Annotated in this window: 54 protein-coding genes, 5 tRNA genes and 2 pseudogenes (2 of these 61 running past the window's edge); 25 read left to right on the top strand and 36 right to left on the bottom strand. The window is 45.2% G+C overall.

All coding sequences use genetic code 11. The annotated features are described in order from the left end of the window. From J6600_RS01295 to hpaB, 3 genes are all read left to right on the top strand, one after another. Nucleotides 1–349: the 3' end of a glycoside hydrolase domain-containing protein gene (locus J6600_RS01295; RefSeq protein ID WP_209387842.1), read on the top strand. Its footprint begins 1,859 nt before the window's first position; the window shows 349 of its 2,208 coding nt (coding positions 1,860–2,208); its start codon lies off the left edge, out of view; the stop codon is at nt 347–349. Between the two features lie 71 nt (nt 350–420). Next, nucleotides 421–1,308, top strand: coding sequence for a hypothetical protein (locus J6600_RS01290; RefSeq protein WP_209387841.1), 888 nt, complete (start codon nt 421–423; stop codon nt 1,306–1,308). A gap of 149 nt (nt 1,309–1,457) precedes the next feature. Then, entirely contained in the window at nt 1,458–2,903 is a 1,446-nt protein-coding gene (gene hpaB, locus J6600_RS01285; protein WP_044802692.1) for a 4-hydroxyphenylacetate 3-monooxygenase, oxygenase component, read from the top strand. Between the two features lie 55 nt (nt 2,904–2,958). Here hpaB and J6600_RS01280 read toward each other — a convergent pair whose 3' ends face one another. Further along, entirely contained in the window at nt 2,959–3,201 is a 243-nt protein-coding gene (locus J6600_RS01280) for a DUF2651 family protein (RefSeq protein WP_007408994.1), read from the bottom strand. Between the two features lie 334 nt (nt 3,202–3,535). Here J6600_RS01280 and glpT point away from each other — a divergent pair, with 334 nt between their 5' ends. Together glpT and J6600_RS01270 are read left to right on the top strand one after the other, a co-directional pair. After that, a complete protein-coding gene (gene glpT, locus J6600_RS01275) occupies nt 3,536–4,870 on the top strand; it encodes a glycerol-3-phosphate transporter (protein ID WP_003156725.1) in 1,335 nt (444 codons plus the stop codon). 95 nt (nt 4,871–4,965) lie between these two features. Further along, on the top strand, nt 4,966–5,853 hold the full coding sequence (locus tag J6600_RS01270) for a glycerophosphodiester phosphodiesterase (protein ID WP_209387840.1): 888 nt from the start codon (nt 4,966–4,968) through the stop codon (nt 5,851–5,853). Between the two features lie 182 nt (nt 5,854–6,035). On the opposite strand, the gene J6600_RS01265 is transcribed toward J6600_RS01270, so the two are convergent. After that, complete coding sequence (locus J6600_RS01265; protein WP_014720665.1) at nt 6,036–6,284, bottom strand: DUF2651 family protein; 249 nt, start codon at nt 6,282–6,284, stop codon at nt 6,036–6,038. Between the two features lie 67 nt (nt 6,285–6,351). Beyond that, nucleotides 6,352–7,554, bottom strand: coding sequence for a hypothetical protein (locus tag J6600_RS01260; RefSeq protein ID WP_209387839.1), 1,203 nt, complete (start codon nt 7,552–7,554; stop codon nt 6,352–6,354). A gap of 347 nt (nt 7,555–7,901) precedes the next feature. Between J6600_RS01260 and J6600_RS19765 the strand changes: the two are divergent. Both J6600_RS19765 and J6600_RS01255 read left to right on the top strand, forming a co-directional pair. After that, nucleotides 7,902–8,009: pseudogene (locus J6600_RS19765) on the top strand (glycerophosphodiester phosphodiesterase); the annotation flags it as partial. Then, a pseudogene (locus J6600_RS01255) lies at nt 8,007–8,147 on the top strand (glycerophosphodiester phosphodiesterase family protein); the annotation flags it as partial. The pseudogenes J6600_RS19765 and J6600_RS01255, both read left to right, overlap by 3 nt. Before the next feature lie 68 nt (nt 8,148–8,215). Here J6600_RS01255 and J6600_RS01250 read toward each other — a convergent pair. Both J6600_RS01250 and J6600_RS01245 read right to left on the bottom strand, forming a co-directional pair. Beyond that, nucleotides 8,216–10,105, bottom strand: a complete 1,890-nt coding sequence (locus J6600_RS01250; RefSeq protein ID WP_209387838.1) for a glycosyltransferase family 2 protein — start codon at nt 10,103–10,105, stop codon at nt 8,216–8,218. Between the two features lie 403 nt (nt 10,106–10,508). Next, nucleotides 10,509–12,128 (bottom strand): glutamate/serine transporter AimA, encoded by a 1,620-nt coding sequence (locus J6600_RS01245; RefSeq protein ID WP_209387837.1) that lies wholly within the window; start codon nt 12,126–12,128, stop codon nt 10,509–10,511. 185 nt (nt 12,129–12,313) lie between these two features. Here J6600_RS01245 and J6600_RS01240 point away from each other — a divergent pair, with 185 nt between their 5' ends. Then, nucleotides 12,314–12,574: a hypothetical protein gene (locus J6600_RS01240; protein ID WP_003156732.1), complete on the top strand. Its 261-nt coding sequence runs from the start codon at nt 12,314–12,316 to the stop codon at nt 12,572–12,574. 45 nt (nt 12,575–12,619) lie between these two features. Here J6600_RS01240 and J6600_RS01235 read toward each other — a convergent pair whose 3' ends face one another. The 12 genes from J6600_RS01235 to J6600_RS01180 form a co-directional block, all read right to left on the bottom strand. Continuing rightward, nucleotides 12,620–13,318, bottom strand: coding sequence for a YqeB family protein (locus J6600_RS01235; protein WP_014416798.1), 699 nt, complete (start codon nt 13,316–13,318; stop codon nt 12,620–12,622). Nucleotides 13,319–13,426: 108 nt separating this feature from the next. Next, complete coding sequence (locus tag J6600_RS01230) at nt 13,427–13,675, bottom strand: sigma-G-dependent sporulation-specific acid-soluble spore protein CsgA (RefSeq protein WP_029974790.1); 249 nt, start codon at nt 13,673–13,675, stop codon at nt 13,427–13,429. Between the two features lie 80 nt (nt 13,676–13,755). Further along, the gene (locus J6600_RS01225) at nt 13,756–14,232 is read right to left on the bottom strand and encodes a DUF4879 domain-containing protein (RefSeq protein ID WP_007408988.1); all 477 of its coding nucleotides are present in this window, start codon (nt 14,230–14,232) and stop codon (nt 13,756–13,758) included. 103 nt (nt 14,233–14,335) lie between these two features. Further along, a complete protein-coding gene (locus J6600_RS01220; protein WP_011996242.1) occupies nt 14,336–14,515 on the bottom strand; it encodes a hypothetical protein in 180 nt (59 codons plus the stop codon). 13 nt (nt 14,516–14,528) lie between these two features. Next, nucleotides 14,529–15,671: an ABC transporter permease gene (locus tag J6600_RS01215; RefSeq protein ID WP_209387836.1), complete on the bottom strand. Its 1,143-nt coding sequence runs from the start codon at nt 15,669–15,671 to the stop codon at nt 14,529–14,531. Continuing rightward, nucleotides 15,668–16,855, bottom strand: a complete 1,188-nt coding sequence (locus J6600_RS01210) for an ABC transporter permease (protein ID WP_209387835.1) — start codon at nt 16,853–16,855, stop codon at nt 15,668–15,670. The genes J6600_RS01215 and J6600_RS01210 overlap by 4 nt, the downstream gene beginning before the upstream one ends. An 8-nt stretch (nt 16,856–16,863) precedes the next feature. Beyond that, nucleotides 16,864–17,799, bottom strand: a complete 936-nt coding sequence (locus J6600_RS01205; protein ID WP_209387834.1) for an ABC transporter ATP-binding protein — start codon at nt 17,797–17,799, stop codon at nt 16,864–16,866. A gap of 141 nt (nt 17,800–17,940) precedes the next feature. Beyond that, a complete protein-coding gene (locus J6600_RS01200) occupies nt 17,941–18,585 on the bottom strand; it encodes a response regulator (RefSeq protein ID WP_053285458.1) in 645 nt (214 codons plus the stop codon). A gap of 4 nt (nt 18,586–18,589) precedes the next feature. After that, nucleotides 18,590–19,720, bottom strand: coding sequence for a sensor histidine kinase (locus tag J6600_RS01195; protein ID WP_021495324.1), 1,131 nt, complete (start codon nt 19,718–19,720; stop codon nt 18,590–18,592). Nucleotides 19,721–19,730: 10 nt separating this feature from the next. Continuing rightward, nucleotides 19,731–20,444, bottom strand: a complete 714-nt coding sequence (locus J6600_RS01190; RefSeq protein ID WP_007408981.1) for a YjjG family noncanonical pyrimidine nucleotidase — start codon at nt 20,442–20,444, stop codon at nt 19,731–19,733. A gap of 92 nt (nt 20,445–20,536) precedes the next feature. Beyond that, nucleotides 20,537–21,922, bottom strand: a complete 1,386-nt coding sequence (locus J6600_RS01185) for an amino acid permease (RefSeq protein WP_022552512.1) — start codon at nt 21,920–21,922, stop codon at nt 20,537–20,539. A 424-nt stretch (nt 21,923–22,346) separates the two neighbouring features. Beyond that, nucleotides 22,347–22,778 carry a MarR family winged helix-turn-helix transcriptional regulator gene (locus J6600_RS01180; protein ID WP_014416787.1) on the bottom strand — a complete coding sequence of 144 codons (432 nt, stop codon included), beginning with the start codon at nt 22,776–22,778 and terminating at the stop codon, nt 22,347–22,349. A gap of 195 nt (nt 22,779–22,973) precedes the next feature. On the opposite strand from J6600_RS01180, the gene J6600_RS01175 reads away from it, so the two are divergent. The 3 genes from J6600_RS01175 (at nt 22,974) to J6600_RS01165 (ending at nt 24,996) form a co-directional block, all read left to right on the top strand. Then, a complete protein-coding gene (locus J6600_RS01175) occupies nt 22,974–23,378 on the top strand; it encodes a CidA/LrgA family holin-like protein (protein ID WP_003156751.1) in 405 nt (134 codons plus the stop codon). Continuing rightward, nucleotides 23,348–24,040, top strand: a complete 693-nt coding sequence (locus J6600_RS01170) for an LrgB family protein (RefSeq protein ID WP_007408978.1) — start codon at nt 23,348–23,350, stop codon at nt 24,038–24,040. The genes J6600_RS01175 and J6600_RS01170 overlap by 31 nt, the downstream gene beginning before the upstream one ends. Nucleotides 24,041–24,150: 110 nt before the next feature. Then, the gene (locus tag J6600_RS01165) at nt 24,151–24,996 is read left to right on the top strand and encodes an aldo/keto reductase (RefSeq protein ID WP_095273299.1); all 846 of its coding nucleotides are present in this window, start codon (nt 24,151–24,153) and stop codon (nt 24,994–24,996) included. 52 nt (nt 24,997–25,048) lie between these two features. Here J6600_RS01165 and J6600_RS01160 read toward each other — a convergent pair whose 3' ends face one another. Then, a complete protein-coding gene (locus J6600_RS01160; protein ID WP_209387833.1) occupies nt 25,049–26,215 on the bottom strand; it encodes a DUF4885 family protein in 1,167 nt (388 codons plus the stop codon). Nucleotides 26,216–26,349: 134 nt separating this feature from the next. Here J6600_RS01160 and J6600_RS01155 point away from each other — a divergent pair, with 134 nt between their 5' ends. Next, nucleotides 26,350–27,237, top strand: a complete 888-nt coding sequence (locus J6600_RS01155) for a hypothetical protein (protein WP_209387832.1) — start codon at nt 26,350–26,352, stop codon at nt 27,235–27,237. A gap of 76 nt (nt 27,238–27,313) precedes the next feature. Here J6600_RS01155 and J6600_RS01150 read toward each other — a convergent pair whose 3' ends face one another. The 13 genes from J6600_RS01150 to J6600_RS01090 all read right to left on the bottom strand — a co-directional run bounded on the left by J6600_RS01150 (nt 27,314) and on the right by J6600_RS01090 (nt 37,107). Next, entirely contained in the window at nt 27,314–27,976 is a 663-nt protein-coding gene (locus J6600_RS01150) for an ABC-2 transporter permease (protein WP_159353721.1), read from the bottom strand. Further along, nucleotides 27,954–28,826: an ABC transporter ATP-binding protein gene (locus J6600_RS01145; RefSeq protein ID WP_159353720.1), complete on the bottom strand. Its 873-nt coding sequence runs from the start codon at nt 28,824–28,826 to the stop codon at nt 27,954–27,956. Before J6600_RS01145 ends, J6600_RS01150 begins: the two co-directional genes overlap by 23 nt. Before the next feature lie 421 nt (nt 28,827–29,247). Further along, a complete protein-coding gene (glmS, locus tag J6600_RS01140; protein WP_003156758.1) occupies nt 29,248–31,050 on the bottom strand; it encodes a glutamine--fructose-6-phosphate transaminase (isomerizing) in 1,803 nt (600 codons plus the stop codon). A 431-nt stretch (nt 31,051–31,481) separates the two neighbouring features. Further along, nucleotides 31,482–32,828: a phosphoglucosamine mutase gene (glmM, locus tag J6600_RS01135; protein WP_007408011.1), complete on the bottom strand. Its 1,347-nt coding sequence runs from the start codon at nt 32,826–32,828 to the stop codon at nt 31,482–31,484. Nucleotides 32,829–32,845: 17 nt separating this feature from the next. Next, entirely contained in the window at nt 32,846–34,285 is a 1,440-nt protein-coding gene (locus J6600_RS01130) for a CdaA regulatory protein CdaR (RefSeq protein WP_021495334.1), read from the bottom strand. After that, nucleotides 34,278–35,099 (bottom strand): diadenylate cyclase CdaA, encoded by an 822-nt coding sequence (cdaA, locus tag J6600_RS01125; RefSeq protein WP_003156763.1) that lies wholly within the window; start codon nt 35,097–35,099, stop codon nt 34,278–34,280. Before cdaA ends, J6600_RS01130 begins: the two co-directional genes overlap by 8 nt. A gap of 166 nt (nt 35,100–35,265) precedes the next feature. Next, nucleotides 35,266–35,892: an anti-sigma-W factor RsiW gene (gene rsiW, locus J6600_RS01120; RefSeq protein ID WP_003156765.1), complete on the bottom strand. Its 627-nt coding sequence runs from the start codon at nt 35,890–35,892 to the stop codon at nt 35,266–35,268. 13 nt (nt 35,893–35,905) lie between these two features. Beyond that, nucleotides 35,906–36,469: an RNA polymerase sigma factor SigW gene (gene sigW, locus J6600_RS01115; RefSeq protein WP_003156766.1), complete on the bottom strand. Its 564-nt coding sequence runs from the start codon at nt 36,467–36,469 to the stop codon at nt 35,906–35,908. Between the two features lie 229 nt (nt 36,470–36,698). Next, nucleotides 36,699–36,770 (bottom strand) — tRNA-Gln (locus J6600_RS01110). Between the two features lie 4 nt (nt 36,771–36,774). Then, nucleotides 36,775–36,859: transfer RNA gene (locus tag J6600_RS01105), tRNA-Tyr, on the bottom strand. Between the two features lie 19 nt (nt 36,860–36,878). Then, nucleotides 36,879–36,951: transfer RNA gene (locus tag J6600_RS01100), tRNA-Thr, on the bottom strand. A 5-nt stretch (nt 36,952–36,956) separates the two neighbouring features. Further along, nucleotides 36,957–37,032: transfer RNA gene (locus J6600_RS01095), tRNA-Val, on the bottom strand. Between the two features lie 3 nt (nt 37,033–37,035). Then, nucleotides 37,036–37,107 (bottom strand) — tRNA-Glu (locus J6600_RS01090). 180 nt (nt 37,108–37,287) lie between these two features. Between J6600_RS01090 and J6600_RS01085 the strand changes: the two genes are divergently transcribed. The 12 genes from J6600_RS01085 (at nt 37,288) to J6600_RS01030 (ending at nt 50,847) form a co-directional block, all read left to right on the top strand. Beyond that, nucleotides 37,288–37,740 carry a 2-thiouracil desulfurase family protein gene (locus J6600_RS01085; protein ID WP_014416775.1) on the top strand — a complete coding sequence of 151 codons (453 nt, stop codon included), beginning with the start codon at nt 37,288–37,290 and terminating at the stop codon, nt 37,738–37,740. 18 nt (nt 37,741–37,758) lie between these two features. Beyond that, a complete protein-coding gene (locus J6600_RS01080; protein WP_007408015.1) occupies nt 37,759–38,235 on the top strand; it encodes a GNAT family N-acetyltransferase in 477 nt (158 codons plus the stop codon). Nucleotides 38,236–38,334: 99 nt separating this feature from the next. Then, complete coding sequence (gene murQ, locus J6600_RS01075) at nt 38,335–39,264, top strand: N-acetylmuramic acid 6-phosphate etherase (RefSeq protein WP_209387831.1); 930 nt, start codon at nt 38,335–38,337, stop codon at nt 39,262–39,264. Between the two features lie 128 nt (nt 39,265–39,392). After that, nucleotides 39,393–40,760, top strand: a complete 1,368-nt coding sequence (locus tag J6600_RS01070) for a PTS transporter subunit EIIC (protein WP_022552502.1) — start codon at nt 39,393–39,395, stop codon at nt 40,758–40,760. Between the two features lie 18 nt (nt 40,761–40,778). Further along, nucleotides 40,779–42,062 carry a penicillin binding protein PBP4B gene (gene pbp4b, locus J6600_RS01065; RefSeq protein WP_021495337.1) on the top strand — a complete coding sequence of 428 codons (1,284 nt, stop codon included), beginning with the start codon at nt 40,779–40,781 and terminating at the stop codon, nt 42,060–42,062. A gap of 46 nt (nt 42,063–42,108) precedes the next feature. Next, a complete protein-coding gene (locus J6600_RS01060; protein ID WP_128496408.1) occupies nt 42,109–44,022 on the top strand; it encodes a glycoside hydrolase family 3 protein in 1,914 nt (637 codons plus the stop codon). 15 nt (nt 44,023–44,037) lie between these two features. After that, a complete protein-coding gene (locus tag J6600_RS01055) occupies nt 44,038–45,282 on the top strand; it encodes an exo-beta-N-acetylmuramidase NamZ family protein (protein ID WP_209387830.1) in 1,245 nt (414 codons plus the stop codon). 137 nt (nt 45,283–45,419) lie between these two features. Further along, nucleotides 45,420–47,012, top strand: coding sequence for a bacillibactin transport transcriptional regulator Btr (btr, locus tag J6600_RS01050; RefSeq protein ID WP_209387829.1), 1,593 nt, complete (start codon nt 45,420–45,422; stop codon nt 47,010–47,012). A gap of 90 nt (nt 47,013–47,102) precedes the next feature. After that, nucleotides 47,103–48,059 carry an ABC transporter substrate-binding protein gene (locus J6600_RS01045; RefSeq protein WP_209387828.1) on the top strand — a complete coding sequence of 319 codons (957 nt, stop codon included), beginning with the start codon at nt 47,103–47,105 and terminating at the stop codon, nt 48,057–48,059. 19 nt (nt 48,060–48,078) lie between these two features. Next, complete coding sequence (locus J6600_RS01040) at nt 48,079–49,086, top strand: FecCD family ABC transporter permease (protein WP_007609051.1); 1,008 nt, start codon at nt 48,079–48,081, stop codon at nt 49,084–49,086. A gap of 1 nt (nt 49,087) precedes the next feature. Next, a complete protein-coding gene (gene feuC / locus J6600_RS01035; protein ID WP_038461736.1) occupies nt 49,088–50,098 on the top strand; it encodes an iron ABC transporter permease FeuC in 1,011 nt (336 codons plus the stop codon). Then, nucleotides 50,095–50,847: an alpha/beta hydrolase gene (locus J6600_RS01030; RefSeq protein ID WP_209387827.1), complete on the top strand. Its 753-nt coding sequence runs from the start codon at nt 50,095–50,097 to the stop codon at nt 50,845–50,847. Before feuC ends, J6600_RS01030 begins: the two co-directional genes overlap by 4 nt. On the opposite strand, the gene J6600_RS01025 is transcribed toward J6600_RS01030, so the two are convergent. The 5 genes from J6600_RS01025 to J6600_RS01005 form a co-directional block, all read right to left on the bottom strand. Then, complete coding sequence (locus tag J6600_RS01025) at nt 50,836–51,777, bottom strand: bile acid:sodium symporter family protein (protein WP_088056555.1); 942 nt, start codon at nt 51,775–51,777, stop codon at nt 50,836–50,838. The genes J6600_RS01030 and J6600_RS01025 overlap by 12 nt on opposite strands. A 150-nt stretch (nt 51,778–51,927) precedes the next feature. Further along, on the bottom strand, nt 51,928–53,361 hold the full coding sequence (locus J6600_RS01020; RefSeq protein ID WP_209387826.1) for a SulP family inorganic anion transporter: 1,434 nt from the start codon (nt 53,359–53,361) through the stop codon (nt 51,928–51,930). A 226-nt stretch (nt 53,362–53,587) separates the two neighbouring features. Further along, nucleotides 53,588–54,634: a zinc-dependent alcohol dehydrogenase gene (locus J6600_RS01015; protein WP_003156784.1), complete on the bottom strand. Its 1,047-nt coding sequence runs from the start codon at nt 54,632–54,634 to the stop codon at nt 53,588–53,590. Then, the gene (locus J6600_RS01010) at nt 54,609–55,559 is read right to left on the bottom strand and encodes an inositol monophosphatase family protein (protein WP_014416764.1); all 951 of its coding nucleotides are present in this window, start codon (nt 55,557–55,559) and stop codon (nt 54,609–54,611) included. Before J6600_RS01010 ends, J6600_RS01015 begins: the two co-directional genes overlap by 26 nt. Further along, the gene (locus J6600_RS01005; RefSeq protein ID WP_007408029.1) at nt 55,556–56,824 is read right to left on the bottom strand and encodes an aspartate aminotransferase family protein; all 1,269 of its coding nucleotides are present in this window, start codon (nt 56,822–56,824) and stop codon (nt 55,556–55,558) included. Before J6600_RS01005 ends, J6600_RS01010 begins: the two co-directional genes overlap by 4 nt. Before the next feature lie 228 nt (nt 56,825–57,052). Between J6600_RS01005 and J6600_RS01000 the strand changes: the two genes are divergently transcribed. Beyond that, nucleotides 57,053–57,671, top strand: the 5' portion of a protein-coding gene (locus J6600_RS01000) for an MFS transporter (RefSeq protein ID WP_179156185.1). 593 nt of this gene lie beyond the right edge of the window; only the first 619 of its 1,212 coding nucleotides appear in the window; its start codon is at nt 57,053–57,055; its stop codon lies beyond the right edge, outside the window.

Genomic DNA, 57,671 nt, shown 5'->3' with positions numbered 1-57,671 from the left:
TCTGGAAATGGCAGTGACCCCATCTGCTCAATCATTAGATGTTTCAATTAAAATCTATACACCTGACATTCCAGTTGCCGATGGGTCCACAACTGGACTTACGACCATGTTTACGTTTAGAATTAAAACGTATAAAGGTGTACCGGTTTCAGCTGCAGAAAGTGAATTAGCGAAGGACTGGGATCTTCTCCCTTCAGGCCTCGTTATTGTTGCAGGCCTGTCTGCTTTCTATTTTACCTCTAAAATCCTTACAGTTGAAAAACCGACTGGGAATAAAACTGTAGAAACGGTAACTGAATTTGCCGTATTTTTGTTAGCTCTTTACGCTTATATGACTGATCTCTACTAATCAAAGAAAAACTGCATGAATATCTCATTCATGCAGTTTTATTCCTATTATTTTTTTGGAGGTTTCACTCATTGAATGAAAATCAATCTGCATTTAACACAGCAAAGCAAACCGCACAAAGATTGTTAAAATGTAAGAATGAACAAGAAATGATGGACTTTTTAGCTGAACAGGATGTACATACGCTCAGTCTTTTAAAGTACTATTACTCTGCTCCGGCTCTTCCTTTTCAAATGCTCATGAAGATTGCTTTTTGCTGTATAGTGATAGCGTTGATCTTCACTTCATTCTTGTTTATTCAAGTCAAAACACTCATACCTATTCCCATTTTATCTGATCTGTTGCCGGCAGTGTTTTCACTGTTTACAATCGGATGTATTGTCGCGTTTTATATGTTTTTTTCGCGCGAAAAGAAAGACCGGTTACCTGACAGCCGCTTAAGAAGAAACACTTACTCCTTCCGGGTTATAAATATGATAAATACAAATCTGGAAAAGAAATATCGTACACTGGCTTCTTTAGCGGGCGGTAAACAAAGTGATGATACACTCGACGAAAGCATGAAGCAGATTAGCTCTTGTAAAAATGATGAAGAACTGATGAAATGTCTTGAAGAACAAGATACTGAGAAGTTATTCAAGCTGAAAAATCAGTTTTCCAAACCTGACTCCTCATTATTTGATTTTATGAAATGGATTTTTATCGGAAGCGTTATTGCTATGTTTCTGACTGCACTTTTCTCAGGTCAAGTCAGCTATGTTCATGTTCCCCGCCTACTTCCGTATCTCCTGCTTGTATTATTCGCCAGGGGCTTAATATATCTAATAAAACTGCTGAAACTATACCAAAAAGGGCCTTTGCACTCCATTTCTCACTTTACAAAGAACGCTGAAAACACCCGTATCACCGGAATGATAGACTTTGTCCTCGAACAACGATACAAAGACATGATCAGTTAAAAACCCCTCTGCTTAAGGGGTTTTTTATTATGCAATTCCTTCACCCCCCTTATCAAAAAAGGCTCTTCCCCTTTGGAAATAACCGGAACACCCAATTTCGTTTTCAATATAATGAGGTAGTGGATCTGCAAAGAAAGAAGGGCGACATGATGGGTATCATTAATGGCAAAATGTTCATTGACCGATTAAATCAGCTTGGAAATGAGATTTGGCTCGATGGTGAAAAGATCGAGGGACAGATTTCTGAACATCCCGCATTTAAGGGCCTTCTGGAAACGAAGCGCTCTCTTTATGATTTGCAAACGAAACCGGACATGAAAGATCAAATGACTTACAGTCTTCCCGGTAAAAAAGAACGGGCCGGGCTTTCATACCTGCAGCCGAAAACGAAAGAAGACGTAAAAAGAAGAAGAAACATGTTCGAACATTGGGCCAGACACACGCACGGAATGATGGGACGAAGCCCGGATTATATGAATACCGTGCTGATGAGCTTCGCCTCCTCTGCCGCGCTTTTGAAAGACCGCGAGCATTGTTTTCCGGAACATGTTCAAGCGCTGTACGAACGCGCTGCTGCTCAGGATCTTTCTTTTACGCACACGTTTATCACCCCTCAGGTGAATCGTTCACAAATGGGTGTAAACGTATCGCCGACACCTATCTCGGCAAAAGTCGTCGATAAAAATGAAAAAGGCCTCATCATACACGGCGCCCGGATTTTAGCCACACAAGGCGGCCTGACGGATGAAGTGCTCGTGGTTTCTCTGCCTAAAATGTATTTTGAATCGGATGAAGCGTTCGCTTTTTCAATCCCTTCCAATACAAAGGGAGTAAAATTCATCTGCAGGGAATCTTTCGTACTCGGAAAATCAGCGTTTGATTATCCGCTCAGCTCAAGATATGAAGAAATGGATTCTATCGTTGTATTTGATCACGTTTTGGTCCCTTGGGAACGCGTATTTTTTTATAATAATTACGAGGCGGCTTTTGATTTTAATATGAAAAGCTCTTTTAACGCCTTCGCATTTCATCAAGTTATCACGAGACAAATTGTAAAGACGGAGTTTCTCCTGGGCCTCGCCCAAACGCTTGTCGAAGCGATAGATGTGGGCGAATATCAGCATATTCAGGCTAAGATGGCTGAAATCATCACCGGTCTGGAAACGATGAAAGCCCTTCTGGAAAAGTCGGAGAATGATGCGGAAACAGATGAATGGGGTTATATGCGTCCGAGTGTCACTCCGCTTCGTGTGGTCAGCGCGATTTTTCCCGACATCTACCCGCGCTTCACGGAAATCATTCAGCTGATCGGGGCAAGCGGAATGGTGACTTTGCCGACTGAAAAAGCGTTCCGTTCTGACATCAGAGGAGACCTTGACCAATACTTGCAGGCGGCCGAATTGAACGCTGAGGACCGGGTAAAAGTGTTCCGCCTCGCATGGGATTTGACCATGAGCCCCTTTGGAACAAGACAGACACAATATGAGCGGTACTTCTTCGGTGACCCCGTCCGCTTAACCAGCCATCTGTACAGAAGCTATCCGAAAGAAGAACAGACCGCGGTCATCAAGGAATTCCTGCACATTCATAAATAAAACAAAGCAGAGAGCGCATCTCTGCTTTTGATAGCTGGATCGGCTGCCGCCGATCCTATTTTTTATTTTGGCTGATCACCACCATCGTAATATGCGATAACGCGAAAGAGACAAGCGTATACACAACGGCCCACCCGATAAACGAGAAATTCAATACGGTAAATGTGCATATAAGGCAAACGGCTAAAGCGGCAGCCGGCATAATGAACGCGTTTTTAAACAGATACGTTCCGGCGACTGACAAGATGATGATACAAAGCGGCAGAACACCGAACGCAAAATCCAATTCATCAATCAACAGATGCACTCCCTTCGCTTTTCTTAGTTCGGCCTAACACATCTTATGCCTGAGTACAAAATCGAGTACTTCAAATCTTTCGTGCTCCGGCTGATATTCCCTCCGGTTATTTATTCAAAAAAATGAAAACTTTCCTTAAAGCGTTTACATTCACGTCAGACTGTGATAATTTAAGAAAGCGCTATCATACACAAGTTAATGATTTTTGGATGGAGATGAGGAGAACCAGGAAACCCCGCCCTTTCACAAGGGTGACTTCTGGTTCTTTTTGTCATTTTCAAGGAAAGGAGTCATACATACATCATGATAGACGTTCAGCAAAGGGGAGGATATGATGTTTCAATTGTTTAAGCCGGCTCCGCATATTGAGAGATTGGATGATTCAAAGACGGATGCGGCCTATAAACGGCTCAGGCTGCAAGTATTTTTGGGGATTTTCATCGGGTATGCCGGGTATTATTTGCTTCGCAAAAACTTTGCCTTCGCTATTCCTTATTTTCAGGAACAAGGGTTTTCAAAAGGGGAACTCGGCTTGGTGCTTGCGGCCGTATCAATCGCTTACGGCTTCAGTAAATTTATTATGGGGATGGTGTCTGACCGCTGCAACCCGAGGTATTTCCTTGCGACAGGTCTGTTTTTGTCAGGTGTCGTAAACATTTTATTTGTTTCCATGCCATGGGTCACGTCAAGCGTGACGATTATGTTCATTTTTATGTTTATTAACGGATGGTTTCAAGGAATGGGCTGGCCGCCTTGCGGACGGACGATGGCTCATTGGTTTTCCATCAGTGAACGCGGCACGAAAATGTCGATATGGAATGTCGCCCATAACATAGGCGGAGGTATTCTCGCCCCGCTCGTGACTCTCGGCATCGCCATGTTTGTTACTTGGAAAAGCGTGTTTTTCTTTCCGGCGATTATCGCCATCGTCATTTCATTTGTGATTGTTCTTCTCGTTCGGGACACGCCGCAATCCTGCGGGCTTCCGCCGATTGAAGAATACCGGAATGACTATCCGAAACATGCGTTCAAAGACCAGGAAAAAGAGATGACGACCAAAGAAATTCTTTTCAAATACGTGCTGAATAATAAATTTCTGTGGTATATCGCATTTGCCAATGTCTTTGTTTACTTCGTACGGTACGGTGTCGTTGACTGGGCGCCGACTTATTTGACGGAAGCGAAAGGATTCTCTCCTGAAGACTCCAGATGGTCTTATTTCCTTTATGAATATGCGGGAATTCCGGGAACGATTTTGTGCGGCTGGATCAGCGACCGGTTTTTCAAAAGCCGCCGCGCGCCGGCAGGCGTACTGTTCATGGCCGGCGTATTTATCGCTGTATTGGTCTACTGGCTTAACCCTGCCGGTCATCCGCTCATCGATAATATCGCGCTGATCAGCATCGGCTTCTTAATCTATGGACCTGTCATGCTGATCGGGCTTCAGGCCATTGACCTTGCGCCTAAAAAAGCGGCGGGAACGGCAGCCGGCTTAACCGGGTTTTTCGGCTACATCGGAGGCTCTGCTTTCGCCAACGCCATCATGGGTTATGTCGTAGACCGCTTTGACTGGAACGGCGGATTTATCATGCTTATCTCCTCATGCGTGCTGTCCATCGTCTTCTTGGCTATGACGTGGAATACGGGCAAGCGGGCGGAGCATGTGTAAGAAAACAACATAAAAGATTAATATTTTTGCAGTACAGCATTTACAACGATTTTCTACACTAGAGACAGATATTGATTTTTAAGGGGGAAGAAAACATGCGGAAACATAAATTGTTTGCTTTGGTATTGCTTTCATTCGGTTTATTGTCATTCATCGTCACGCCTGTATCGGCGGCGGGAAAAGGAAACCTCTTGTCTCCTGACAGAATTTTGACCATTGCCCATCGCGGTGCTTCGGGGTATGTCCCGGAGCACACGATCCTTTCTTATGAAACTGCGCAAAAAATGAAGGCTGACTATATTGAGTTGGATTTACAAATGACAAAAGACGGCAAGCTGATCGTCATGCATGATGAAAAACTGGACCGCACCACAAACGGACAAGGCTGGGTGAAGGATCATACATTAGCCGAGATTCAAAAGCTCGACGCCGGCTCTTGGTTCAATAAGGCCTATCCGGAAAAAGCAAAACCGCAATACGCCGGACTTCGCGTTCCCACACTTGATGACGTGTTAAAACGGTTCGGCAGACATGCAAACTATTATATTGAAACAAAGGCGCCCGAAACATATCCGGGTATGGAAGAAAAACTGATCGCTTCACTGAAAAAATACAAATTGGCAGGTAAGCATGCGAAACTTGGACAAGTTATCATTCAGTCTTTCAGCAGGGACAGCCTTCTGAAAATCAAACAGCTCGATCCGAAACTTCCCGCCGTCCAATTGCTTGAAGCGGAACAGCTGACGTCAATGACTGACGCAGATTTAACGGACATTAAAACATATGCCGTCGGAATCGGACCGGATTACAAAGCGCTGAACGCTCAAAATGTCCGAAACATTCGCAGCCACGGCCTTCTGCTTCACCCTTATACCGTGAACAGCGAGGCGGACATGCGCCGTCTGCTGAATTGGGGCGTAACCGGTGTATTTACCAACTATGCGGATATATTCCAAAAGGTTAAAAAAGAATACAAATCATAAAGCCAGCATGGGTTCGGAGATGATGCCGAACCCGTGTTTTTTTGCCCGATAATGCAAACGCCATCATGGGTTATGTAGCGGGCGGAGCATATTATTAAAAGGCTGAGACTCACCTTAATTGTAAAAAGGTATCACTGTAATGATGAATTACTTGTGATACCTTTTTAAACAAAAGGATATAATTATTTATTTCTATTATCTATTTTCTTTCTTATACTATTTGTAATAGACGATAATACAAGTGATACTAAACCATAGACAACCACCCATCCCCAGAAGGATAGATTAAAAACAGTGAACATTAATATGACTGAAACAACTATACTGACAAGCGGCATTATATACACTTTTTTGAAAATATAAGTGAATATAATCGATAAGACGATAATAGAAAGTGGTAAAATACCAAAAGCAAGATCTAGCTCATCCATTATTATTCTCCTTTGTGAATTTAATTTCCCCTTAAGTATACTCACTCAGCTGTCTAGCCATTTATATCTAATCACTCCATACTTCTTTGTTTTTCTTAATCATAAAAAAGTCATATTCAGAAACATGGGTATTGTTAATAATTTTTTCAAGTCCTCTGATAGGAGTAGATTTTAATTTTTTTCCGTTTTTATAAGAGTAAGAATTAATCACATATTTCCCGCCCTTGCTTATTTCTAACAAGAAAATTTTAGACTCGTCAAAATAAGTGAATTTTGCTTGGTTTTCAAATTTTGTCGACCTATTTAACGGGATTTTTTTTCCCGGCTTCATACTTTTCAGATCGAAAGTATAAAGTATTGAATTAGCTGCCAAATGATATAAAGTGTCATTTTTCACAAAAAAGTTATTAGTGGAAAGAGGAATTGCCAGTTGAGAAATTTCCTCAGGGATATTATAGCTGCCTAAAGGAAAAGCCCCTTTGTACTTATTATGTTTTAAATCAATTTCTGCTACTTTGAATTGTACTTTGTTTGATTTATCCGTTTGGTTATATAGTATAAAAAAGGCTGAGCTTTTTTTAACTATTATCTGTGAATAAACACTCCAATTTTCTTCATTTAATATAGGAATTGTTGTTCCTTTCCCTACTGTAACTTTATCTTTATCTATTTTAATACCCTGAAAAGTCGGTGTTTTGATTGAAGAATCTTCATTTATCACGTAAATATATTCACCGTCATTACCGGTACTTGTATAGAAACCCGGAATAATCTTTTCATGAAATCCACTGCCGTTACCCCATCTGATTAAACTATTATAATGGTTTTCACCGACTCCTTGATTATTCAAAAAATAAAAGATATTTTCTTTTATTAAATGGCCTGATGATTGCCCATAACTTGTATGTACTTGATGTTGCATCGGGAATTTTTTAAAGTTATCGCCTATCATATAAACTTCTTTTTTGTCCTGTCTAACTATGTTTTTTTCATCTTGTGCAATGGTTCCAACTTCAATAGCATCTCCTTTTACAGCTGTTGCTTTTCCTTTTTCATTAATATATACAGTATAACTCCCATCTTTAGGGTAATCTATTGTAGCTGAATAATATATAGCTGCAATTTTATCATTCAAGAAATTCTTTTCTTTTTCTGTTTCAGTTTGTTTAACATCAGAAACTGTATTAGTATATTTAAAAGTTCCGATACATATAAATATACCTATTAATACTATGACCGCAATTATAATTAACCACTTAATTTTGTTCAAATATAATCTCACTCCTTAAAATAATAATGACTCCCTAAATAAACTTAGGGAGTGACGATGCAGAATGTTACAAAAAATTTTCGCTTTTTCATACTTATTACCATCAACTATTTGTTTATTTTTCCATATTTTAATTTATTATACAATTATTTCAAACACGACTTGCGTACTATATTTTCTCTGTGGTTAATTATTTGTTTTGTCTCTAAAACTTTGACTTGGAGTACAGGAAAACGGATGAAGTTACGGAGAAGAAAGAAACACATAAAAGATTAATAGTTGCCCAACATATCTTTTACATTCATTGTTTAATACGGAAGACAGTTATTGATAAGGCGGAAGAAAACATGCGGAAACATAAGTTGTTTGCTTTAGTATTGCTTTCATTCGGTTTATTGTCACTCATCGTCACGCCTGTATCGGCGGTGGGAAAAGGAAACCTTTTGTCTCCTGACAGCCACGGCCTTCTGCTTCATTCTTACACCGTAAACAGCGAAGCGGACATGCGCCGTCTGCTGAATTGGGGCGTAACCGGTGTGTTTACCAACTATTCGGATATATTTAATTTTGTTAAATCTAATAGGGATCAATAGGTTTACGAATCTAAAGATTTCAAAACAAAAACTGCACGTATATCGCGTGCAGTTTTATAATATTAATTTTAAATATTTCTCCCTTTAAATAACGGTCTTAGTATATTCTTAACTTTTGCTTTAATAGATTTGCCCTTATAAATAACAGGAACACTTTGTTGCAAATGACCAATAATCACTTCTGCATTCTTTTTTAGCTTAATTTGTTTTAACTCCTGCTTAGTTACTTCAAAACTAAAATCATATGACATTTTTTTTCGGGTAGAATCTTTAAGTACCACATCAGGTTTAAACACAAGAAACCTTCCAAAATTCACCTGGAAAGAATTTTGTTCTCCAAAACTTAAATCTGTTTCACAATCAAAATGTCCTTTAATCCTAGAACCGCTGCAGGTTAACACAAAGTTTTTAAAATGTAACATTTGATGTTTAACAACAAGAGAAAGATTACCCCATTTAGTTAGATACGAGTTTATAACGATAGGTTCTTTACATCCTTTTGCAATATAAGAAGCATTTTTTAAATAAACGCTTTCTTTCGATTTTAATCTCAATGATTTCGTATAATCTTCTATCTTACTAATTAATCTTAAATCTAATATACCATCTTCGCTATTTAAATGGAGTAAAGATTCTATAGAAATATATGCATAAAAATAAGTAACTTTTTCTTTTTTTGTAATTTGCGTATCTATTTCAAAAGGATATTTTTTTTCAAAAAGGCTTCTATAAGCTGGAAATGAAATTGTTTTATCTTTTTGTTCTCTCAAAGAGACTTCGATAAATAAACGCTCATTTGAGGAGTCAACATGTGAATGATAACAAAAACCCTCTAACAAAACGGCATTCTCTAATTTCTCTATTTTTGTTATTTCTCCTTCAAATTTATTATTACGATGAAAGGAAATGGACTCATGCAAGGCCAAATTGTATGCTAATTCTGGTTTTGGATAGACCTTCCCATGTTGTACTACCATGTTACCAGGTTGTTTTTCAGCGTACCAGAAAGCAATTAAATCCTCCAATTGTCCTTTCTCAATTAAACGTAATAAGATTTTATGGCGGGAAGAAAACTGCTGGTAGTAATCTAAGTATTGGTACTTGTCAAGCATTTTCTTTAATGTATTAAAAATATAGATTTTATCTTCAATTAGAAAAGACTTTGAAATCAGAGCGCTTAACTCCACTTCCATAATCCTTTCCCAGTAATGAAAGAAAATCAGCCGTTTTTTATCTGTTTCAAGGTTCAGTAATTCAATAGATGCCAATGTTTCTTCGATTCTGAACATAAAACTTTTACCTGATAATGGTTTCTTAGTAAGTTGAACCCTTCCTATTGTTTGATGATTGGTCAAATAATAACATGGGTAATCTTTAACAAGGGCTATGGAATTTGAATATGCATACGCTTGAATCATAAACGGTTGATCTTCTCCTAGAGAGAAGTGTTCCGGAAAACGAATATTATGTTTAATTAATAACTCCCGTTTAAATAGCTTTTGAGCACTCATCGTAAAAAGAGCATTGGAACCAGGGAAGGAAAAACAATCTGGATTCTTTTTAAATACAGCCACAGGAACACCTCTATTAATTCCTTCATAACGGCCGATAATTATATCACTTTGATACTGAACTATTTTTTCTTCCATCTTTTCTAAAGCTTCAGGTCCTAAATAATCATCTCCGTCTAGAAAATAAATATAATCACCTGTTGCTGCTTCTATAGCTTTGTTCCTCGGTCTGCCAGGTGCGCCGCTATTCTGCTGATGAATTACTTTAATAAACTTGTACTTGCTCATGTATTCATCTAAAATATTACCGCTTTTATCAGTTGAACCATCATTTACACAGATAATTTCAAGTTTGTCCTCTCCAACTGTTTGGTTCACTACGCTATCGAGACAATCTCTAATTGTGTTTTGATCATTATAAACCGGAATAGCTACAGTAAATATCATCTTTTTTCTCCTTAATTATTGTTTCCTATATAAAAACAAGTCCAGAATTATTCGAATCCAATTTTAAAAGTTTACCATAATTTCTTTCTTTTATAAATATGGGTTAAAAATTTTAATGTGTTTTTAAACCTAGCCACCGTAATCTAGATAATAAGATGGAATATTTCCAGTAATTAAATCGGATTTTCCATAAGATCCCTAACAAATGCTTTGATTCATTTCTCTTTGAATTTGGAAAGCTCACTTCATTTAATCCTAATTACGATACTTTGCGGATTTTTAATTTACCCATAAAAAAACACCTCTAAGTCGTTTTCAGGTATGATACCTGCTTTTCAACTTAAAGGTGCCTTTGTCCTGCGCTTACAGGCCCAGACTCTCAAAAACTTCAACTTTTTATAACTTACTCTTTTCCGGCAGCGGCTTCCGCCTGTCCGCCTTTTAATTGATCATTGATTGCTTTGGCGTCTTTCAAATACTCAGTCTTGAATCCGCTCTTCAGCGCCCACGCATAGAAGGCAAGGGCAACGATTGCGATCAGCCCCATATCCCAGCCGTACGGGATGAGGTCCAGACCGCCGAATTTTTCACTTCCGAGCCATGAAATGACCATCATGCTGAGCAGGTAGACAACCATCCAGACGCCGCCTTTAAAGTTTCTGCGGAATCCTTTCCACTTCGCTTTCGCTTGGTAGTAGAAATAAATCGGAAGGCCGATCAAAATGATAAACAGCACCTGCCCTGTTAACGGCCAGCGCGCCCAATACAGCACGAGAGACGCGAACACGAAGCCGAGCGGTGCAACCACGCTCAGGCCTTTCAGACGGAGAGGCCGGTACAAATCCGCCGCCGTCCGCCGCAGCGTCATCACCGTCACGGGACCCGTGATATAAGAAATCAGCGTCGCAACGGAAATGATTTCAGCAAGCACGCCCCATCCTCTGAATAAAAACAAAAAGATAAACGATACGATCAGATTGAAAATCATCGCTTGGCGCGGCACGCCGTACAGCGGATGAAGCTTTCCGAAAATGCTCGGCATATATTTATTTTTTTCCATGCCGTAAATCATGCGTGACGTCGTAGCGGTATATGTGATACCCGTTCCTGACGGAGAAACGAACGCATCCGCATAAAGAATAATGACAAGCCAGTTGATATTCAATGCGATCGCCAAATCGGCAAATGGAGAGTTGAAGTTCAGGTGACTCCAGCCGTGAACGATCATGGAAGGTTCAACCGCACCGATAAATGCGATTTGCAATAGGACGTAAATGACGGTTGCGACCAGCAGCGAACCGACAACCGCAATCGGAATCGATTTGCCGGGATTTTTTGCTTCTCCGGCCATGTTAATCGGGCTTTGAAACCCGTTAAACGCAAATACGATACCCGATGTAGCCACCGCCGTCAGCACGCTTGCCCAGCCGTTCGGCGCAATGCTTGAACCGGATGTGAAGTTTCCGCCGTGAAAACCGGTAAACAGCAGCGCTCCGATTGTCAGCCCCGGAATAATGATTTTAAATATGGTAATCAATGAATTCGCTTTTGAAAATAAGTTAACTGTCCAAAAATTCAGTAAAAAGTAAATAATCAGTAATATGGATGCGAAGCCGAGCCCCTCTCCCGTAAGAGTGCCGTTGTGAACGAGATTGCTTGTCCATTTTGCCCATTCCCACGGCCATGAGCTCATATATTGAACAGACGCAACCGCTTCCACCGGAATAACGGAAACAATCGCAATCCAGTTTGCCCATCCTGCGATAAATCCAATAAATGATCCGTGAGAATATTGAGTATATTTTACCATTCCCCCGGCTTCCGGGAACATTGAACCCAATTCACTGTAAGAAAGTGCGATAAACAAAATAACGATCATACCGATAATCCAGGAAATAATTGCGGCAGGTCCCGCAATCTGAGCCGCCCGCCACGCCCCGAATAACCAGCCGGAGCCAATCATCGACCCAAGTCCGACCATCATGAGTGCAAACGTTCCCATTCTGCGATGTAATTGATTCATAAAGTTAACACCTTTCAATTAAAATATGACTCCAGCGCTATCATATATTTATAATATTATTCTGAAAATAGATTTGTCAATCTTTATCGCATTAAAGCAGAAAGCCAAAATTACCCTTCAGATGTTTAAACAGCCGTTAAGCGGGAATAACTACTGCAAGCCAGAAATAGAAAGGAGTTTTTATCGTGAAACAAAAACTGCTCATTTCAGGACTTGCCGTGTCGACTGTCGGAGTGACTTCCTACCTGCTCAAAGATAAATCAAACCGCCAAAAGGTGATGAACTTTATCCGCAATATGAAAACATCGCTCTCCGGGAAGCAGGATATTGAATCATTCCCCGTCAACAAAGCAGGCAACCCGCATCCCGAAGATATTGAAGATAACAAAATGGTATCCGAAGGCTCCATGTACCCGGTTCAATATTATGATGACAAGAAGAAATAATCTGTTCCCGGGCTGCCCGGCCGTATCAAACGGCGGCAGCTTTTTTTATGCAGACGGCGTTTTATAGGTCCGCCAATATTGGCGCGATCCTTTCTCCCGCACAGTAATGCCCAGTTTGGATATTTCCGCTTTCAGCTCTTTCGCATCAGCCTTTTCCTCCTCTTTCAGCGCCTTTTCTCTCGCTTTTAAAAGAGCATTTGCCCCCGGCTCCAAATCCGGCGTGTCCGGCACCCACCGTTTGTATTCTTCTTTAAAAGGATCTTCCGTCCCCAGCCAGGCATACCCATGCGCGCGAAACGCATCAGCCGCTTTTTCAACCGCCGGCTCAAGCTTCTCCCGAAAAAGCTCCTGTCCTTCAGTGCCTAATAAGACAAGATGCTTCTCATCCGTAAACACACCGGAGATGCTGTCTTTCGAAAACACGCTTTCTTCATTATATATGGTTAAGGACACCTCGCTGTCCGTCACGACCGCCGTAAGACATTCTTTAAAAACAGTCCGCGTCAGCCACATTCCCCCGATTAAGCCGATAACGGCGATGACAGCCGCAGCCTTCCATCCGTGAAAAGAAGCGATCATTTCCAGCGGCCCGATAACAGGCAGCCAATCCAATGTTACGGCCCACTTCGCAATGACCGGCAGAAACCATCCGATGACCAGCCCCAATAATGGCGGCACCAGAAAAACCAAAGCTTTTTCAACCGATGACAACTCAAGAACCGTCTGTTTTTTTATTTCGTTCATGTTTCTCCTCCGTCTGTTTTTTTCACAACTATCCATTATACAAAGGGTTGGATGATTCTGTAAACTGTTTCCGAAACAATAAAAAGCCTCCCGACCGCCGGGAGGCTTTTAAAACAGGAGCTCATATACTTCATTCAATTCCATCGTGCGCTTCTCATCCTGCTCGTTCTCAGCATATTTGATTTCCTTTTCAAGCACCTGATTCAGCGCATCCATTTCCAAATCATTTAGATCTTTCACAAACTCGCCCTCATTTTCATAATGCTTCACCTGAAGCTTTTTATAAATCCCTCGGCACACATCATGCTCCAAGTGGTTCGAAAGCGACTCGCGCAAATATCCGAGTGTCCTGTCCATCATGTAAGCCCTCCCTTTTCTATAGGAATAGCTTCCCGGAAAGAGAGAAAAACTATACATGAAAGCACCGGGCGGCTGTTTTAACTCTGTACCTGAATGGAGAAAAATCCGCTGCTTAACGGTGTGTACGGCCCGTTCAGCCCCGTTGCGGAGAAAGAGAACGTTCCTGAACTGACATAAGAAAGAGGAACACTGTAATATTTAATATAGCCTGTAACGATATTGCCGTTTTTCGTATATTCATCTTCCAGCGCTTTTGACGTAAGATTTGTAATATTCGTTCCGTTGTTAAACGCCTGGATCGTGTTATTGTTCGGATACCCTTGGAAATATACGGCTAAATAACCCGTTGTACCCTTCATCGGTTTTGATGCGCTGATTTGGTTCGGCCCGATATTTTCCCATTGGTAACTCTGACCGTCAGACGTCACACCGATAATACGGATTTGTGTTAAAGCAGGAGCCGGCGCCGCAGACGCTGATGGAGCCCACAACCCGCTCACAAGCAACAAAACAGCGGCGGCCGCCGCGAATAGCATAACGAGTCTCTTTTTCATGTTTCTTCCCCCTCTTATTCTTTTCGTAGAATCCTATACTATTTTACACGATTTACAAGGAAAAAGATTACATTTTACAAAAGAGTCCGGAACACTTTGTGAACTAGATATGAAACGCTCTTGAAACGCCGTTGATCATGAGAAAGATGCCGCAGATTCTTAACACGACTCTCGAACTTCTGTCATCTTTACCGAAAAAGGTTTTTCCGAGCCTCCCGATCCATACGTTCATTGCGGCTCCCGCGAGCAATTCTATGATTCCGATCATTTCTGCCATATACAAAGCAGCCACCCTTCTAACCGTTTTTTTTCATATGACGGTTTATCATATAAAGTGATAAGACTAATGACGCTGCACCGGCAGCAAGAAACAGGCTCAGCGGCACGATCTGCATGCTGCCTCCGCCATTGTTTTGAAATGCGCCGATCGCCCATTTTTCAGGAGTAAACAACGACAGCATCCGCATGTACTCCGGAGCCGCGTCTAAAGTGAAGAAAGCCCCTCCCAATAAACCCGTGACAGCTATAAAAACGGAAGCAAGCGACGTGAATTGCTTTTGGCTCTTCATGAACGGTATCACGGCCATCGTTACAGCAGTCAGCGCAAACGAGCAGGCCGCAAGCACCGCTCCCGCAGCAAAAACATGATCAGCAAAACGGATATGCAGCATGAATGTTCCGGCAGCGAGGATCACGATAATATGGAGAAGTCCGAAAAGATACGCCGCCGCAAACTTAGAGATTGCATATGCCGTATAGGAAACGGGCGTGCTCAGCAATCTGTCGTATGTATGATTTTCTTGTTCATCTATAAATGATCGCAGGCTTTGGACTGCAACGAACCAGATAAACATCACTAAAAATCCGATAAGTCTGTCGGCTGCCTGTCCGCCTTCATAAACGTGATGGCGGTCAACATTGACGGCGGAATGACCCTGAATATCCTTCAAGAGATCAGCTGCCGCCTGCTTCCCGTCGGTGTGCAGCGTGCGGGATATCACTTTTGCATCGCGGACTATTTTTTTCAGCGCGCCCGCCTGCTGCGCAATCAGCTGCTCTGTCAAAACAGCATCACCCTTTTCTTCATTCTGAATAAATGAAACGTTCAATTCATCTCCGGAAAATAATTTTTCTTCAAAATGAGAGCCGATCAGCAATCCGAAGGAAATATCCTGATGATTAACCTTTGTTTTTAATACGTCCTCCGTGACCTTCGTGACTTTTATATGGCCGGCTGTCTGAATCATTTTCATAAATTGCGCTGAATAGGCGCTCTGATCCTCATCAGCTACATATACTTCCTTCTGCTGACTGCCATCCGCAGAAAAGGAAAAGAAATATGTGAGAAGGAGCGGGGCGGAAATCGTCGCAAAGATGGCAGCCCGATTTTGCAGCATCAGTTTCAGCTGATGTCTGATCATGAATAACAGCTGCGTCATGAAACAGCCTCCTTCCGTTTAAACACCCAGATGGTCAAACATAAAAACACGGCGCCGATGGCGGCAAGCTCTGCCAAATCCGCCAGAATACCGCTCAGACCGGCATGCTGCGTGACACTGACATAGCTGTTGATCGCTTTGCCGTTCGGTATCAGCTCCTGCACGATTTTCAAACTGTCAGGCAAGCTGTCTTTTGCGATAAAGCTTCCGCCTAAAAAACTGAATCCGTATAAAATGGGAGCCGCCATGCTTGAGACGGTCTCGTGGTTTTTTGCAGCACCCCCCCAAAGAAGCACGATACTGCCGATCGCAAATGAATAAACAATCGTAACCAGCAATATTTCAAACAAATTGCCCCATTTTACCTGATACAAGATGCTGCTTGCGATGATGACGGCAGCCATTTGCATAAGGATGGCAAGCATGATTCCCAAAAGCTTACCCGCCACATACTGGATACGTAAAACAGGCATTGATTTGATTCTGAATAACGTGTGCTGCTGTCTCTCTTCCACTATCCCGTGAATGAGCGCAAACGCGGTCATAATGGAGAACATGACGACCATTGCGATTGAATAATACTGCATCGCATCAATCGGAGCCGCGTGATTGCCGGCCGACTGTTTCGGAATGGTGACAGCCTGTTCACGTTCACCCGAAAGGCCGCTGATGATTTTGCTGGCATCTCCCTTTGACAGATGTCCCGACTTCTTCAGCACCGCTTTTTCTTCACCGATCTCCGCTTTTACTCTGGTGACAAACGAATCAGCCATCATTTCCACAATGTCTCCGTTTACAGAGCCTTGTTGGTCCGAGATGACTTTGATACTTGTTTTTTCATTGTGTTCTGCCGCTTTTGCAAAACCTTTCGGCACGTATACAAAAACGGAGACTTTGCCGCTTTCGACAAGCTGTTTCCCTTCTTGGTAACTGCCTATGTCTTTTACACGGATGAGATCAGTTTGTTTCAGCACGTCATTTTTTAATACGTCGCCTAAAGAACTCTCCGCGTGATCCGCATTATAAAACGCGGTCTGAAATGGCTTCACTTTCGAATCGCCGTGAAAAACCGTTCCTAAAATAAAAATCATCAGTGCCGGAAACAGAATCAGTTTTATATAGAAAGACTTTGCTCCGGCCAATAACCGAAAATCTAATAAGATCAGCCTGAATAATATTTTCATGACGCCCCCTATGAATCCCGCAGCGTTTTGCCGGTGAGCCGGAGGAAAATGCTTTCCAGATTGGCTTCCTCGAAATGAATGCCCTTAATGGTGATACCGGTCTTCCTGATATCATCCGCAATATCAAGGATATTGCGATCTGCCGCAGAGACGAGCATCGTAATGGTCTGCTGGCTGACAGCAGCCTCGGCAACACCTGGAATGCGGCGGATTTTTTTAACGGCATCATCATTCAGCCCCTCTGCATTCACGATCAGGGTATCAGAGGCTTTGGCTGACTGCTTCAATTCGTCTTTCGTCCCGCAGGCAATGATTGAGCCGTGATCCATGATCGCCGCTTTTTCACAGAGGTATTCGACCTCTTCCATGTAATGACTCGTGTAGATGACGGTCATCCCTTTTTCTTGATTTAACGTCTTCACGGTTTCAAGAATATGATGTCTGGATTGCGGATCAATTCCGACGGTCGGTTCATCTAAAATGAATAGTTTCGGTTCATTCATTAGCGCGGCCCCGATATTCACCCGTCTTTTCATACCGCCTGAAAATTCAGATATCCTTTGATTTCGCTGTTCCTTTAATTCGATGATGTCCAGCACTTCATCAACCCGTTTACAAAGTTCCTTACCGGACAGTCCGTACAGACTCCCGAAAAAAGCCAGATTATCCTTTGCGCTTAACGCTTGATATAAAGCGATTTCCTGCGGGACGACTCCCATCACTTTTTTTATGGCCGCAGGCTGTTCGTGTAATGAAGTTCCGTCAATGCAGATTGTTCCGCCCGTCGGCGGGAGCACGGTGCTGATCATCGACACCGTTGTTGATTTACCGGCGCCGTTTGGTCCCAGCAGACCGAATATCTCGCCTTTTTCGACGCGCAGTGATATATGATTGACAGCGGTAAAATCGCCGTACTTCTTTGTCAAATCCGTTAATTCGAGCATTCATGCAGCACTCCTTGTGTCATGTCTGCACTTATTCTACTCTCGGCAATCCTTGTTTTCTATTCACTTTCGTACTCGATATGGATATTACTTTCGTCATATGTTTAGTGATAAAAAGGAAGAGAGGAGGGTGAAGCGGGGTTATACCAATTTTTGTAAATATAAAGTAAGCTCGGTTCTGTTTGACACTTCAAGTTTATCGAGGATTCTGGATACATAGTTTTTCACAGTGCCTTCAGTCAGAAATAAGTCTGCGGCAATGCGTTTATTGCTTTTGCCTTCCATAATGTGTTTCGCCACATCAAGCTCTCTCGGCGTGAGAATCTCCGTCAGCTTTGACTGCGGCTCTTCCTGCACCGCAGGGATCTCCATATTGTTCAGCGCTTTTACGACGGAAACCGTGATTTTGGGATTCAGCATCATCTTCCCTTCATAAACGGCTTGAAGAGAGGCGATAATTTCATCTGAATCAGCATCCTTCAAGAGATAGCCGTCGGCTCCGCTTTTCAGCCCGGCAAAAATATAGTGATCATCTTCAAACGTTGTCAGAATGATGACTTTTACGGACGGATATCGCGCTTTTACCGCTTTTGTCGTTTCGATTCCGTCCATACCGGGCATTCTGATATCCATCAAAATCACATCAGTTTCGGTTTGAGAAAGCAGCCGGAGAACCTCTTCGCCGCAAGAAGCCTCTCCCGATATTTGAATTCCTTCGTGAAGACTCAGAATCATTTTCAGCCCCTCTCTCACAATGGACTGGTCGTCTGCGATCATGACATTCACTTGATTATTCCTCCTTGCATGGAATCCTTATTTTCACGTCAAAACCTGTTTCCTTCCCAGACGAGAAAACAGCCTCTCCGCCAAGTGCGGCTGCTCTTTTCTCAATTCCTTTCAGACCATTTGATTTTATGATCGTTCCGCAGGCTGAGCCGTTATTATGAATATGCGCCAATATCATGTTTCGGTTTTTTTGAATCCGGACAGAAACATATGAAGCATGTCCATGCTTTATCGCATTCGTAATCGTTTCCTGAACGGATTGATAAAGACAATGCTTCACATCCGGCTGTTCCGCTTCTATGGCCGCATCCATCTCCAGCTCGAAGCGTATGCCTCCCGCCTCTTGAAAATGGCTGAAAATGTCACGAAGCTCTTGCTCAAATCCCCGCCCCGGCAAAGAGCCCTGCAGCAGCATAACGGCCTGGCGAAGCTTTAAAATGGATTCTTTCGTAAGATCATGCGCCTTATGAATGATCTGCTTCACTTTGTCCGGCTGATGCCCGGCTGTCTTCCCGGCAAATTCCAAATTCATTTTCAGAGCAGCCAGATAATGACCGAGAGAATCATGCAGCTCCTGCGCAATTCTTGTTCTTTCTTTCGTAACGGCCAGTTCCTCAATCCGGTCTGAATATTCCTTCAGTGTATCATTAGCGATCTTCAGCTCTCGGTTCAGCAATTCAACCTTCGACTTCTCCTGCAGGTTTTTCCGATATAAATAAATCACCGCAAACATGATGAAGTATGGCGGCACGATATCACTGACACCCGCTCCGCCGGCGTATAAAGCTGCGGCAAATGCGGCGGCATTCATCGTTAACAAAACAGCCGAAATCTGCTTATCAGTAATAAGCACCTCCGCCAATAAAAGCACCATTACGGCCTGTGTCCCCACACTATAGACATTGTACAAAAGAACTCCCGCGATAACGCTGCTCAGGAGAAAAGAGCCTTGATATATAGCCGGTCTTCTCTTCATATACAGCGGCCGCAGGCAGTCATTAGCCGTCAGCATCATCACGAGCACAGACAAAAAAACCTTCAGCTCCCCCCGGCCGGGAGGAAGCTGAAGAATCGCATGAAAGATTGATAGTAATGCAAAACCCCTGATCAGTAACTTCGTATGTGCAATCTTCATCGTATTCTCCTTACAAATGAGCGGCGGCTTTCCGCTCCACGTTCAGCACATCATACAGCTCATCAAGCGAATGAATTTCATACGTCGGGATGATTCCGGACTCATTTGCTTTCTTTCCGGGATTAAACCAGCACGTATCAATTCCCGCCATCTGACCGCCTTTTATGTCCGCGCTCAGTGAATCGCCGATAATAAGTCCGCCCTCGGCAGAAAAACCGGGAATTCTCGCAAACACGTAATCAAAGTATTCCTTCATCGGCTTTTGAAAACCCGTGTCCTCAGATACAAACACATCTTTAAAGAACGGATACAGACCGGAGTCGCCCAGCCGCTTATATTGTGATCTTGAGACGCCGTTCGTCACGATGTATAAATCAAATAAAGGACTCAGCCGTTCAATCAGCTCATAAGCTCCGTCGATCATCTGGTGCCCTTCTTCTAAGTATTGGCGGTACGCCTGATTCATCAGCACGCCGTCGGCTTCGAGGCCGTATTCTTTAAACAAAAGGGCAAACCGTGTATTCACCACTTCATCGCGGGTCATTTCCCCCTCTTCAAACGCCTTCCACAGCCCTTGATTTAACGCTTTATAACGGGCTTCCACCTCTGCCGTCAGCTCCAGCTTTGAACCTTGAAACAATTTTTGAAGAGCATCGGTTTCTGAAGCGGTAAAATCCAGCAGCGTATTGTCTATATCAAATAATAACGTACGGTAATGACTCATCGATGTTTCCCCCGGTTCTGCTTTTTTTAACCAGTATACCACTCGCGGACAAGCCGAAAAAGACACCCCTGTAAGAGAGGTGTCTTTTTGAATTATACAGCGTCTTCTATTTTCGATTTTTCACCAGGCATGCGCTTGCCGATACCGAACGCATAATAGCTGACCGTCACAATCGCCAGGAAAATCACCCCGACAACCAAAGAAATCCGCGTATCTTTGTTAAACCACATGCCGATCAATACCATGAGTAAGAAAGCGATCGTCAAATAGTTTGTAAACGGCGCAAAAGGCATCTTAAACGGATGCTTATCAAGCTCAGCGCCCTTCGCTCTTCTGAAACCGAGATGGCTGATTAAAATGACGAACCACGGAATCATTCCCGGCAGCACACTCGCGCTGTACACATAGACAAAAACTTTCGGAGGCGCGATGTAGTTCAGCACGACACCGATCACAAGTCCGATTAATACCGCAAGCGTACCGAATATCGGCACACCGCTCGAAGAAACTTTCTTAAAGAATTTCGGGGCCTGTCCGTTCACGCCCAATGTATAAAGCATGCGTCCCGCACTGAAAATCCCGCTGTTGCATCCGGACATCGCAGCGGTAATCACAACAAAGTTAATCAAACCGGCCGCCGCCGTAATCCCGACTTTCGCAAATGTCGAAACAAACGGACTGCCGAGTGAGTGAAGCTCATTCCACGGATATACGGTAACGATGACGAAAATCGCACCGATGTAGAAAATTAAAATCCGCCAAATAATACTCTGAATCGCGCTTCGCAGCGTTTTTTGCGGGTCCTTCGCTTCCCCTGCCGTAATCCCTATCAGCTCGACCCCTTGATAGGCCGCAACAACCAAAGACAAGGCAAAGAAAAATCCTGAAAAACCATTTGTGAAGAAACCGCCGTGCGACCATAAATTAGATAATCCGATCGCATGCCCTCCGTTACCGAAACCGAAGAAAATAATCCCGATTCCGGCCACGATCATCAGAATAATGGTGACGATTTTGATCATAGCAAACCAAAATTCAAACTCACCGAAAGATTTTACCGAAATTAAATTCGCCGCACCGAGAATGGCCATGGCGATAATGCCGGGAATCCATGCCGGCAGATCAGGAAACCAATATTTCATATACGAACCGACGGCGATAATTTCAGACATCCCGACGATCACCCATTGAAACCAGTTGCTCCACGCCGTCATATAGCCGGCTAACGGATGTATATACTTATGGCCGAACGTCGCAAACGACCCTGTACTCGGCTCTACATAGAGCATTTCGCCCATCGCACGCATGATAAAAAAGATAAAGATACCTGAGATCGCATAAGCCAGCAGGACAGACGGCCCGGTCCATCCGATCGTGCTGGATGACCCCATGAATAAACCGACACCGATCGTGCCGCCCAGCGCAATCATCTGTATATGACGCGCGCCTAAGCCTCTCTTTAATTCTTTGTTTGCCACTTCGCTTCCTCCTCTTAACAGCTCTGATATATGTGAAATAATGAAGCAGAAGGTGCACCTGTTGAACCTAACTCACTCTTCATTTCCCGCAATATTAGAAATATTCTATCTTTCTATTGTTATATAATCTCCAATTTCCTTATTCCATCATAATAAATTTTCGTGGAAAATACAATTGTTTTTTTCAGGTAAACACCTTGCACCCTAAACCAACAGACTAAAAATAAAGCGCTTTCATTTTTATTGAATTATGAATATTGAGATAATAAATGCCGCAGCCTCCGAGAAACAGGATGTCCCTGGAGAAACATGTTCCGCCCCCTATTCAATATTATTTTTGCTAAGCAGAATGGCGTAAAGTCTTACTCTCTTCCATTCTCCCTTGTATACGCCATAATCCTGCTTAACCGGCAAAAATCATACATTAATCGATAAATGCCTCATTCAGCCGCAGCAAAAGCCGGCCGAACATTTCTTTTTCATCGCCTGACCAATCGTCAAGCATATGTCGGTATCGATCAAGACGCATCTTTTTATCAGCTTTTAACCTCTGTTTGCCAAGCTTCGTAATCGCAAACAGACTGACCCGCCCGTCAGAAGGATCGGAAAAACGCTGGATCAGCTCTTTCGACTCCAAGGCCGCGGCCTGGCGTGACAATGTGGAAATATCCAGCTTAAAAGATTCGGCTAATTCCTTTACACGCGCCGGTCCGAATTCATCCAGCTGCCGTAATAACAAATACGCAGCCCTTTCCAGATGTCCGATTTTACGGTCGGAGTTATCAAGATAAACAGCTCTCCTGATAAAAGTGGTGAGCTCATATTCAATTAATTCAATCGGATCTTGTTTTGACAACAGCCTCACTCCTTACAATTGACAACAGCAATATTAGTTGTATAATACAAACATATGCACATTTACTCAGAAAACATATAGAAAGATTTTGCATACATATATTTGTATAGTACAAATATATGCGCAAAAAGTAAAGAAACATATCGAAGCATCAAGAAAGGGGGAAGCTGCTCTTCTCCAAAGAACAGCATTGTCGTGAAAGTCATACGCATCATCTTGCAAATCATTATTTTATTCGCATTTTCCTTTATCGGGGGAGCCGTTCAGCAGTTCTTTCACCTGCCCATTCCCGGAAGTATCATCGGTTTGATCCTGCTGATCATATGTTTATCGGTTAAGATCATTCCCGTCAAAATGATTGAAGACGGAGCCGGATTTTTGCTGTCTTTTCTTCCGCTATTATTCATTCCGGCCATGACGGGCGTCATCAATTACCCGTCACTGTTTTCCGCCAGCGGGGCTGCTCTGTTTCTGATCATCGTGCTGAGCACCATCGTCACAATGATCGCCGCAGGGTACGCCAGCCAGCTGTTAGAGCACAAAGCCAATCAGAGAAAGGAGAAAAAGAAGTGCAGCAAGCATGTATCGCAATCCTTATAATTTTGTTCACGGCCGCCGCCTATCTGGCTATGGTGAAATTATATGTGCGCTTTCCATATCCCTTTCTCATACCGGTTTTGACGACTACGATTTTCATTATCGCCGTGCTGCTTGTTTTTCATATTTCGTATAAAGACTATATGATCGGCGGACAATGGATCAATTCACTGCTCGGCCCCGCCGTGGTGGCTTTGGCATACCCGCTTTATAAGCAGCGCCGGGTGTTAATCAAGTATATGTTTCCGATCATCGGCGGCGTGTTGGCCGGTTTATTCTCCGGAATGGTCAGCGGCCTGCTATTTGCAGAGCTGTTCGGCATCAGCCGGAGTTTGATTTTGTCAATTATCCCAAAATCAATTACGACGCCTGTCGCCATACAGATTGCGTCCGGTATCGGCGGTGTCCCTTCCATGACAGTCGTGTTCGTGATGATCGCAGGGTTTTCCGGCGTTATCTTAGGACCGCTGCTTCTCAAGTGGATCCGCATCCGCAGCTCACTCGGGAAAGGAATTGCATTCGGGAGCGCTTCCCATGCGCTCGGCACCTCAAAAGCAATGGAGTACGGAGAATTAACGGTCTCCATGAGTTCTGTTTCCATGACGCTCTGCGCCGTGTTAGGGTCGGTCTTCGGCCCCGTCGTAGCATGGATGTTTCAAATTTAAAGCTGACGGTTCTCCGTCAGCTTTTTTCATGTGCGGATCATCTCATTTCCTTCCATTATTATGTTTCATTTGTAAGAATAATGGTAAAGTAGAAAACAAGGAGGGATTTAATGATGACCGGGACAATTCCGAAAAAGAAACTGCTGGATGGGACAAGCATTCCCGCGATCGGCTTCGGTACATACGCTCTTAATGGAAACAACGGCGTTCATGCCATTACCAGCGCCATTGATATCGGCTACCGTCTGATTGACACCGCTTATAACTATGAAAATGAAGGGACGGTCGGAGAAGCCATCAGCAGAAGCTCTGTTCCGAGAGAACAGCTATACGTGACGTCCAAGCTGCCCGGACGCTACCATGACTATGACAAAGCTGTACAAACCATCCAAGAATCTTTATACCGCGCCGGTCTGGACTACTATGACCTGTATCTCGTCCATTGGCCGAATCCGAAACAAGACCGCTACACGGAAGCATGGCAGGCACTGATTGATGCGAAAAAATGGGGCCTGATCCGATCCATCGGCGTCTGCAATTTCCTGCCTGAGCATATCGAACGGCTCGAACGTGAAACCGGCGTAAAGCCAGGCATCAACCAAATTGAACTGCATCCCGCTTTTAATCAGCAGCAGCAGCGCCAATGGCACGAAGAACAGGGCATCGTGACAGAATCATGGAGTCCGTTATCCCGCGCCGGTGAAGTATTGAACGATCAAAAACTCGGACAGATTGCGGACAAATACGGCAAAACCATTTCTCAAGTCATTTTACGCTGGCATATCCAGCTGGGCGCCATCCCGATTCCAAAATCAGCATCGCCCGAGCGCCAGCTTGAAAACATCTCCGTTTTTGATTTCTCTCTTGATGAAAACGACATGAACATCATCGACTCGCTTACCCGCCCCGACGGACGCATAAACGGCCAAGACCCGGCGGAGTATGAGGAGTTTTAAGAAAAGACATAAGGAAAAGCTGACGGCATCATTTGTCAGCTTTTTTCTCATTTTATATACGCACACCCAGCTCCCGTTTCCATTCAGAAAGCCAATCTGTATCTCCAGATCCGTATTGCCTGCTTTGGCCGACATCACGCAGAGATCCGTTTTTATACTCAATGGACAGCACCAAATCAGGAATGGTATCATAACCCGTTCTCGCAAGCTTCGTGAGCCCCTGTCCGTAATGGGCGGCCGCTTCTGCCGCCGTATGCTTCAACAAAGGATCGAGCTGCAGCGCTTCCTTATAGACGTCTAAAAGGTCACGGCCGTCTTCTGTGACGTACTTTCCGTCCACGATCTGCAAGTCTTTCAGATGATAGCCGGTCACCTCATACATTTCCCGAACGACTTGATATTTCTCATATGTTTCCGGCGTAAACTGCGAGGAGTCATCACTCCGGCTGCGAATGATGTGCGCAAACAGCTCTTTGCTGTTTTCCCCGGAGTTTAAGACGGCTTCAATCTGCTGAGTGAGCTCTTTATCGTCAGTCCCGCTCACTTTTAACAGATAATCAATCGGTGATATCGTAAATGTAAGATTCGCACCCTCCGGAATCTGAATATGATTCCGATGAAAAAGCATATCTATCTGCTGATTCACCTGCGCCCGCTGAAACACCCTTTCATTTTCGACTTGAATCTCTCCGTTGAGCGTTTCACCCCGAAACGCCGCATCACGGAAATCATAGCTCTGGGCTTTTCCCTTAAACAGCCATTCCGTTTCGTTATGATAAGCGGCCTGACGCTCTGATTCTGATAAATCACTCCTGAAATAAGGTGAATCGGCACGCTGGTATTTGTCCTTAATATAACGCAAAGGATCTGATTTTCGTTTATTGATTTCATTGATACGGCTGTATTTCTCATCAAGAATCTTGCTCGCAATATCACTCTCAGACTCATACGGATTATCAGCGTCTATTACCGTCTCATTCCCATTATCCGTAATCGTTTTCTGATTTGCAGATTGATATAAACGGGACAGGCTGCTCCCTTTCTCAGTGACACCGCTCCTTGAATAATTCATCTGGCTCAGATCGCGGGTCCCGCTTGCCTGAATCAATAAGCTGTCCGGCCCTTTTGCCGCATCTTTCCCATTTGTTTTGGAAGAATACCGCTGAAGCACTTGCTGAGCCATTACTTGATTTTTTATATAACGAGCGTTTAGGCGCATGTTTTTAACCTCCGCTTGAGATGATGTTCTAGTGTTTGTATCGGCTGTTTCCCAGTTGATTTTAACCTAAAATAACAAATGTTTACATCATGAGGGTTTTTATGTATGATGTAGTCAAAAAGGGGGATTTTTCCATGAAAAAGTATGTATCTATGCTATTTGTCAGTGCAATCGTATTATCAGGCGTATTGATTGCACCTTCAGCTTCAGCCTCAGCCTCTGCGTCTCAAAAGAACTCATCACAAATAAGCGCTATTACAGGAAATCACTCATTTGAAACTGCCAATCCAGTAGGCTACTGGAAATATAAAAATATTGATACTGCCATATTGCCGGAAGGGGAAAAAGAATCGTACTTCACTTTCACGGCAAATAAGGGAGAAAGACTCTATGTCAGGAGCTCAACAAGAAGTGAATACAAGGGAATGAGCATTGAAATTTATAATAAAAATAAAGTGCTGATCAGTAAAGGCACAGAAGTGATAAACCCTGATACGCCGCTTCCTTTTATCTATGCCATTACAGATGCGAAAGAAAACAACGAGACGTTCTACGTGAAAGTGTCCCGCGGCTCATACACTGACGATATATACTTTACACTCTCCATTTACGATCGAATCAAAACCGGAAGCGAGACCTTCTCATTCAGCGGCACGGCTGAAAATAAAGGAAATACAAGCCTCAGTTCGAATGGATCAGATTCAACTGTTCTCAGGCTCGACTTAACCAAACAAACAAGCATTCCAAAAGACGCCATAGTGAAAAGAATCAGTACCGCCGCGACTCAAACACCAAGCCAAGGAAACACAAGACACTGCATAATGTCTGAAGAAAATAAAGTGTGGCACCGCGCACTCGCAAACAGCTCCACTCAAGGAAATTACGATATCACACTGGATGATAACCTCTCAGTCTCAAGCATCTGGAATTTTAAATACAACACACTCGCAACAGCAAAATCGACTATGAAAAATGTGAAATTGAAGATTGATTATGAGTACGATGTGACAACGCAGTTTTAATTAGAAGAACAGCCGCCCATTGGGCGGGCGGCTGTCTGCTTGAAGTTTAAGTGAATTTATGAGCCCGTTCCTTGCCTTATCCTGTTGTAAATTCTTTTTTATGATAGATAGCCGCAGCAATGAAAAATGAAATGATATATAAGATAACGCCGATCATGAGATATATAATCGGGACATATAAAGAAGGATTTATGTGCAAAAATGACAGCGGTACTTGTTCTGCTGCATACCCAACGACACTTTGCAATCCAAAGGTAGCAAAAAGTCCCCCCATTGCACCTCCAATCACGATAGCATCGGATTTTTCCGGGCCTATCATGTAGAGAAGAGGATAAACGATTGCACCGGCAAAGAGAACGATGAACGTTCCAAAAGAGACAATATTTAATATGCCGTCAATTGGTTCATCAGAACCCAAGCTGTATACAAGGAAAATACCATAAGATATTACAGCTCCGATCACAACAATCAAAAGATAAAAGACATAGTGACTTTGAACAATATTTGTTCTGCTGACCGGTAAAGTCAGGACATACCTGTCATAGCCAGACTTGCTCTCATACTTTATAATCTCAAGTGCGGGCATAACGACAAACAAAATAATCAGCATAGCAACAAAACGATGCATTGAAGCATCCCCAAAATAAAAAATGACTGCTGATACCAATATGGCCAACCCCGTGTATGCAAAGAAACTTCGATAAACCAAGTAATAGTTAGTCAGTAACAGACCTCTCAATGTTTTCACTCCTCGTTAAAAAGACGCTGATTTCTTCTATGGAAATGGTGTTGGCCGTTACGCCATTCGGCAATTTCTGTTGATCCGATACAAGCACACTCCAATAAGATCCATGATTCCTTTTTGCTAGAACGATATCTTCGTCAAGCTCAGCCAATTGGCCTTCATCAACGTCTATAACAGTATAGCTTTCAAGAACCTTGTCTTTCTCTTCATTTAATAAAATTTCGCCATCTTTCATCATAATGATATGGCTGGCTATCTTCTCGACATCAGTCATAATGTGCGATGAAAGTAAAATACCGCCGTTGCTTTTACTCACAAAGCTTTTTAATTCATTTAACAGAGCATCTCTTGAAGAGGGATCAAGCCCTCCCGTTGCTTCATCCAGGAGTAATAATTTTGCATTATGCGACAAAGCAACAGCTACTGATAACTTCATTGACATGCCGCGCGAGAATGTATTTACTTTTTTGTCCATAGGTAAAGAGAAAGATTGAACCAACCGATAAAAATTGTCTTGGTCCCAAGCACCGAATAGTTTTTTAAATACATGATTCAGCTGTTTTATCGTAAGATGCGCGGGCAGATTCATCGCATCAAATACGACCCCAATATCTTCTTTGAACTTTATATGTTTATCCAGATTCTCTTTACCAAAGATTTTCACTTTACCTCTATCCTGAGAGATTAACCCTAATATCGTTTTAAATGTTGTTGATTTGCCTGCGCCGTTATCACCGATAAAACCGACAATTGATCCGGCAGGCACATTGAATGTAACATCCTTTAAAACAGCTTTATGGCCAAAAGATTTGCTGATGTTTCTGATTTCTAAAAGGTTTGACATCATTCCACTCCTATCATTGTTGTCAGGACTTTTTTAAGAATTGAACCGGATTATTGCAAAAATATTATGATTTTTATATCTAGTCGAGGTATTCATAAAGAGGCAGGAGTCGGCAAATACAACAGGGATTTTAAGGTCTTAAGCATAATGTGAAATTGCAATGGATTGAGTACGTTTATATAATGGAATATTCATGATGAAAATTGCTGGAGGTGATTACTTTCTGATGAGGCATGCACAAAAACGATTTACTAATGATTACATTTATGGATGTTAACAGGAATGCAACTCGTATTATAAAGCAGGTGTTAATCCTTTTCAATATATAAAAGGGGATTTCTTTACAAATTGCAATGAGTATGTATTTCTCATTTCCGCATTAAAAAACCCCTCTGGCTAATAACCAAAGGGGTTAAATATATTATTCCACAGTCACACTCTTCGCAAGGTTGCGCGGTTTATCAACGTCACAGCCGCGGTGCAGTGCAGCGTAGTAAGCGATCAGCTGCAATGGCACAACAGATACCAACGGAGCAAGCGCAGGGTTGACTTCCGGCAGGATGAATCTGTCGTCTGCGTCTTCTAAGCCTTTCAGCGAGATGATACAAGTGTTGGCGCCGCGGGCTGCGACTTCCTTCACATTTCCGCGGATGCTCAGGTTGACGTGTTCTTGTGTCGCAAGCGCAAAGACCGGTGTTCCTTCTTCAATCAGAGCGATTGTTCCGTGCTTCAGCTCGCCGCCGGCAAAGCCTTCCGCCTGGATGTAAGAAATCTCTTTCAGCTTCAGGGCGCCTTCGACACATACGAAGTAGTCAAGGCCGCGGCCGATGAAGAAAGCGTTTCTTGAAACAGTCAGGTACTCACGCGCAATCATTTCCATTTCGTCCTTCTGGTCGCAGAGGGCTTCCATGGCGTTTGCCGCGATACCTAATTCTTTGACCAAATCAAAACCGATATCAACGCCGTTGCGTTCTGCTGCAACGGATGCAAGGATCGCGAGGACGGCAATCTGAGCCGTATACGCTTTTGTTGATGCAACCGCGATCTCAGGGCCTGCGTGCAGAAGCAATGTGTAATCCGCTTCACGGGAAAGCGTTGATCCCGGAACGTTTGTAATCGTCAGCGCTTTGTGACCCAACGCTTTGACTTGAACAAGCACGGCGCGGCTGTCCGCTGTTTCTCCGCTTTGAGAAAGGAAGATAAAGAGCGGCTTCTTAGACAGAAGCGGCATGTTGTAAGAGAATTCACTCGCTACATGCACTTCAACCGGTACGTTTGCCCACATTTCAATATATTGTTTCCCGACAAGACCGGCATGGTAGCTCGTTCCGCAAGCCACGATATAAATGCGGTCCGCTTCCGCCACGGCGTCAGCGACATCGCCGGCCACGGCCAGTCTGCCGTTTTCGTCCTGATACGTTTGGATGATTTTGCGCATGACAAGCGGCTGCTCATCCGTTTCTTTTAACATGTAGTGAGGGTATGTGCCTTTTTCGATATCACTGGCGTCAAGCTCAGCGATATAAGACGCACGTGTCATGACTTCACCGTCAAGGTTTTTAATCACGGCTTCGTCTTTTGTCACGATCACCATTTCTTTGTCCAAAAGCTCAACGTATTCATTCGTTACTTGAAGCATAGCCATCGCGTCAGATGCCACGACGTTAAACGTATCTCCAAGGCCGATTAACAGAGGGCTTTTGTTTTTTGCAACGTAAATGGTGTCTGTGTTTTCACCGTCAAATAATGCAATTGCGTAAGAGCCTTTTAACAGAGTCAGTGTTTTGCGGAACGCTTCTTCTGTACTAAGTCCTCCCGCCACAAATTGCTCGATCATTTGAACGACTACTTCAGTGTCCGTGTCGCTTTTCAGTTCAACGTTTTCAAGATATTCGCGCTTCAGCTGAACATAGTTCTCGATCACACCGTTGTGAACAAGTGTAAAGCGGCCGAGTGCGCTTTGATGCGGGTGAGCGTTCAGGAAGCTTGGTTCGCCGTGAGTCGCCCAGCGTGTATGGCCGATTCCCGCTTGAGATTCAACCGTGTGATCCACCACTTCACGAAGGTCGGCGATGCGGCCTTTTTCTTTGTACACATGCACGCCCTGCTCATTCGCCACAGCGATACCGGCAGAGTCATAGCCGCGGTACTCAAGCTTCTCTAATCCTTTTAACAAAATCTCTTTCGCATCAAGCTGACCGATGTAACCTACAATTCCACACATATTTTCTTCCTCCTAAAGGTGCAAAAGGAGACGAAGAAAGTCAAATTACAAGGGGACTTTCAATCGTCCCCTCCCACATGTTTTTTTGGAAGATCATGTGATTTCCCTTTGTTCGGAGAGTCGCCCCTCCGGTTTGAAGAAATCCTTACGGCTGTGATCTAAATGAATCAGCCGGGAGGCATCCGCCGAAAATTCGATAACCTCCATCCTCGTCAACTAAGCCGTTTTTCGGGCGCTTAGTTCGGGCGCTGTAATTATAAAAGATGCAAACAATCCCGCCTTTCCTGCAAGTGAAAAACAAAGGCTGAACAAGCTTGATTTTACAGCATGTGCCAAGGACGGTCAATTATTTTTTGCCGCCCCGGCATCATGTTTACTACCATATTATGCTGATCGCACTTGTCTTGTTCGCTCTCTGCTTATAAACTTCGCTACTCCGCTCCCATTTCTGTCCGCACGACATCCACGATTTTTGTGACATATTCGTCACAAAGCTCTTTTGTTCTCGCTTCGGCCATCACGCGGACGAGCGGTTCGGTGCCTGACGGGCGCACTAAAATCCGGCCGTCTCCGTTCATTTCTTTTTCCACTTCAGAAATAACGGCCTTCACTTTAGCGTTTTCTTCTACCTTATATTTATCCGTCACTTTCACATTCACTAAGAGCTGCGGGAATTTTTTCATTTCATCCGCAAGTTCTGAAAGGGTTTTGCCGGACGCCTTCAGCGTATTCACAAGCATGATCGCGGACAAGAGACCGTCGCCGGTAGTGTTGTAATCAAGGAAAATAAGGTGCCCTGACTGCTCGCCGCCGACATTATAGCCGTCTTTTTTCATCGCTTCTACGACATAGCGGTCGCCGACTGCCGTTTGAACGCTTTTGATTTCTTCTTTTTCAAGCGCTTTGTAGAAACCGAGGTTGCTCATCACGGTCGATACGACGGTATCATCCTTCAGACGGCCCTCTGATTTCAAATACTTCGCGCATATGTACATGATTTGATCACCGTCGACGATGTTTCCTTTTTCATCAACGGCAATGAGGCGGTCGCCGTCTCCGTCAAACGCAAGGCCGATATCGGCGTTTTTTTCTTTGACGAAAGCACTCAGCGCTTCCGGGTGTGTAGAACCGACGCCATCATTAATGTTTAATCCGTTCGGAGACGTCCCCATTGTAGATACGTCAGCATCGAGATCGGCAAAAAGGTGCGTCGCAATGGAAGATGTCGCACCATGGGCGCAGTCAAGCGCTACATGAATGCCTGTGAAATCTTCGTCCGCCGTCTGCTTTAAAAATTGCAGATACTTTTGAACGCCTTCAAAATAATCGTTCACAAGCCCGAGGTCCGCGCCTGTCGGTCTCGGCAGCTTATCTTCCGGTTCATCCATGAGACGTTCAATCTCGGCCTCCTGCTCATCAGAAAGCTTAAAGCCGTCCCCTCCGAAAAATTTAATTCCGTTATCCTGTACGGGGTTGTGAGAAGCGGAGATCATGACGCCCGCCTCAGCATCCATGGCTTTCGTTAAATAAGATACCCCCGGCGTAGAAATAACGCCGAGGCGCATCACTTCAGCTCCGATCGATAAAAGTCCGGCGACAAGGGCTCCCTCCAGCATATGTCCGGAGATACGTGTATCACGGCCGATCAGCACTTTCGGGCGCTGCTTATCTTTGGTCAGGACATAACCGCCAAAACGCCCAACTTTAAAGGCCAGCTCTGGCGTAAGCTCGCTGTTGGCAACACCTCTTACACCATCTGTTCCAAAATACTTGCCCATTTTGTATCGCTCCTTTTTCATTCTGTTGAAGAAGAATCAGCGCTTGATCCGTCTTCATCCTGGTCTTGATTTTGATCCTGGTTTTGACTTTTATTCTGATCGCTGTCAGTGTCGTCTTCCCGGTTCTTGTTCTTGTCTTTGTCTGCGTCTCCGCTTGTGCCGTTCTTATTGCCGGAATCAGCGGAACCGCCGTTATTTTTATTTGAACTTGTGTTTTTCTTAGAAGTCAGCTTGATCTTAACCGTGTCTTTTGACAGGGACCATGTGACGTTTTGCGGGCCGTTTACTTCAAGCTTTACAGAGTGCTCTCCGTCATCCAAGTCCGAGACATTGGCATACAGTTCAATGTCCGACTTTTTCAGCGCCTTAATGTTGGCGGGAGAGCCTTTGGCCGTAATATTTATCGCCTGCGATTCAGGATCGAGAAACTCAATCTGCTGTGAGCCTCCCAGTCCGACCGTCTTGATTCCGACATTGTCAAAATCCTTTTTGTCTTCACTGTCCACTTTAACATGAAGCGTGATTTTTTCCGGTGATACCTTGGTGACACCCTTAGGAAGCGGGATATCGGCATTGATATCGGTATCTTTATCAATTTTGCCTAAATCAAGAGATACGCCGTCAATAAATTCAAGTGAATCCAGCACATCCTGCGGGCCGTAAACCGTCACCTCACTCGGATTCGAGTCAATGCTCGCAACGCTCACCCCGTCCGGAAGACTTCCCTTCCTTTCGATTTTGAAAGGAAGCTTTTTGCTCGGACTGGCTACGGGAACTGTCACTTTAATGACTGACGGTTCAACATCAACAGGAAGTGCGTTGCCGTCTTTGTCATAGACGGTCACCTTCACTTCCTTTTCAATGGTCTCATTTGCATTTTCAAGGTTCACGGATGCTTTGACAAGTGAAATGTTATCAATCACATTTTTCGAACCTGTAATCTGCACGTTTTTCGGGCTGATAATCGGCTGCTGAGGGGTGTATCCCTTTTTCATTTTGCTTTTATTGTAGTATTCAACTTCCACGGGAAAACTCTCAGCCGTTTTTTCCTGAATCGTAACCGTCGTGACTGACGGGTTAATGGAGATCGTCAGTCCGTCCGATACATTTTTCGCCTTCAATTCGACCTTATGAGTCCCGGTCTTCAGCTTATTCATATCGGCGTATATCTCAAAATTCTTCGTCTGTCTCGCCTTTTTCACCGCGCTTGTCGAGCCTTTAATCGTGACATTTACGGTCTGGGGCACGCCGGTGACGACATAGTTCGCTTCATCATAGTACGCTTTTACAGGAATATCAGTAAGCGTAGCCTCGTCAGTCGTTGATGTCGGAAAAAAGGATTCACCCGGCTTTTTCGGAGTCGGCGCCTGGTTGTTGTTAACCGCAACGTAAAGCAGCAGCGCAAAGAGCAATGCAATGATCTTTACAGCCCAGCGGTTGTTTAAGAATTTATCCATTTTTCTTGCCCCTCCAGTACCAGCGGTTAGAAGAAGTATCTCTGGCGTTCTTCTTAAACTCGGCTTCAAGCATTTCTTTCAGTGCTTCTTCCGTCAATTCTCTGTGAAGGTCTCCGTTTTTGGCCACACTGATGGCGCCCGTCTCTTCAGATACAATAATGGTTAAGCTGTCCGTCACTTCACTGATGCCGACAGCCGCTCTGTGACGCGTCCCCAGCTCCTTTGAAATAAACGGGCTTTCAGAAAGCGGCAGATAACAGGCAGCCGCCGCAATCTCGTTATTTTTCATAATGACCGCTCCATCATGCAGCGGTGTATTCGGGATGAAGATATTAATCAAAAGCTCCGAGCTGACCTGCGCATTAAGCGGGATGCCCGTCTCAATATAATCGCCCATTCCCGTATCGCGCTCAATCGCGATGAGTGCGCCGATGCGGCGTTTCGCCATGTAGCTGATCGATTTTGTAATCGCTTCAATTGTCTTATGCTGCGCTTCCTCCACGGGGGTTCCGCTCCTGGAAAAGAACCGGCCCCGTCCGAGCTGTTCAAGCGCCCGTCTCAGCTCAGGCTGGAATATAATGATGATCGCTAAAAATCCCCATGTTATCGCTTGGTCCATCAGCCACTGAAGCGTGCTGAGTCCCAAATATGAACTGGCCATCCGGACCAATACGATGACGACGATTCCTTTTAAAAGCTGAACCGCCTTCGTCCCGCGTATGACCATGATTAATTTATATATCACATACCAAACAAGGAGAATATCAACGGCATTGCCGAGGTATTGCAAAAATGGGATGTCCTCAAAAGCCATTTCCTCGTCCTCCAAGAATTCAGTCATTTCGTTTTTCTGTTATGAATTGTGCTGCATGAGCAATATGTACATCATATAGCGTGCTCATTATACCACATTTTGATTTCTCAAGTGAAATGAGCCAGCGCGGCGATGCACAAAAAAAAGAGTAAAGCGATTATACGCTTTACTCATCTTCATTCGGGTCCAAAGCGCTCACGACGCCCTGGCCCGCCGATTTCAGTTCGTACCAGACCCAGTCAAACAATTGGTTAATCTCTTCAATCTGCCCGGTGACTTGTCCGGCTGAGGCCATGTATTTTTCTCCGTTGACGACGGTCACATTGCCGTCGACTTTTCCTTCAATGAACAGCTTGCCGTTTTTTACTGTGACATCGCCTTTTACGGTCTCGCCTTCAGGGACGGTGACCGTGTGATTCTGCACGACAAGGTTCGGCTGTTTGGACACACTGAAATTGTGGTCATTATGCCAGCTGTTGAAAAAACCGCCGCCCATTAAAATCACAAAAACCGCTGCGGCTGCAATCATCGGATGAGTTTTGATCCATCGTTTTACAGAAGCGCGTTTTTTCTCTTTTGGAAGATTCGCCATAACTTTGGCAGTAAAATCAGCAGGGGCCGTGACATGCGATGTGCTTCGGACGAGTGCTACGGATTTCTCCATTTCATGAAAATGCCGTTTGCAATTCCCGCATGACTGCAAATGTTGTTTTAATACGTTTTCATCTTCAGGAAGGATATCTCCATCAAGATGCTTATGCATAAGCTGCACGATCTGTTCAGGACAGCTCATTTCATCACCCCACTTAAAGATCCCTCAATTGTTTTCTAAGAGCCTCTCTGCCTCTGTGTATCCTTGTCTTGACGGTGCCGACAGGGATATTCAGAATCTCCCCGATTTCAATTAAAGAGAGTTCGTCAATATACTTTAATACAATAACCGTTCTGTACTTGTCAGGCAGCTTTAAAATCTTTTTCTGAATTGTGTCCGACAGCTCCAATGACAATACGGCGTCTTCAGGGAGAACCCCGTCCGCGGCGATCTGCGAATACATCGTCAGCCCTTCTGCTCCCGCTACTTCTGCGTCCAGATAGTAATCAGGCTTTTTCTTGCGGATGCGGTCAATGGTCAGGTTGGTCGCAATTCTGTAAAGCCACGTTGAAAACTTTCTGTTGATATCGAAACTGTCGATATTGACATACGCTCTGATAAAAGCTTCCTGCGCAATATCTTCCGCTTCGTGAACATTGCCGAGCATGCGGTAGCAAAGCTGGTAAATCTTATCTTTATAAAGGTCAACGATTTCTGCAAACGCATTTTGATCGCCTTTTTTGACTTGCTTGATTCTTTTTTTAATCAGGTTTTCCATGTTTTATCTTACCTCTGCCCTTCACCGGTCTGTATCTATACGTTGATTGTTTTAAAAGGTTTCATTTTTTTATTACATTTATTTTACCAAATTTCAGGCAGGGTGTAGATGGAAAATACAGAATATACTGCCTTAACAGCAGCTTAAAAATAGTATATCTGATGAACAATCAGAAATCGAAACAAAATGCTGATAAAAAAAGACACCTTTATGCAAAAGGTGTCTGATACTGGGCTAGCTGGATTCGAACCAACGCATGACGGAGTCAAAGTCCGTTGCCTTACCGCTTGGCTATAGCCCAAAAATGGTGGAGGGGGGCAGATTCGAACTGCCGAACCCTGAGGGAGCGGATTTACAGTCCGCCGCGTTTAGCCACTTCGCTACCCCTCCGTATTTTTTTGAAAAACAGTGCCGGCCAGAGGACTTGAACCCCCAACCTACTGATTACAAGTCAGTTGCTCTACCAATTGAGCTAGGCCGGCAAATATGGTGGAGGATGACGGGCTCGAACCGCCGACCCTCTGCTTGTAAGGCAGATGCTCTCCCAGCTGAGCTAATCCTCCATATGACCCGTACGGGATTCGAACCCGTGTTACCGCCGTGAAAGGGCGGTGTCTTAACCGCTTGACCAACGGGCCGTTGTGTCCGCGTCGAGCTGACAAAAGTTATTATATACAGGTTGTACCCCATTTGTAAAGAGAAAAATTATTTTTTTTATTTTCAAACTTTTTTACCCGTTTTTTAACTGAAAAACTCATCCCTCCTCTCTTATTTCATTTATGATGAAAGTATCAAAATATTGAAGGGAATGGACACAGATGATCTTAGTCAGCTCTTGTCTCGGCGGTATCGAATGCAGGTATAACGGCTCTCACGCCGCTTCGGAAAAAATCCGCAGACTCGTAGAAGAAAAGAAAGCTGTTATGGTCTGCCCCGAACTTTTGGGCGGCTTCACCACTCCCCGCGAACCGGCGGAAATCATCGGCGGCACGGGCGAAGACGTGCTGAACGGAACGGCAAAAATCGTAACAGCATCAGGCGAAGACGTTACGGCTTTATATATGGACGGCGCGGAAAAAACGTTAGCATACGCAAAAGAAATAGGCGCCGCCACGGTCATCCTTAAAGAAAACAGTCCGTCCTGCGGCAGCAGCTTTATCTATGACGGCACTTTCTCAGGAAAAAAAATACTCGGAGACGGCATCACTTCCGCTCTTTTAAAACGGGCAGGCTGCCGTGTTCTATCAGAAGATGAATTGGATCAATTATAAAAAAGGAGAGTAGATATCATGGATGTAGCCCTGTCCTTTTATAAACCGGAGCATGCAGACGGGCTTAACGGGTTTGTGCTGAGTGAAGAAGATAAAAAGTTCACAGCTCTGCCGATAGATGTCCTGCCGCAGGCTCTTGTCATCCGGGATCGCTACCCGACAGTCATTTTAAAAGAAGACCGCCCCGTCGGTTTTTTTATTTTACATACCTCAAAAGAAACCATTGCCCCGTATTCGAACAATGTGTCTGCCATTTTGCTGAGTGCGCTGTCCTTACATGCACCGCATCAGGGAAAAGGTTATGCCAAACAAGCGATGCTGCAGCTCCCCGCTTTTGTCGCAAATTACTTTCCTTGGTGTGATGAAATCGTGCTTGCTGTAAACCATCGCAATCATCGCGCAAAGAACCTGTACCGGTCTTCCGGTTTTATTGATAAAGGGCGGCGCAGGATCGGCCCGATCGGTGAACAGCATATTCTGCATCATTTTTTGTGAAAGCGCTTGATTATTCATCTCATCCCTGCCGATTTTTCTTGAAACATCTATTCAGAAGCCCATATACTTCAAGTATTAACGACTTGGGAGGGTACAATCATGACAGACCGGCTTAACATTCACAGATTGACCACAGAAACCAGAAATCCGCAGACCGCTTCAATCCATCAAGCAGACACGATGGAAATTCTCCGCATCATTAACGAAGAGGATTTCAAAGTGGCTGAAGCCGTTCAGCAGGTGCTGCCCGATATTCAGATTGCCGTTCAATTCGCCCATCAGTCCTTACGGCGAAACGGCAGGCTGATTTATGCGGGAGCGGGCACAAGCGGCAGACTCGGTGTACTGGATGCGGTTGAATGCCCGCCTACATACAGCGTAAGTCCCGACACCGTCATCGGTCTGATGGCCGGAGGGGCAGACGCCTTTTTGCAAGCGGCTGAAGGTATAGAAGACAGCGAGGAAACCGGCGCTCTCGATCTCAAAACGATCGGGCTTGCCTCAGAAGACACCGTGATCGCCATCGCGGCAAGCGGGCGCACGCCGTATGCGGCCGGTGCGCTGAAATACGCAAAAACAATCGGCGCCAAAACTGTCGCGCTCACATGCAATAAACACTCATTGATCAGCACTTATGCCGATCACAGCATTGAAGTCGTCGTCGGCCCCGAAGTGATTACAGGGTCAACACGAATGAAAGCGGCGACGGCACATAAAATGATTCTGAACATGATTTCCACGGCCGTGATGATCAAAATCGGCAAAGTGTACGAAAATTTAATGGTGGACGTTCATGTCAGCAACGAAAAATTGAAAGAACGCGCAATCGGCATTATCCAAAGCATCACGGGCGTTCCGTACGACAAGGCAAAAGAAACGCTTGAGGCCGCAGGCAGCCATGTCAAAACGGCAATCGTCATGCTGAAGACGAGTTCGGACGAAACACACGCGAAGGCACTGCTCAAAGAATCAGACGGCTTCATTGACAAAGCCATTGAACAGCACGTTTCAAAAGAAAAAGAACGCTGATCGTTCTTTGGTGAAAAATAATGTGCTTTTACGAGCCCGCGCCGTTTTCATAATCGGCGCAGGCGCTTTTAGGACGCGTTTCAGGCAAAGCTCCCCGGGAAAAATCGTACGGACAAAGGAGGATCTCCATGAGCAAAGAGGCATTTTATCAGTCACTGGCCAAAGATATCCTGGACAATTGCGGCGGTTCATCGAATATTTCAGGCTTTACCCACTGTATGACACGCCTGAGGATTACACCTTTAGATCAGGACAAAACGGATATTGAAGCGCTGAAACAGCTTGACGGGGTAATAGGCGTCGTCGAAGCCGAAACACTGCAGATCATCCTTGGCACGGGTGTCGTCAATCATGTCGCCGACGCTTTCGCAAAACTTATGTCATCCGGAAAAAACATTGATTTAAAAGAAGCCGCCTCACGGAAAAAAGCCGATCTCAACAGAAAAAACACCACACCCATCACACGGTTTCTGAGAAAAATATCAAGCATCTTCATTCCCCTTATTCCCGCACTCATTGCATCAGGTTTAATCACCGGTATTACGAAAGCCGTCATTCAGGCCGGCTGGCTCCCGAAAGAATCCCAAATCGCACTTATTTTAACGGTTATCGGTTCAGGCTTGTTCACTTACCTCGGCGTCCTTGTCGGCATCAATGCGGCGAAGGAATTCGGCGGGACACCCGCGATGGGCGGCCTTGCGGGCATATTGATCCTTAACCCTGAGATCGCCAATATCAGTTTGTTCGGAGAGAATCTGCTCCCTGGCAGGGGAGGATTAATCGGCGTTCTTTTCGCTGCGGTTTTTATCGCTTATACCGAACGGTTTATCAGAAAGTACGTCCATCAATCCATCGACATTATCGTCACGCCTACATTGTCTTTACTTATCACCGGGCTGGTGACATATGTCGTGTTTATCCCTGCAGGCGGTTTTATTTCTGATCTCATTACATCTGGTTTATTGTCGCTGCTGAATGTCGGGGGAGTGCTCTCAGGGTTTGTACTGGGAGCCGCCTTCCTGCCGCTTGTCGTCACCGGCCTGCATCAGGGCTTGACTCCCGTACATTTGGAATTAATCCGATCAATCGGAGATGACCCGCTTCTTCCGATTCTCGCGATGGGAGGCGCGGGTCAAGTAGGGGCAGCCTTCGCCATCTTTATGAAAACAAAAAAAGCCTCATTGAAAAGAGCGATCGGCGGCGGACTTCCATCCGGTCTGCTCGGAATCGGAGAGCCGCTCATCTTCGGCGTCACGCTCCCGCTCGGCCGGCCGTTTTTGACGGCGTGTTTAGGGGCGGGAATCGGCGGCGCCTTTCAAGCCCATTTTCAGGTGGCTACTTTTTCAATCGGTGTCTCCGGCCTTCCGCTCTCGTTTCTCGTACAGCCGGCTCAAATCGTTTTGTATATCATCGGTCTCTTCATCTCTTACGCGGCGGGCTTTGTCTTCACTTATGCGTTCGGATTTAAGGATGACATGGCTGCTGAATTTGAATAAACCGGGAGGGATCAGAATATGAAAACACTGACAGCCGCCATACTCACAATGGTCATCAGCCTCTCTTTTCTGCCGCAGCACAAAGCCGAAGCCCAATCCAAATTATACGACGCAGCAAAGCTCAGAAAGGTTGATCAAATGATTGAAAAAGACATCGCAGCTGGATTCCCCGGAGCCGTCCTCGTCGTCGTAAAGGACGGACGGGTGATCAAAAAGAAAGCATACGGCTACAGCAAAAAATATGACGGGAACACCCTTTTGTCCCGTCCGAAAAAAATGAAAACATCAACCATGTTTGATCTAGCTTCCAATACAAAAATGTACGCGGCCAATTTTGCATTACAGCGACTCGTCAGCCAGGGAAAGCTTGATGTGTATCAAAAAGTCTCGGCTTACCTTCCTGATTTCAAAGACAGAAAAGGCGATCCGATTCAAGAAAAAGACCGCATTCGCGTCATCGATGTGCTCCAGCACCAATCCGGTCTGCCGGCAAGCTTTTATTTCTATCAGCCGGACACCGCAGGCCCTTTGTATTCACAAGAACGGGATAAAACGATCCGTTTTCTCACCCAAATCCCGCTTGAATATAAACCGGGAACAAAACACGTATACAGCGATATCGGTTACATGCTTCTCGGCTGCATCATTGAAAACATAACCGGAAAAACCCTTGATGCCTATGCGGAACAAGAACTGTACAAACCGCTGAAACTGACGCACACACTGTTCAATCCGCTGCAAAAAGGCTTTAAAGAAAAAGCATTCGCAGCTACTGAACGTTTAGGCAACACACGTGACGGAGTCATCCATTTCCCTCACATCAGGACGTATACGCTGCAGGGGGAAGTTCACGATGAAAAAGCATTTTACTCCATGGGAGGGGTGTCCGGTCACGCCGGGCTGTTTTCCAGAGCTGATGATATGGCCGTCCTTCTTCAAGTCATGCTGAACGGCGGCAGTTATAAACACGTTTCTCTCTTCAATAAAAGAACGGCCGATTTGTTCACAACGGCGGCATCCTCTGATCCGACTTTCGCTCTCGGCTGGCGGAAAAACGGCAGCCCGGATATGGAGTGGATGTTCGGCCCTTATGCAAGCAGGCAGGCATACGGCCATACAGGATGGACCGGCACCGTCACGATTATTGATCCCGCTTATAAGCTGGGGATCGCACTTTTGACCAATAAAAAGCATTCCCCCGTCGTCAGCCCCGGTGAAAACCCGAATGTTTTTGAAGGGGATCATTTCCCGACCGGAAGCTACGGCAGCGTCATAAAAACGATTTATGAAGCCATTGAATGACAACCCATGTCTTTTGTCCAAACTATGACGGCAGGAGGGCACCATCATGAAACTTGTCATCTCAGCTGTATTACTGTTGTTCATTGTTTTCGGCACGCATCATGCATCGACAAAACCGGACATTCCGTCACAGGCGGAACAAGCGGTATCCCGTATGACATTAGATGAAAAATTAGGGCAGATGCTCATGCCTGATTTTCGCAATTGGCAAAAAAAGGGGCAGTCATCACCTGAGGCTCTTACCCAAATGAATGACGAAGTCGCAGGGCTTATTCAAAAGTACCGGTTCGGCGGTGTTATCTTATTTGCAGAAAATGTAAAAAACACTGAGCAAACGGTACGCCTGACAGATGCCTTTCAAAAGGCGAGCCCTGACATTCCGCTATTATTAAGCATTGATCAGGAGGGCGGCATCGTAACTAGACTTGGTGAAGGCACTCATTTCCCAGGCAATATGGCGCTCGGAGCCGCTAGAAAAACAGCCTACGCGTCCCAGACCGGCGCCATTATCGGGAAAGAACTGAAAGCACTGGGCATTAATACGAATTTCGCGCCCGTTCTCGATATCAATAATAATCCCGGAAACCCTGTCATCGGCGTCAGGTCGTTCAGTTCAGACCGAGATCTGACAGCTTCACTCGGCCTTGCCTCAATGAAGGCTCAGCAAAAGCAGGATGTCGCTGCCGCCGTCAAACATTTCCCGGGACACGGCGACACGGATGTCGACAGCCACTACGGCCTTCCGCTTGTCACCCACAATCAAGAAAGGCTGCGTCAAATTGAACTTTATCCGTTCCGGAAGGCCATTCAGGCCGGAGCTGATATGATCATGACAGCCCATGTGCAATTTCCCGCTTTTGACGATACAACCTATAAAAGCAAGCTGGACGGTTCAGACATCCTCGTACCCGCCACACTCTCGAAAAAAGTGATGACTCATCTTCTCCGTGAGGAAATGGGATTTAACGGCGTCATCGTTACGGATGCATTAAATATGAAAGCCATTGCCGATCATTTCGGCCAAGAAGAGGCGGTCGTCATGGCAGTAAAAGCAGGAGTCGATATTGCCCTGATGCCGGCCCAAGTGACTTCGCTGCAAACGGAAAACCGCTTTGCCCGGGTTCATTCCGCTTTAAAAAAGGCGGTACAAAAAGGGGAAATTCCGCTTCAGCAAATTAACAAATCGGTGAAACGCATCATTTCCCTGAAAATAAAAAGAGGGATATATCCCGCACCGAAAGAGACAAATCTGAAAAAGAAGATTGCAAAAGCAAAGAAAACCGTCGGCAGCAAAAATCACCTGAAAGCTGAAAAACAAATCGCGGAAAGGTCCGTCACCGTCTTACAAAACAAAAACCGCACGCTCCCATTCAAACCGAAAAAGAACAGCCGCGTTCTCATTGCCGCTCCTTATGAAGATCAAACAGCGTCAATGGAACAAACCCTTCGGCAGCTCATCAAGAAGAAAAAAATCCGGCCGGTAACCATCAGTAAAATGAACTTCGCCGAGCGCACTTTTCATGATGAGCACAAAAAGCTGGTATCCGACGCGGATTACGTGATTACAGGCTCCTATGTCGTGAAAAATGACCCTGTCGTAAACGACGGCGTGATTGATGATTCCGTCACAGATCCCGGCAAGTGGACGACTGCATTTCCGCGGGCCGTCATGAAAGCCGCACAATCGAACCAAAAACCCTTTGTGCTGATGAGCCTGCGTAATCCATATGACGCTGCGAACTTTGAAGAAGCTGAAGCCCTTATCGCAGTCTACGGCTTTAAAGGATATACAGACGGACAATTTCTCCAGCCAAACATTCCGGCAGGCATTGAAGCGATATTCGGACAGACAAAACCGCAAGGCAGGCTGCCCGCTGACATTCCTTCCGTCACTCATCCGGGAACGACACTCTATCCTTATGGTTTCGGTATCAATCTGAAGACCGGAAAACCGCTTTAAACAGGAGGACTGATCATGAAAAAACAAACGGCTGCGCTTCTTGCCGGATTAGTCGTCATCAGTGCCATGACGGCAGTCTCGGCGGCTTCTGACAGAAACCTTCATACCGCCAAGAAACCAAGCATCCAAACAGGCATCGACCGCCTGCTGAAAGATTATAAACAGGAACTGAAGGGAAAAAGGGTCGGGCTGATCACCAACCCGACCGGTGTGAACAATTCATTGAAAAGCAGCGTTGACGTGCTGTATGAGGCACCAGACATCCATTTAACGGCATTATTCGGACCGGAGCACGGTGTCCGCGGCGATGCTCAGGCCGGAGACAAAGTCACATCCTATATAGACGAAAAAACAGGGCTTCCCGTCTACAGCCTGTACGGGGAAACGAGGAAACCGACGCCTGACATGCTGAAAGATACAGATGTGCTGATTTTCGATATTCAGGATGTCGGAACGCGATACTACACCTATATTTATACAATGGCCTATGCCATGGAAGCGGCCAAAGAAAAAGGCATTCCTTTTTATGTCTTGGACCGGCCGAATCCGCAAGGCGGACGAAATCCGGACGGCCCGGTTCTTGAACCGGATTACGCTTCATTTGTCGGACTGTATCCGATCCCGCTGAAGCACGGCATGACGATCGGTGAGCTTGCTCTTTTATTCAATAAAGAGTTTCATATTGGCGCCGACCTCACCGTCGTAAAAATGAAGCGCTGGAAGCGGACGATGACGATTGAAGATACCGGCCTGCCGTTCGTCCTCCCTTCACCTAATATCCCGACCCCGGACAGCATATTCGCATATTCGGCGACAGGACTAATCGAAGGCACAAACGTATCCGAAGGAAGGGGCACGACAAAGCCGTTTGAACTGATCGGCGCGCCTTATATGAAAAGCACCGAGCTCGAAGAACGCCTGAACAGTCTCAAGCTTCCGGGCGTCACCTTCAGAGCCGCATCATTTATCCCCAGCTTCTCCAAGCACCAGGGCAAGCTGTGCCACGGCGTACAAGTCTACGTAACAAACAGAAACACATTTGAAGCGGCAAAAACAGGGCTTTCCATTCTGAAAACCATGCATGACTTATATCCGAATGACTTTTCGTTCTTGCCGACAGGCTCTTTTGACAAGCTGATCGGTAACGGCTGGGTACGCAAAAAAATAGAAAAAGGCGCTTCCATTGAAGACATCACCGGCACATATCAACGCCGGCTGGACCAATTCAAAACTCTAAGAAAACAATACCTCATATACTGACAAAATTCGTGTTACACGTGTAACATTTTGACGCATTTCACATTTCCGCTTTTTATAGGAAAACATTCATTTATTTGGTACAATTTCATTGATAACAGTTATCATTTAAATGAATGTTTCCTAAAAGGTGGTTTCTCATGAAAAACACATTATTCTTTCAGCCCATTGATATCATCTCCGTAAAAAAAACAGCCGACCTTCTGTCAGAGCATCAGCTCACTGATTCCCCCGTATTGATCTTTCATGTGAAAGGCGAGGGACAAATTGATATCGGAACAGACAGCTTTCCGCTGCAGAAGGAAACGCTCTACATCTGTCCTTGTGATGAGACATTCAATATTGCCCCTATATCGTCAGGCGGCATCCATTTGTATATCGTCACACTCCGTGTTTTCTCCTATTCATCAGATGATGAAGCGATGCTTCCGGATAACGGGGAAGACATCTTCCACGGACTTCAGCAAATGAATATACAAACGGTTGATCATTTGACAAGCCGGCTTCAGTCACTTTCTGAAAACGTGCGATCGGCGGATGCATTGCAGAAAATGAAATATACAGCCGACTTTCAGCAGCTGATGTACGACCTTTATGCCGCAAAAGTATGCCATCAAAATAATACGAAAGCGGCGATCGAACAGACAAAACAATTCATACATGCTCAGTCCGACACAAAAATCACGCTCACCCAGCTCGCTCATATGGCGGGAATCAGTCCCAAGCACTACAGTGAAACCTTTAAAAAACTATACGGGCAGAGCGTAACTGAATATATCACAGACATCCGCATAACCAATGCGAAAAAACTGATGGCCAAGGCAAACTGCAAACTGCGGGATATCGCTCATCAAATCGGCTACCAGGACGAATTTTATTTCAGCCGCATCTTTAAAAAACATACCGGCAGCTCACCTACAAGCTATATGAAAAAAAGGCGCATAAAAATGGCCGCGTACGGAAAAGAAACGATGGGGCATCTGATTCCTCTGCATCACGTGCCTTACGCTGCGGCGCTGCACCCGAAATGGACGGCCTATTATTACAAACAATTCTCTTCCGATATTCCGGTTCACCTGAGTGCTTACCGTTATAATGCAAATTGGGAAGAGAACCTGCACACGCTGTCCCAAGCTGCTCCGGACATCATTTTCAGTCTTGATTCTGTCAGTGAAGAAGAAAAACAGCGCCTGAATGACATCACTGACGTTTTTTACCTTCCGGCTCAAGAGAATTGGAGAGACCAGTTTCTTCGCACAGCCGCATATTTGAATGAAGAGCAGGAAGCGCGGCACTGGCTTAAAGCTTATCAAAGTCTCGCCCATTCAGCGAAAGATGCTCTTAAACACGTGCGGCATCAGCGGTTCTTATTTGTCCGTGTATATAAAGAAAATATGTACATCGCCCATAACAACAGTATTGAGGATGTCTTCTTCGGTGATTTAGGCTTTGCCTCCGCAAAACCGGAATCTTTTGCTCCTGACGAAAAGATTTCCTTGGAAATGCTGGCGGATTGCCAAGCTGACTGCATCATGCTTTTCACTTGTAAAGAACCGGAAACGCTTCGTTATTTTCAGCGGATTCAGCAGACCGGGATATGGCAGAACCTTAGAGCCGTCAGCAATAAACGCGTGTTTCCCATTTCATCTGACCCGTGGATTGAATATTCTCCAAGCGGACATCAGCGGATGATCGAACAAAGCGTTTCCATTTTTTCCGAAGATCGTCCATGATAATACCGGAAATTATCCATGGTCTTATCCCTGTTCCTTCTCTATAATTCCAATTGATAATAGTTATCAATTGAACAGGAGGAACAATAGATGAAGAAATTGGCATTCGTTTTCATGATTTTGCTTTTGGCTTTCACGGCCGCGGCTTGCGGAAGCTCAGAAACATCTGATACAGCAAGTAAAGGAAAGGACGCTTCTTCAGATAAAAAGAAAATCGAATATCTAGGAAAAACATATGAAGTCAAAGCGCCGACTGACAAAATCGCCATTACAGGCAGCGTAGAATCAATGGAAGACGCCAAATTGCTTGACGTTCATCCGGCAGGAGCAATTTCTTTCTCCGGCAAATTCCCGGAACTGTTTAAAGATATTACAGATAAATCCGTATCAACGGGAGAAAAAATGCAGCCGAATATGGAAAAAATTCTTGAGCTGCAGCCGGACGTCATTCTGGCATCAACCAAATTCCCGGAAAAAACGTTGAAAAAATTGAGCGGCACCGCTGAAACGATCCCTGTCTCTCATATCTCATCAAACTGGAAAGAAAACATGATGCTGCTCGCCCAGCTTACAGATAAAGAGAAAAAAGCGAAAAAAATCATCGCAGATTACGAACAGGACCTGAAAAAGACAAAAACAAAGATCAACAGCAAAGCGAAACAGTCAAACGCGCTGGTCATCAGAATCAGACAAGGCAATATTTATATTTATCCTGAACAAGTATATTTCAACTCCACGCTTTACGGTGATTTAGGCCTGAAGGCGCCGGACGAAGTCAAAGCGGCGAAAGCGCAGGAACTGATTTCTCTTGAAAAATTAAGCGAAATGAACCCTGACCATATCTTCGTACAATTCTCTGATGACGAAAACGCAGATAAGCCGGACGCTTTGAAAGACTTAGAGAAAAATCCGATCTGGAAGAGCCTGAAGGCAGTCAAAAAAGACCATGTATACGTCAATACGATTGATCCATTAGCCCAAGGCGGAACCGCATGGAGTAAAATCAGCTTCTTACAGGTTGCGGCTGACAAATTGACTCAAGACTAATAAAGAGTAGGTTTTTCACATGTATGCAAAACGGCGGACACACATTATTATCATTGCTTCACCGATTGCCATTGTTCTGTCACTGCTGCTTTCCGTTTTATACGGCGCAAAGCAGCTTGACTTCCATACCGTGTTCTCCGCATTGCTGCACTTTAATCCGGAGAATACCGACCATCAGATCATATGGCATTCAAGAATCCCGAGGGCTGCCGGCGCTATGTTTATCGGCGCCGCCCTTGCTGTTTCCGGAGCGCTCATGCAGGGAATCACACGGAACTATCTGGCCTCGCCTTCGATCATGGGTGTGTCGGACGGCTCCGCTTTTATCATCACCCTTTGCATGGTATTGCTCCCTCAATCGACATCCATTGAAATGATCATATACTCGTTTATCGGTTCCGCATTCGGCGCCGCTCTTGTTTTCGGGCTGGCCTCCATTCTTCCCGGCGGTTTTACCCCGGTGCAGCTTGCCATTATCGGAACGGTGACCAGTATGCTTCTCAGCAGTCTGTCGGCTGCGCTTTCGATTTATTTTCAAATTTCGCAGGATCTCAGTTTTTGGTACAGTGCGAGACTGCATCAAATGAACCCTGATTTTTTGAAACTGGCCGTCCCGTTTTTTGCGATCGGAATCATCACGGCCATGATTCTCAGCAAAAAGGTCACTGCCGTATCATTAGGAGACGACATTTCAAAAAGTCTGGGACAGCAGAAAAGAACCATCAAACTCATGGCGATGGCGGCCGTTGTCATATTGACCGGAAGCTCGGTAGCACTCGCCGGAAAAATTGCCTTTGTCGGTTTGGTCGTTCCGCACATCACACGTTTTCTCGTCGGATCGGACTACAGCAGGCTGATCCCATGCGCGTGCATCATCGGCGGCGTCTTCCTGACCCTTTGCGACCTTGCCAGCCGATTCATCAATTATCCGTTTGAGACGCCTATTGAAGTTGTCACTTCTATCATCGGTGTTCCTTTCTTTCTTTATTTGATTAAAAGAAAAGGAGGGGATCAGCGTGGTGCGTAAAATGGCCGGAATTTATATCATTCTGATTGCTCTCATATTGCTCGTAAGCTATTTCAGCATGACAAGCGGTTCTTTTTCCGCAAAGCCGGGTGAACTGCTCAGTACGCTTTTCCGCATCCATCCGAATCCGCAATATGACATTTTGCTGTTTCAGCTGAGGCTGCCGCGCATTGTCATGGCTGCTGCCATCGGGCTCGGATTGGGGATAGCCGGAGCCGTTATTCAGGCCATTACCAAAAACGGGCTTGCCGATCCCGGTATTTTGGGCATTAATGCAGGAGCCGGAGCGGGAATCGTCGCGTTTATGCTTCTGTTTCAGGGACAATCTGAAGCGACGGCACTTGCCTCTGCGATGGGTATGCCTGTCTTCGGCCTCATCGGAGGATTGATGGCGGCCGTGCTGATCTATATTTTCGCCTGGCACCGGGGGCATCTGGAATCGGGCAGAATTATTCTCGTCGGGATCGCCATGAATTCCGGATTCAGCGCGCTGTCTTTATTTCTTTCATTAAAAATGGACCCGCAGGATTATGAGATGGCGATGGTTTGGAAAAACGGCAGCATCTGGTCGGCAAACTGGATGACCATTACGGCGATCCTTCCGTGGCTGATCTTGTTCATTCCTCTTCTTATGGCGAAAACGTCATTGCTGGATACCATTCGTTTCGATGAGGACACGGTGAAAAGCCTCGGTGTTTCAACCAATAAAGAAAAAACGATTTTACTCATTGCCTGCATCGCTTTGATCAGCGCATGTGTAACCGCAGCGGGCAGCATGGCATTTGTCGGGCTGATCGCGCCTCATATTTCCCGCAGGCTCGCCGGGATTGAGCACAGATACTCTTTACCGGTCAGCGGATTGGTCGGTATGCTCCTCGTCATATCCGCCGACTTTGCGGGCAAATTGTTCTTTCAGCCTTCAGAAGTGCCGGCGGGAATTATTCTTGCGATTCTCGGCGTTCCTTATTTCTTTTTTCTTCTGTTTAAGCAGAAGAAGGGGCTGGATGCATGAGAGGCACCCTTACAGAACACCGGATAAACGGAAAGGAATGCACTGTGTATCTTCCTCCCTCCTATTCGGTTCAAACAGGGGCTTTACCCTGTGTGTACGTACTGGACGGGGGTTCTTTGTTTTTAGAACAGATGGATAAGCTTGAATCCCAATTTGCGAACGGAACACTTCCCGAATTGATTTTTGCCGGCATCAAACCGGCTGACAGGCTCGATGAGTACACACCGTGGCCCGCGCCTTCCCTGAGCCCTGCGTTTCATGATTTCGGCGGCAAAGGGAGGCTCTTTCTCGAGGAGCTGACAGATGCCATCATTCCAACTGTAGAAGATATGCATCACATTTCTGCACATCCGGAAACAAGAGGCCTGATCGGCGCGTCATTAGGCGGACTGTTTTCGATATACGCGATGCTACAAAAGCCTGAAATATTCGGCAGAATCGGCTGTATTTCCGGTTCCTTCTGGTATGAAAAATCAGCAGATTATGTCCGCTCCGCACCGTTGCGGCCGGCACGGCGGCGTATCTATATGTCTGTCGGCAGCCGCGAAGCTGAGCAAAAAAGCAACATCCAAAACACCATGATCCGACAAAATAAAGACATGCATGAAAGCCTGAGGCAAAAGGGCTTTTCTCCATCTCAGCTCTCTTTCACTGTTGAAGAGGGCGCCGTGCACCATCAAGAAGCATTCAAACGACAATTCAATGCAGCACTAAGCTGGCTGTACGGAAAAAACCGCTCACGTAGCTGAGCGGTTTTTTTCATACTTCATCACGACCGGCTTAAGTTCAAAGCGTCTCAGCAAATAGCCGAACAAAGCGGCAAGGATTTGCTGAAAGAGCATCCCGATGACGACCGGAACCGCCACTTGAGACGGAAAGAAAGACACGGCGAGAACGGCTCCGGCGCTGATATTGCGCATGCCCCCTGTATAAATCAGAGACACGATTTCATCCTGGCTCCGCTTCATCAGTCTTCCGATCAGCCAAGCCACGGCATAACCCGTCATGGCAATAAAAAATACCATACCTGCGATGCCCGCAAATTTGATATCCACGTGCGTGACATACGGCGCGATTTCCGAACTGTTAATGGCAATGACAATCATCAGACAGATTTTTGAAAAAGGAGACAGCGACCGGCTTATCGCCTGAGTCCTTACCGGCGGGGAAAACTGGTTGACCATCATCCCTGCGATGGACGGAATCACCACCATCTCCGCCAGCCCTTTCATCATTCCCCACACATCCATCTGAACATTCGCCCCGGCCAGGACAGACAGGCTTAACGGTACGATAAAAGGAGAAAGCACGGTATCAACCAGGATAATAGACAGCGTCAATCCGACATTTCCCTTATACATCGCAGCCCAAATCAAACTCGTAATTCCGGTCGGAATCACCACACCCATAATCAGCCCCGTCACAGTTAAAGGGTCACCGCTGAAAATCAGATGGCCGCTTCCCCATGCAAAAACAGGCATGAAAATATGCAAAACAAACAATGCCATGATCATCGGGAGCGGCTTCTCGATACTGCGCTTCAGCGATTGAAAATTGGCACTCAGACTGCCCGTAAATGTAATAAATGCAAATATCCACGGCACAGCGCCGGCCATCCAGCTGATATGCTGAGATAACAGCACACCCGCCGCCACACTTGACGGAGTCAAAAGCGGCATGATTCTCCCCAACACTTGGTTCAACTTCTGTAGCCACATCATATGCAAGTCTCCTATATACGGTTTTCAAATCTCATTCATTATAACAATGCAAACCCACAAATTTAACCGAAAAAAAGCCCGGATATATTCATCCGGACTTCACAAATTCTATGCCATTTGTTTCATTAAATCTCGGCTTTTCTGATTTAATCCCTTTAATTCAGCCTCAATTCCGTATTCTTTACATTTGGCGACAATTTTCTCAAGAGCCGCCGCTCCCGAATCATCCCACACGTGGGCATCGGTCAAATCAATGACAATTCGTTTCACGTCTTCATCATAAACGATGGCATTCATCAGTTCAGACACGGAAGCAAAAAAGATCTGTCCCGTTACCTTATATGTTCTGACATCTTTCTGTTCGGAATGTGACACAATCTTCAGCTTAGAAATTTTAGCCGTGAAAAAGATCGCGCTTAGCAGCACACCCGCGAAGACACCCTTTGATAAATCATTTGTCAGGACGACCGTCACGACGGTAATAACCATAACGATCGAATCAGTAAGGGGCGCTTTCCGCAAACCTTTAATCGATGACCAGTCGAACGTGCCGATGGACACCATAACCATCACGGCCACCAGCGCAGCCATCGGAATTTTCACGACGATACCGCTTAATACGGCAATTAAAAACATTAAAAACGCTCCGGCCGTAAAAGCCGATAACCGGCCGCGTCCGCCGGCTTTCGTATTAATGACAGACTGGCCGATCATGGCGCATCCGGCCATGCCTCCGAAAAATCCGTTCACAATATTGGCGATGCCTTGTCCGCGGCTTTCTTTGTTCTTATCACTATTCGTATCCGTCATTTCATCAATGATCTGGGCTGTCAGCAACGACTCAAGCAATCCGACGAATGCAAGCGCCAGTGAATACGGGAAAATAATCCGCAATGTCTCAAACGTCCACGGAACATCCGGTATCAAGAAATGCGGAAGTGAACTTGTAATCCCGCCCATATCACCGACCGTGCGGACATCCGCATGGAAGACCACCGCAATGATCGTCATGACAATAATCGCCACCAGCGGAGACGGCACAGCCGTCGTAACCTTCGGCAATAGATATATGATAGCCAGTGATCCGGCAAGCATGGCGTACATGACCCATGAAGCTCCTTTGAACTGCGGCAGCTGCGCAGAAAAAATCAAGATCGCCAAAGCATTCACAAATCCGATCATGACCGAACGCGGAATAAATTTCATCAATTTCGCTATCTTACTGACACCTAGAATAAATTGAATAATACCTGTCAAGATGGTTGCCGCAAACAAATACTGCAGCCCGTAATCAGCCACCAATGTCACCATGACAACCGCCATCGAACCCGTAGCGGCTGAAATCATTCCCGGTCTGCCGCCGAAGATAGAAATAATAATCGCGATACAAAATGATGCATAAAGGCCGACCATCGGATCGACACCTGCAATAATTGAAAATCCGATCGCCTCAGGGATCAGAGCGAGAGCAACCAGAATACCGGCCAGAATGTCTTTACGGACATTCCCGAACCATTGCTGCTGTAACGTATAATCTTTCAAATGATAACGACTCCTTTTCACTATAAAAATCCGCACCTTATCAGTTGGAAACATTGATTTTCATCTGGGGAATATGAGGCAAGCTTACGGGGAAAAAGAGGACACGCTCAGAGTATAATGTCATTGAGGAAAGGAATTGTTAACAAAGAGTATCATATTAAACTTTAAAGAAATGTGCAAGACCGTATAAATAAGAAAACGGCTCTCACTGGAGCCGTTTCCGCTTTTATAAAAGTTCCGGATCAGACACAAGAATCGTTTTTATTGCGCTGATATCTTTTCTTTCTTTTGTCACCGGGTCGATGCCCATGAGATGATCAATGGCTTCTTCATAATTCTTCAGTTCCGTCTTTTCCGTAATAAAATCATAGAGCTGCGGAAGGTCGGACGCGCATGCTAACGCGGCCTCCATGATCTGGCGGGCTTCACCTGTGCCTACAATCGTCACGCCGTTTGACAGCAGCTGGTACGGCCTGACCGTCATCTCATACGTATCATCAAAGCCCATCGGCACGATTCTGCCTCCCTTTTCAATAAAAGGATAAGCCCAATCAAGCTGATTGCCGATCGCGTCAAAAATCACATCAAATTTTCTTCCTTGATTAATCCGTTTCACTTCATCCACGGTTAATGCTTCAGGGTGGTAGACATAATCCGATATCCGGCTCGCCGCCTCGCTTCGGAAACTGCCTATTTCAGTCGCAACCGTCAATCGCGCCAGTTTTTTCACCATCATTTGCACAAGCAGTCCGATCGGTCCCGACCCCAAAACCAAGACCGAGTCCTCCGGCTGAATCGAAGCCTTGTCCACAACATTCAGCACACAAGAGAGAGGCTCAACCAATGTGGCCCGCTCCCATTCCATTGAATCCGGAATTCTGTACATGAACCTGTCTTCCCCCACGTAATATTCCGCAAACGTTCCGTGCGCCCCGATTCCGAGCTGCCAATCCTCGAAGGTTTCGCAATAACACGTCAGCCCTCTCCGGCAATAATGACATTTCCCGCAAAACTGCGTAGGATCTATCACGACGCGGTCTCCGACTTTTACATTTGTCACGTCCGGTCCGATTTCTACGACCGCTCCCACCGATTCATGCCCCATAATCATATGATGGGTTGCATTCATTTTTCCTTTCAGCACATTTAAGTCCGTTCCGCAGATACCGGTGCCGAAAATTTTCACTTTCACATCATTGGATTTCCGAATTTGAGGCTCGTCCACCTCTTGATATTCAAGCTTATCATTAGGAGTCCAGACCAACGCCTTCATATTTCTCTTCCTTTCTGCCCCAGCGGATTTGGTCTAACAATGTTTGATGAAGCTCTTTCGTTGATGCCGCAATACATGATTGCTGATTCTGATAACTTAAATCTGTCAGAAGTGTTTCGTCCAAAGACCGGCCGTATGCATCCGTAATGACCACTCCCGCCTTCTTCGCCAAAAAGACGCTTGCGGCAATATCATAAGGAAACAAATGCAGCACCTGCCCGTTCCCGACCTGCTGAAAATCTGAAAGCAGCTTCGGATCATCTTTCAGCAGACGATTACCGATATCCACATAAGCATCCATCTGCCCCGTGATAATTCGTGAAATCGAATAAGAAGCGCTGTTGAAAACAAAAACCCCGCCATTATTGGCCGACTGGTCAATCAGATGGCCGTATGCGTCCGTCATCAGCTGCGCCGGATGCCCGTTAAATTCAAGGCTCCAAAACATATTTTTAATATCCCGCACTCCGCTCAAATTCGGCAATTCTCCATGATACCCTTCAAAATGAATCGCATCGCTGTATATATCACCGTACATATAAGCGCCTGATTTCAATTCAAGTAAAAAAGCAAATTCGATATCCTTAATCTTTGCGTTTGGCTTATACGAAGCAAGCGCAATCGAAATACACGACATTTCAAGTCCCGCGGCGGCCGGGCGCGTTCCGTCTATCGGATCTACAATTAAAATATATTGCGGATCTTCTCCAATCAGCTTCAGGCCGCCATCCTCCGTGTAAAAAGCAACCGGATGGCCCTTTTCTTGAATATAATCCAGCACCGCCTCCTCAGCAGCGGCGTCTATGTTAAATTGGGCGTCGCCTCCCGGAGAATAGCCGTTTACAAGCCGGTTTTTCAGCGTGCCTTTTTGATTTTTCACCTTTTGATAAACAAATTGTCCAAGCCCAATGATATAATCTCTCACTTGATTTCCTCCAATAGCTTGCGAAGTCTGTAGCAGAGCACTTCGGCTTCACTAAGTGTAATGGTTAAAGGCGGACGGATTTTAAATACATTTCCGAATCCGTAACGGGATGTCCGGAGAATCAGCCCGTAATCCATTGCCCGTTTAGCAATATAATTGGTCAGCTCCACATCCGGTTCATTGTTCTCTTTAACAATCTCCACACCGATCATAAGACCGACGCCTCTTACCTCAGAAATAAAAGCGAAATCCTCTTTCATCGTTTCTAAGCGATCCATAATATAATGACCGACCGTCGTTACATTTTCCAAAAATCCCGGGCGCTGCATAATATCTATGGTTTTACACGCGGCAGCGGCGGCCATCACATTTGAGCCGTACGTGAAGGAGTGCGTATACCCCGGAAGCCCGGTATACTTGTCCTCCGTCAGAGTGGCGGCGACTTGGAAGCCTGTGCCCCCGAGCCCTTTTGCTACCGTCATCATATTAGGTTTCACATCGAAGTGGTCCGCGGCAAACATTTTACCCGTCCGTCCGAACCCGGTCTGAATTTCATCAAAAATCAGGGCGATATCATGTTCATCACAAAGCTTTCTCAGCTGTTTAAAATACTCTTTAGGCGGAACGACGTTTCCACCGTTTCCGGATATCGGTTCAATAATCATGGCGGCAATTTTTCCATTGCTCGCATACTCAATAAAATCATTAATTCTTTCTACGCACAGCATACCGCATGAATCAGGTTTCTGATTATAAAAACAGCGGCTGCAATACGGATCGGGGACTTGCAGGCCAAAAGAAATTTGCGGCGGGAAAGGTTCTTTTCTGAATGAGTTGCCGGACAAAGCTGAAGTCATATACGTTTGTCCGAGGTGGCTTCGAAATAAGGAGATGACATCGGTTTTTCCGGAGTAATACTGAGCCATTTTAATAGCTCCTTCATTTGCACCGGAACCGCTGCTGACTTTAGGGTGTACTTTTGTGAGATTATCGGGGGCGATTTCTACTAGTTTTTCTGCCAGTTTATTTACGGCGTCTGTTTGAAAAGATGATGTCACATGGATCAGCTTATCGGCTTGTTCTTTAACCGTATCAATGACTTCTTTGTTACCGTATCCTAAATTCAAGTTAAATGTGGCAGAAGCGCAATCAATGTACTCATTTCCCTCTTGATCGTACAGGTAAATCCCTTCTCCGCGCTCCATTACTACATCGTCAACACTGTAATACAAGCTGTCTGGATTCGTGATTTCCTTCGTTCCCACAAATACCACCCCTATGAAATTATTAGAATTTCGCTTTTTATCGTATAAATTATTGAAAATAATGTCAACGTTCTTTCTTGTAAAAAATGTTAACAATTTGTTAACGTTACCATAAGGGATGTACGAGAAAAAGTTATGTGATATAGTAACAATACTTGGATTTTTTGTAAAATCATCATGTCATACGAGTAGAGAGAAATATTATTTTACCAATAAGGAGATAAAATGATGAAAACTCGTCTGCTGTGGATAAGCTGTTTTTCTTATGGATCGATTGCTTTTACACTTGTTATTCTGGGAGCCGTACTGCCTGAGTTACTCACACATTATTCACAAAGCTACAGTAATGGCGGAGTATTGGTATTCTCTCAGTTCATGGGCTTTCTCATCGGTGTCATCGGAATGCCATACATGGTGAAAAAGCTTGGGCGCAAAAACGTCGTTATCTTTGGCCTGGCACTCATCAGCTGTGAAATGTTCATCACCTTCCTGCCGCCCTGGCCGCTGCTCTTTCTTCTCGTCAGCATCGCAGGGCTTGGCGCCGGACTGGTGGAATCCTGCGTAGGCACGATCATCCTCACCGCTATTAAAGAAAGACAGGCTGTGGCCATGAGCAAGATGGAAGTGGCCTACGGATTAGGTGCGCTTTTCATGCCTCTGCTCTCAGGCTTTCTTATCAACAACCACATGTGGACAATTGCTTTTTTAGTATTAGGGTTATCCAGTTTTGCACTCTTAATTGCATGGAAGCAGATGAGTTTCGGCAGTATTGATCAGCTTCTCATCCGCAAAGAGGTCTCTTCTGCTGACACTCAAAAAGAAAGCACCGGTTATCGGTCACACGGAT

The organism is Bacillus sp. LJBV19 (genome assembly GCF_017797845.1).
GTDB classification, from domain to species: domain Bacteria; phylum Bacillota; class Bacilli; order Bacillales; family Bacillaceae; genus Bacillus; species Bacillus velezensis.
This window is presented reverse-complemented; position numbering and strand designations above follow the sequence as displayed.

Bases quoted from the DNA above. Each gene is read 5' to 3' on its own strand.
- hpaB (WP_044802692.1), top strand. From the start codon at position 1,458: ATGGGTATCATTAATGGCAAAATGTTCATTGACCGATTAAATCAGCTT.
- glpT (WP_003156725.1), top strand. From the start codon at position 3,536: ATGTTTCAATTGTTTAAGCCGGCTCCGCATATTGAGAGATTGGATGAT.
- J6600_RS01270 (WP_209387840.1), top strand. From the start codon at position 4,966: ATGCGGAAACATAAATTGTTTGCTTTGGTATTGCTTTCATTCGGTTTA.
- J6600_RS01265 (WP_014720665.1), bottom strand. From the start codon at position 6,284: ATGGATGAGCTAGATCTTGCTTTTGGTATTTTACCACTTTCTATTATC.
- J6600_RS01250 (WP_209387838.1), bottom strand. From the start codon at position 10,105: ATGATATTTACTGTAGCTATTCCGGTTTATAATGATCAAAACACAATT.
- J6600_RS01245 (WP_209387837.1), bottom strand. From the start codon at position 12,128: ATGAATCAATTACATCGCAGAATGGGAACGTTTGCACTCATGATGGTC.
- J6600_RS01235 (WP_014416798.1), bottom strand. From the start codon at position 13,318: ATGAACGAAATAAAAAAACAGACGGTTCTTGAGTTGTCATCGGTTGAA.
- J6600_RS01230 (WP_029974790.1), bottom strand. From the start codon at position 13,675: ATGGACAGGACACTCGGATATTTGCGCGAGTCGCTTTCGAACCACTTG.
- J6600_RS01225 (WP_007408988.1), bottom strand. From the start codon at position 14,232: ATGAAAAAGAGACTCGTTATGCTATTCGCGGCGGCCGCCGCTGTTTTG.
- J6600_RS01215 (WP_209387836.1), bottom strand. From the start codon at position 15,671: ATGACGCAGCTGTTATTCATGATCAGACATCAGCTGAAACTGATGCTG.
- J6600_RS01210 (WP_209387835.1), bottom strand. From the start codon at position 16,855: ATGAAAATATTATTCAGGCTGATCTTATTAGATTTTCGGTTATTGGCC.
- J6600_RS01205 (WP_209387834.1), bottom strand. From the start codon at position 17,799: ATGCTCGAATTAACGGATTTGACAAAGAAGTACGGCGATTTTACCGCT.
- J6600_RS01195 (WP_021495324.1), bottom strand. From the start codon at position 19,720: ATGAAGATTGCACATACGAAGTTACTGATCAGGGGTTTTGCATTACTA.
- J6600_RS01190 (WP_007408981.1), bottom strand. From the start codon at position 20,444: ATGAGTCATTACCGTACGTTATTATTTGATATAGACAATACGCTGCTG.
- J6600_RS01165 (WP_095273299.1), top strand. From the start codon at position 24,151: ATGATGACCGGGACAATTCCGAAAAAGAAACTGCTGGATGGGACAAGC.
- J6600_RS01160 (WP_209387833.1), bottom strand. From the start codon at position 26,215: ATGCGCCTAAACGCTCGTTATATAAAAAATCAAGTAATGGCTCAGCAA.
- J6600_RS01155 (WP_209387832.1), top strand. From the start codon at position 26,350: ATGAAAAAGTATGTATCTATGCTATTTGTCAGTGCAATCGTATTATCA.
- J6600_RS01145 (WP_159353720.1), bottom strand. From the start codon at position 28,826: ATGTCAAACCTTTTAGAAATCAGAAACATCAGCAAATCTTTTGGCCAT.
- glmS (WP_003156758.1), bottom strand. From the start codon at position 31,050: ATGTGTGGAATTGTAGGTTACATCGGTCAGCTTGATGCGAAAGAGATT.
- glmM (WP_007408011.1), bottom strand. From the start codon at position 32,828: ATGGGCAAGTATTTTGGAACAGATGGTGTAAGAGGTGTTGCCAACAGC.
- J6600_RS01130 (WP_021495334.1), bottom strand. From the start codon at position 34,285: ATGGATAAATTCTTAAACAACCGCTGGGCTGTAAAGATCATTGCATTG.
- cdaA (WP_003156763.1), bottom strand. From the start codon at position 35,099: ATGGCTTTTGAGGACATCCCATTTTTGCAATACCTCGGCAATGCCGTT.
- rsiW (WP_003156765.1), bottom strand. From the start codon at position 35,892: ATGAGCTGTCCTGAACAGATCGTGCAGCTTATGCATAAGCATCTTGAT.
- sigW (WP_003156766.1), bottom strand. From the start codon at position 36,469: ATGGAAAACCTGATTAAAAAAAGAATCAAGCAAGTCAAAAAAGGCGAT.
- J6600_RS01085 (WP_014416775.1), top strand. From the start codon at position 37,288: ATGATCTTAGTCAGCTCTTGTCTCGGCGGTATCGAATGCAGGTATAAC.
- J6600_RS01080 (WP_007408015.1), top strand. From the start codon at position 37,759: ATGGATGTAGCCCTGTCCTTTTATAAACCGGAGCATGCAGACGGGCTT.
- murQ (WP_209387831.1), top strand. From the start codon at position 38,335: ATGACAGACCGGCTTAACATTCACAGATTGACCACAGAAACCAGAAAT.
- J6600_RS01070 (WP_022552502.1), top strand. From the start codon at position 39,393: ATGAGCAAAGAGGCATTTTATCAGTCACTGGCCAAAGATATCCTGGAC.
- pbp4b (WP_021495337.1), top strand. From the start codon at position 40,779: ATGAAAACACTGACAGCCGCCATACTCACAATGGTCATCAGCCTCTCT.
- J6600_RS01060 (WP_128496408.1), top strand. From the start codon at position 42,109: ATGAAACTTGTCATCTCAGCTGTATTACTGTTGTTCATTGTTTTCGGC.
- J6600_RS01055 (WP_209387830.1), top strand. From the start codon at position 44,038: ATGAAAAAACAAACGGCTGCGCTTCTTGCCGGATTAGTCGTCATCAGT.
- btr (WP_209387829.1), top strand. From the start codon at position 45,420: ATGAAAAACACATTATTCTTTCAGCCCATTGATATCATCTCCGTAAAA.
- J6600_RS01045 (WP_209387828.1), top strand. From the start codon at position 47,103: ATGAAGAAATTGGCATTCGTTTTCATGATTTTGCTTTTGGCTTTCACG.
- J6600_RS01040 (WP_007609051.1), top strand. From the start codon at position 48,079: ATGTATGCAAAACGGCGGACACACATTATTATCATTGCTTCACCGATT.
- feuC (WP_038461736.1), top strand. From the start codon at position 49,088: ATGGCCGGAATTTATATCATTCTGATTGCTCTCATATTGCTCGTAAGC.
- J6600_RS01030 (WP_209387827.1), top strand. From the start codon at position 50,095: ATGAGAGGCACCCTTACAGAACACCGGATAAACGGAAAGGAATGCACT.
- J6600_RS01025 (WP_088056555.1), bottom strand. From the start codon at position 51,777: ATGCCGCTTTTGACTCCGTCAAGTGTGGCGGCGGGTGTGCTGTTATCT.
- J6600_RS01015 (WP_003156784.1), bottom strand. From the start codon at position 54,634: ATGAAGGCGTTGGTCTGGACTCCTAATGATAAGCTTGAATATCAAGAG.